59 protein-coding genes, 2 pseudogenes and 2 riboswitches (2 of these 63 running past the window's edge) are annotated in these 53,192 nt (G+C 71.0%); of the genes and pseudogenes, 22 read left to right on the top strand and 39 right to left on the bottom strand.

Annotated features, from left to right (window positions below):
- Window positions 1–277 carry the 5' portion of a helix-turn-helix transcriptional regulator gene (locus ACFFGE_RS06260; RefSeq protein ID WP_376835392.1) on the bottom strand. It extends 137 nt beyond the left edge of the window, so only the first 277 of its 414 coding nucleotides appear in the window; its start codon is at window positions 275–277; its stop codon lies beyond the left edge, outside the window.
- An 86-nt stretch (window positions 278–363) separates the two neighbouring features.
- Between ACFFGE_RS06260 and purQ the strand changes: the two genes are divergently transcribed.
- Complete coding sequence (purQ, locus tag ACFFGE_RS06255) at window positions 364–1,026, top strand: phosphoribosylformylglycinamidine synthase subunit PurQ (RefSeq protein WP_376835391.1); 663 nt, start codon at window positions 364–366, stop codon at window positions 1,024–1,026.
- A gap of 184 nt (window positions 1,027–1,210) precedes the next feature.
- Here purQ and ACFFGE_RS06250 read toward each other — a convergent pair whose 3' ends face one another.
- Complete coding sequence (locus ACFFGE_RS06250; protein WP_376835390.1) at window positions 1,211–2,248, bottom strand: aspartyl/asparaginyl beta-hydroxylase domain-containing protein; 1,038 nt, start codon at window positions 2,246–2,248, stop codon at window positions 1,211–1,213.
- A gap of 57 nt (window positions 2,249–2,305) precedes the next feature.
- Entirely contained in the window at window positions 2,306–2,557 is a 252-nt protein-coding gene (locus ACFFGE_RS06245; RefSeq protein WP_376835389.1) for a hypothetical protein, read from the bottom strand.
- A gap of 73 nt (window positions 2,558–2,630) precedes the next feature.
- Here ACFFGE_RS06245 and ACFFGE_RS06240 point away from each other — a divergent pair, with 73 nt between their 5' ends.
- Window positions 2,631–3,455: a TspO-related membrane protein gene (locus ACFFGE_RS06240; protein WP_376835388.1), complete on the top strand. Its 825-nt coding sequence runs from the start codon at window positions 2,631–2,633 to the stop codon at window positions 3,453–3,455.
- Here ACFFGE_RS06240 and ACFFGE_RS06235 read toward each other — a convergent pair.
- Together ACFFGE_RS06235 and ACFFGE_RS06230 are read right to left on the bottom strand one after the other, a co-directional pair.
- Window positions 3,452–3,877: a hypothetical protein gene (locus tag ACFFGE_RS06235; RefSeq protein ID WP_376835387.1), complete on the bottom strand. Its 426-nt coding sequence runs from the start codon at window positions 3,875–3,877 to the stop codon at window positions 3,452–3,454. The genes ACFFGE_RS06240 and ACFFGE_RS06235 overlap by 4 nt on opposite strands.
- The gene (locus tag ACFFGE_RS06230) at window positions 3,877–4,080 is read right to left on the bottom strand and encodes a hypothetical protein (protein ID WP_376835386.1); all 204 of its coding nucleotides are present in this window, start codon (window positions 4,078–4,080) and stop codon (window positions 3,877–3,879) included. The genes ACFFGE_RS06235 and ACFFGE_RS06230 overlap by 1 nt, the downstream gene beginning before the upstream one ends.
- A 94-nt stretch (window positions 4,081–4,174) precedes the next feature.
- On the opposite strand from ACFFGE_RS06230, the gene purL reads away from it, so the two are divergent.
- A complete protein-coding gene (gene purL / locus ACFFGE_RS06225; RefSeq protein WP_376835385.1) occupies window positions 4,175–6,385 on the top strand; it encodes a phosphoribosylformylglycinamidine synthase subunit PurL in 2,211 nt (736 codons plus the stop codon).
- Between the two features lie 123 nt (window positions 6,386–6,508).
- Here purL and ACFFGE_RS06220 read toward each other — a convergent pair whose 3' ends face one another.
- The 6 genes from ACFFGE_RS06220 to ACFFGE_RS06195 form a co-directional block, all read right to left on the bottom strand.
- Window positions 6,509–7,348, bottom strand: a complete 840-nt coding sequence (locus tag ACFFGE_RS06220; RefSeq protein WP_376835580.1) for a TIGR00282 family metallophosphoesterase — start codon at window positions 7,346–7,348, stop codon at window positions 6,509–6,511.
- Window positions 7,327–7,725, bottom strand: a complete 399-nt coding sequence (locus ACFFGE_RS06215; protein ID WP_376835384.1) for a type II toxin-antitoxin system VapC family toxin — start codon at window positions 7,723–7,725, stop codon at window positions 7,327–7,329. Before ACFFGE_RS06215 ends, ACFFGE_RS06220 begins: the two co-directional genes overlap by 22 nt.
- Window positions 7,726–7,736: 11 nt before the next feature.
- The gene (vapB, locus tag ACFFGE_RS06210; RefSeq protein WP_376835383.1) at window positions 7,737–7,970 is read right to left on the bottom strand and encodes a type II toxin-antitoxin system VapB family antitoxin; all 234 of its coding nucleotides are present in this window, start codon (window positions 7,968–7,970) and stop codon (window positions 7,737–7,739) included.
- 31 nt (window positions 7,971–8,001) lie between these two features.
- On the bottom strand, window positions 8,002–8,574 hold the full coding sequence (locus tag ACFFGE_RS06205; protein ID WP_376835382.1) for a 5-formyltetrahydrofolate cyclo-ligase: 573 nt from the start codon (window positions 8,572–8,574) through the stop codon (window positions 8,002–8,004).
- Window positions 8,575–8,982: 408 nt separating this feature from the next.
- A complete protein-coding gene (gene zapA, locus ACFFGE_RS06200; protein ID WP_376835381.1) occupies window positions 8,983–9,300 on the bottom strand; it encodes a cell division protein ZapA in 318 nt (105 codons plus the stop codon).
- Complete coding sequence (locus ACFFGE_RS06195; RefSeq protein WP_376835380.1) at window positions 9,300–9,530, bottom strand: hypothetical protein; 231 nt, start codon at window positions 9,528–9,530, stop codon at window positions 9,300–9,302. Before ACFFGE_RS06195 ends, zapA begins: the two co-directional genes overlap by 1 nt.
- Window positions 9,531–9,667: 137 nt before the next feature.
- On the opposite strand from ACFFGE_RS06195, the gene tkt reads away from it, so the two are divergent.
- The gene (gene tkt, locus ACFFGE_RS06190; RefSeq protein ID WP_376835579.1) at window positions 9,668–11,617 is read left to right on the top strand and encodes a transketolase; all 1,950 of its coding nucleotides are present in this window, start codon (window positions 9,668–9,670) and stop codon (window positions 11,615–11,617) included.
- Here the strand turns inward: tkt and ACFFGE_RS06185 are convergent.
- The 7 genes and pseudogenes from ACFFGE_RS06185 to ACFFGE_RS06155 all read right to left on the bottom strand — a co-directional run.
- Complete coding sequence (locus ACFFGE_RS06185; RefSeq protein ID WP_376835379.1) at window positions 11,614–12,705, bottom strand: DUF2336 domain-containing protein; 1,092 nt, start codon at window positions 12,703–12,705, stop codon at window positions 11,614–11,616. The genes tkt and ACFFGE_RS06185 overlap by 4 nt on opposite strands.
- A complete protein-coding gene (locus ACFFGE_RS06180) occupies window positions 12,702–13,382 on the bottom strand; it encodes a hypothetical protein (RefSeq protein ID WP_376835378.1) in 681 nt (226 codons plus the stop codon). Before ACFFGE_RS06180 ends, ACFFGE_RS06185 begins: the two co-directional genes overlap by 4 nt.
- 60 nt (window positions 13,383–13,442) lie before the next feature.
- Window positions 13,443–14,210 (bottom strand): ABC transporter permease, encoded by a 768-nt coding sequence (locus ACFFGE_RS06175; protein WP_376835377.1) that lies wholly within the window; start codon window positions 14,208–14,210, stop codon window positions 13,443–13,445.
- The gene (locus tag ACFFGE_RS06170) at window positions 14,207–14,962 is read right to left on the bottom strand and encodes an ABC transporter ATP-binding protein (RefSeq protein ID WP_376835376.1); all 756 of its coding nucleotides are present in this window, start codon (window positions 14,960–14,962) and stop codon (window positions 14,207–14,209) included. The genes ACFFGE_RS06175 and ACFFGE_RS06170 overlap by 4 nt, the downstream gene beginning before the upstream one ends.
- The gene (locus ACFFGE_RS06165; RefSeq protein WP_376835375.1) at window positions 14,955–15,980 is read right to left on the bottom strand and encodes an ABC transporter substrate-binding protein; all 1,026 of its coding nucleotides are present in this window, start codon (window positions 15,978–15,980) and stop codon (window positions 14,955–14,957) included. The genes ACFFGE_RS06170 and ACFFGE_RS06165 overlap by 8 nt, the downstream gene beginning before the upstream one ends.
- A 755-nt stretch (window positions 15,981–16,735) precedes the next feature.
- A pseudogene (locus ACFFGE_RS06160) lies at window positions 16,736–16,987 on the bottom strand (ABC transporter ATP-binding protein); the annotation flags it as partial.
- Window positions 16,988–17,079: 92 nt separating this feature from the next.
- Window positions 17,080–18,736: pseudogene (locus ACFFGE_RS06155) on the bottom strand (ABC-F family ATP-binding cassette domain-containing protein); the annotation flags it as partial.
- A gap of 215 nt (window positions 18,737–18,951) precedes the next feature.
- Here ACFFGE_RS06155 and ACFFGE_RS06150 point away from each other — a divergent pair.
- The 5 genes from ACFFGE_RS06150 to ACFFGE_RS06130 all read left to right on the top strand — a co-directional run bounded on the left by ACFFGE_RS06150 (window position 18,952) and on the right by ACFFGE_RS06130 (window position 23,470).
- Window positions 18,952–19,407 (top strand): YcgN family cysteine cluster protein, encoded by a 456-nt coding sequence (locus ACFFGE_RS06150; protein ID WP_376835374.1) that lies wholly within the window; start codon window positions 18,952–18,954, stop codon window positions 19,405–19,407.
- A gap of 49 nt (window positions 19,408–19,456) precedes the next feature.
- Window positions 19,457–20,470 (top strand): adenosine deaminase, encoded by a 1,014-nt coding sequence (locus ACFFGE_RS06145; protein ID WP_376835373.1) that lies wholly within the window; start codon window positions 19,457–19,459, stop codon window positions 20,468–20,470.
- A gap of 12 nt (window positions 20,471–20,482) precedes the next feature.
- Entirely contained in the window at window positions 20,483–20,914 is a 432-nt protein-coding gene (locus ACFFGE_RS06140) for a lysozyme inhibitor LprI family protein (RefSeq protein WP_376835372.1), read from the top strand.
- 72 nt (window positions 20,915–20,986) lie between these two features.
- Entirely contained in the window at window positions 20,987–22,171 is a 1,185-nt protein-coding gene (locus ACFFGE_RS06135; protein WP_376835371.1) for an acyl-CoA dehydrogenase family protein, read from the top strand.
- A gap of 177 nt (window positions 22,172–22,348) precedes the next feature.
- Entirely contained in the window at window positions 22,349–23,470 is a 1,122-nt protein-coding gene (locus tag ACFFGE_RS06130) for an acyl-CoA dehydrogenase family protein (protein WP_376835370.1), read from the top strand.
- Between the two features lie 15 nt (window positions 23,471–23,485).
- On the opposite strand, the gene folP is transcribed toward ACFFGE_RS06130, so the two are convergent.
- The 21 genes from folP to gcvT all read right to left on the bottom strand — a co-directional run bounded on the left by folP (window position 23,486) and on the right by gcvT (window position 42,745).
- Window positions 23,486–24,298: a dihydropteroate synthase gene (gene folP, locus ACFFGE_RS06125; RefSeq protein ID WP_376835369.1), complete on the bottom strand. Its 813-nt coding sequence runs from the start codon at window positions 24,296–24,298 to the stop codon at window positions 23,486–23,488.
- 108 nt (window positions 24,299–24,406) lie between these two features.
- Window positions 24,407–26,341, bottom strand: coding sequence for an ATP-dependent zinc metalloprotease FtsH (gene ftsH, locus ACFFGE_RS06120; protein ID WP_376835367.1), 1,935 nt, complete (start codon window positions 26,339–26,341; stop codon window positions 24,407–24,409).
- The gene (gene tilS, locus ACFFGE_RS06115; RefSeq protein WP_376835366.1) at window positions 26,338–27,669 is read right to left on the bottom strand and encodes a tRNA lysidine(34) synthetase TilS; all 1,332 of its coding nucleotides are present in this window, start codon (window positions 27,667–27,669) and stop codon (window positions 26,338–26,340) included. Before tilS ends, ftsH begins: the two co-directional genes overlap by 4 nt.
- Entirely contained in the window at window positions 27,662–28,522 is an 861-nt protein-coding gene (locus ACFFGE_RS06110; RefSeq protein ID WP_376835365.1) for a tetratricopeptide repeat protein, read from the bottom strand. The genes tilS and ACFFGE_RS06110 overlap by 8 nt, the downstream gene beginning before the upstream one ends.
- Window positions 28,523–28,562: 40 nt before the next feature.
- Window positions 28,563–29,723 carry a DUF3667 domain-containing protein gene (locus tag ACFFGE_RS06105; RefSeq protein WP_376835364.1) on the bottom strand — a complete coding sequence of 387 codons (1,161 nt, stop codon included), beginning with the start codon at window positions 29,721–29,723 and terminating at the stop codon, window positions 28,563–28,565.
- 64 nt (window positions 29,724–29,787) lie between these two features.
- Window positions 29,788–30,336: a peptidoglycan-associated lipoprotein Pal gene (gene pal / locus ACFFGE_RS06100; RefSeq protein ID WP_376835363.1), complete on the bottom strand. Its 549-nt coding sequence runs from the start codon at window positions 30,334–30,336 to the stop codon at window positions 29,788–29,790.
- Between the two features lie 118 nt (window positions 30,337–30,454).
- A complete protein-coding gene (tolB, locus tag ACFFGE_RS06095; RefSeq protein WP_376835362.1) occupies window positions 30,455–31,816 on the bottom strand; it encodes a Tol-Pal system beta propeller repeat protein TolB in 1,362 nt (453 codons plus the stop codon).
- A gap of 97 nt (window positions 31,817–31,913) precedes the next feature.
- Window positions 31,914–32,690, bottom strand: coding sequence for a cell envelope integrity protein TolA (tolA, locus tag ACFFGE_RS06090; RefSeq protein WP_376835361.1), 777 nt, complete (start codon window positions 32,688–32,690; stop codon window positions 31,914–31,916).
- A gap of 7 nt (window positions 32,691–32,697) precedes the next feature.
- Window positions 32,698–33,189: an ExbD/TolR family protein gene (locus ACFFGE_RS06085; RefSeq protein ID WP_376835360.1), complete on the bottom strand. Its 492-nt coding sequence runs from the start codon at window positions 33,187–33,189 to the stop codon at window positions 32,698–32,700.
- A 3-nt stretch (window positions 33,190–33,192) separates the two neighbouring features.
- Window positions 33,193–33,936 carry a protein TolQ gene (gene tolQ / locus ACFFGE_RS06080; protein WP_376835358.1) on the bottom strand — a complete coding sequence of 248 codons (744 nt, stop codon included), beginning with the start codon at window positions 33,934–33,936 and terminating at the stop codon, window positions 33,193–33,195.
- Between the two features lie 100 nt (window positions 33,937–34,036).
- Window positions 34,037–34,489 carry a tol-pal system-associated acyl-CoA thioesterase gene (gene ybgC / locus ACFFGE_RS06075; RefSeq protein WP_376835357.1) on the bottom strand — a complete coding sequence of 151 codons (453 nt, stop codon included), beginning with the start codon at window positions 34,487–34,489 and terminating at the stop codon, window positions 34,037–34,039.
- Window positions 34,486–34,740, bottom strand: coding sequence for a BrnA antitoxin family protein (locus tag ACFFGE_RS06070; protein WP_376835355.1), 255 nt, complete (start codon window positions 34,738–34,740; stop codon window positions 34,486–34,488). The genes ybgC and ACFFGE_RS06070 overlap by 4 nt, the downstream gene beginning before the upstream one ends.
- Window positions 34,718–34,993, bottom strand: coding sequence for a BrnT family toxin (locus tag ACFFGE_RS06065; protein WP_376835354.1), 276 nt, complete (start codon window positions 34,991–34,993; stop codon window positions 34,718–34,720). The genes ACFFGE_RS06070 and ACFFGE_RS06065 overlap by 23 nt, the downstream gene beginning before the upstream one ends.
- Complete coding sequence (ruvB, locus tag ACFFGE_RS06060; RefSeq protein WP_376835353.1) at window positions 34,990–36,012, bottom strand: Holliday junction branch migration DNA helicase RuvB; 1,023 nt, start codon at window positions 36,010–36,012, stop codon at window positions 34,990–34,992. The genes ACFFGE_RS06065 and ruvB overlap by 4 nt, the downstream gene beginning before the upstream one ends.
- A 169-nt stretch (window positions 36,013–36,181) precedes the next feature.
- On the bottom strand, window positions 36,182–36,799 hold the full coding sequence (gene ruvA, locus ACFFGE_RS06055) for a Holliday junction branch migration protein RuvA (protein ID WP_376835352.1): 618 nt from the start codon (window positions 36,797–36,799) through the stop codon (window positions 36,182–36,184).
- 154 nt (window positions 36,800–36,953) lie between these two features.
- Window positions 36,954–37,451 carry a crossover junction endodeoxyribonuclease RuvC gene (gene ruvC, locus ACFFGE_RS06050; protein ID WP_376835351.1) on the bottom strand — a complete coding sequence of 166 codons (498 nt, stop codon included), beginning with the start codon at window positions 37,449–37,451 and terminating at the stop codon, window positions 36,954–36,956.
- Between the two features lie 45 nt (window positions 37,452–37,496).
- Window positions 37,497–38,144, bottom strand: a complete 648-nt coding sequence (locus ACFFGE_RS06045) for an MgtC/SapB family protein (protein WP_376835578.1) — start codon at window positions 38,142–38,144, stop codon at window positions 37,497–37,499.
- A 116-nt stretch (window positions 38,145–38,260) separates the two neighbouring features.
- The gene (gene gcvPB / locus ACFFGE_RS06040; RefSeq protein ID WP_376835350.1) at window positions 38,261–39,832 is read right to left on the bottom strand and encodes an aminomethyl-transferring glycine dehydrogenase subunit GcvPB; all 1,572 of its coding nucleotides are present in this window, start codon (window positions 39,830–39,832) and stop codon (window positions 38,261–38,263) included.
- An 11-nt stretch (window positions 39,833–39,843) separates the two neighbouring features.
- A complete protein-coding gene (gcvPA, locus tag ACFFGE_RS06035) occupies window positions 39,844–41,190 on the bottom strand; it encodes an aminomethyl-transferring glycine dehydrogenase subunit GcvPA (RefSeq protein ID WP_376835349.1) in 1,347 nt (448 codons plus the stop codon).
- Between the two features lie 61 nt (window positions 41,191–41,251).
- Entirely contained in the window at window positions 41,252–41,617 is a 366-nt protein-coding gene (gene gcvH / locus ACFFGE_RS06030) for a glycine cleavage system protein GcvH (protein WP_376835348.1), read from the bottom strand.
- A 12-nt stretch (window positions 41,618–41,629) separates the two neighbouring features.
- On the bottom strand, window positions 41,630–42,745 hold the full coding sequence (gene gcvT, locus ACFFGE_RS06025; RefSeq protein WP_376835347.1) for a glycine cleavage system aminomethyltransferase GcvT: 1,116 nt from the start codon (window positions 42,743–42,745) through the stop codon (window positions 41,630–41,632).
- 48 nt (window positions 42,746–42,793) lie between these two features.
- Window positions 42,794–42,877: riboswitch (glycine riboswitch) on the bottom strand.
- Between the two features lie 3 nt (window positions 42,878–42,880).
- Window positions 42,881–42,978, bottom strand: a riboswitch (glycine riboswitch).
- Window positions 42,979–43,068: 90 nt separating this feature from the next.
- On the opposite strand from gcvT, the gene ACFFGE_RS06020 reads away from it, so the two are divergent.
- The 13 genes from ACFFGE_RS06020 to ACFFGE_RS05960 form a co-directional block, all read left to right on the top strand.
- A complete protein-coding gene (locus ACFFGE_RS06020) occupies window positions 43,069–43,644 on the top strand; it encodes a hypothetical protein (RefSeq protein ID WP_376835346.1) in 576 nt (191 codons plus the stop codon).
- A gap of 87 nt (window positions 43,645–43,731) precedes the next feature.
- Window positions 43,732–44,088 carry a DMT family protein gene (locus ACFFGE_RS06015; protein WP_376835345.1) on the top strand — a complete coding sequence of 119 codons (357 nt, stop codon included), beginning with the start codon at window positions 43,732–43,734 and terminating at the stop codon, window positions 44,086–44,088.
- Between the two features lie 39 nt (window positions 44,089–44,127).
- Window positions 44,128–44,469 (top strand): DMT family transporter, encoded by a 342-nt coding sequence (locus tag ACFFGE_RS06010; protein ID WP_376835344.1) that lies wholly within the window; start codon window positions 44,128–44,130, stop codon window positions 44,467–44,469.
- Window positions 44,470–44,510: 41 nt separating this feature from the next.
- On the top strand, window positions 44,511–45,308 hold the full coding sequence (gene thiD / locus ACFFGE_RS06005; protein ID WP_376835577.1) for a bifunctional hydroxymethylpyrimidine kinase/phosphomethylpyrimidine kinase: 798 nt from the start codon (window positions 44,511–44,513) through the stop codon (window positions 45,306–45,308).
- Window positions 45,305–45,886 carry a nucleotidyltransferase family protein gene (locus ACFFGE_RS06000; protein WP_376835343.1) on the top strand — a complete coding sequence of 194 codons (582 nt, stop codon included), beginning with the start codon at window positions 45,305–45,307 and terminating at the stop codon, window positions 45,884–45,886. The genes thiD and ACFFGE_RS06000 overlap by 4 nt, the downstream gene beginning before the upstream one ends.
- Before the next feature lie 2 nt (window positions 45,887–45,888).
- Window positions 45,889–46,698, top strand: coding sequence for a PhzF family protein (locus ACFFGE_RS05995; protein ID WP_376835576.1), 810 nt, complete (start codon window positions 45,889–45,891; stop codon window positions 46,696–46,698).
- A gap of 80 nt (window positions 46,699–46,778) precedes the next feature.
- Window positions 46,779–47,102, top strand: coding sequence for a hypothetical protein (locus ACFFGE_RS05990; protein WP_376835341.1), 324 nt, complete (start codon window positions 46,779–46,781; stop codon window positions 47,100–47,102).
- Window positions 47,103–47,783 carry a response regulator transcription factor gene (locus ACFFGE_RS05985; RefSeq protein WP_376835340.1) on the top strand — a complete coding sequence of 227 codons (681 nt, stop codon included), beginning with the start codon at window positions 47,103–47,105 and terminating at the stop codon, window positions 47,781–47,783.
- Complete coding sequence (locus tag ACFFGE_RS05980) at window positions 47,780–49,195, top strand: sensor histidine kinase (RefSeq protein ID WP_376835339.1); 1,416 nt, start codon at window positions 47,780–47,782, stop codon at window positions 49,193–49,195. Before ACFFGE_RS05985 ends, ACFFGE_RS05980 begins: the two co-directional genes overlap by 4 nt.
- Window positions 49,196–49,265: 70 nt before the next feature.
- Window positions 49,266–50,606, top strand: a complete 1,341-nt coding sequence (locus tag ACFFGE_RS05975; protein ID WP_376835338.1) for a hypothetical protein — start codon at window positions 49,266–49,268, stop codon at window positions 50,604–50,606.
- A gap of 10 nt (window positions 50,607–50,616) precedes the next feature.
- Window positions 50,617–51,426, top strand: a complete 810-nt coding sequence (gene ccmI / locus ACFFGE_RS05970) for a c-type cytochrome biogenesis protein CcmI (protein ID WP_376835336.1) — start codon at window positions 50,617–50,619, stop codon at window positions 51,424–51,426.
- Window positions 51,427–51,469: 43 nt separating this feature from the next.
- Entirely contained in the window at window positions 51,470–51,934 is a 465-nt protein-coding gene (ccmE, locus tag ACFFGE_RS05965; RefSeq protein ID WP_376835334.1) for a cytochrome c maturation protein CcmE, read from the top strand.
- Window positions 51,931–53,192, top strand: the 5' portion of a protein-coding gene (locus tag ACFFGE_RS05960) for a heme lyase CcmF/NrfE family subunit (protein WP_376835332.1). It continues 715 nt past the right edge of the window; 1,262 of the gene's 1,977 nt are visible here — the first part of the coding sequence; it begins with the start codon at window positions 51,931–51,933; its stop codon lies off the right edge, out of view. Before ccmE ends, ACFFGE_RS05960 begins: the two co-directional genes overlap by 4 nt.

The raw sequence follows: 53,192 nt of genomic DNA, 5'->3' as shown, positions 1-53,192 counted from the left end.
TGGCGCGGCCGGTGGCCAGGGCGTCCAGCACGCGCATCTCCTGGCCGGTCAGGCCCAGGGCCTGACGCGCGGCCGTGTTCGGCTCGAAATGCGGGCCGTGGCGCCGCGCCGCCATCCGCCAGCCCAGCCAGAGGCCACCCAGAGCGAAGGCCAGGGCGACCAGCGCGACATAGAGTTGCGGTTCGATAGCGCGCGTCGCCTGCTGCACCTCCAGCCACGCCAGGCCGAAGGCCCCCAGCGCCAGGACCAGTCCTGCGGTGATGACGGTGCGGATCATGCCGGGATGATGCGCGGCGGCGGCTCGGGGTCAATGGGTCCGGGACCACCCTGACTTCGCCGCCGAACCCTGCTAGAGGCCCGCGCATGAGCGCCGCCGTCATCGTCTTCCCCGGGTCCAACTGCGATCGCGACTGCAAGGTCGCGGTGGAGCGATCGACCGGCGAGCAGGTGCAGATGGTGTGGCACCAGGAGACGGAGCTGCCCAAGGGGTTGGACTTGATCGTCCTGCCGGGCGGCTTCTCCTACGGCGACTATCTGCGTTGCGGCGCCATGGCGGCCCAGTCGCCGGTCATGCAGGCGGTGAAGAAGGCCGCCGACGACGGCGTCGCGGTGGTCGGCATATGCAACGGCTTCCAGATCCTGTGCGAGGCCGGGATGCTGCCGGGCGCCCTGCTCCGGAACGCGGGCCTGAAGTACGTGTGCAAGCCCATCACGCTTCAGGTCGCCAACGGCCAGACGCGCTTCACCGCCGGCTATCAAGGCCAGCGCGAGGTCGTCATGACCCAGGGCAACGGCGACGGAAACTACTTCGCCGACGCTGAGACCCTGGCCCGCATCGAGGGCGAGGGCCAGGTCGTGTTCCGCTACGTCGACAACCCCAACGGCTCGGTCAACGACATCGCGGGCCTCCAGAACGCGCGGGGCAATGTGCTCGGCATGATGCCCCACCCGGACCGCGCCTTCGAGGCCGAGCTGGGCTCGGCGGACGGGGCGACGCTGTTCCAGAGCGTCTTCGCGGCGGCGTGATGTCGCGCTCCGAGCGCGACAAGATGATCGCCGGCGAGGTCAGGCTCAAGCGGTCGTCGGTTCCTTCCGTTGCGGATGGCTCGGCGGAATGCAGGCCCTTCCGTCCGATCCTCCCGAGACCGGCCCGGCGGCTTACCCTGGCCGGCATGCGGTCGTCCGGACGCGAGAATATGATCGTCGCGCCTCAGACGCCCCAGGCTGGAGACGCGCTTTCGCCGTCGATGACCTGGAACATGGCCGAGACCAGTGATCGTTCCTCATCCGTCAGCTCCGGCTTCCAGACGTCGAAGATCAGAATGATCCGGTCGCGGTCTGAACCGTTGACCGCCTCGTGCTCGACGGTGTCGTCGAAGGCCCAGGCCTCTCCCCGCTCCCACTCTCGCTCGTCAGACCCGACGCGGAAGCGACAGCCCCGCGGGACGATCAGCGGCAGGTGGCAGATCAGACGCGTGTTGATCAGGCCGTGGTGCGGCGGGATGCGCGCGCCCGGCGTAAGGCGCGAGAACAGGATCGACGGCGTCCGCCCGGGCACGCGGCACAGGGGGACGTCCCGCAGCGCCTCCAGCGTGCGGGGGCAGCGCGAGGCGGCCTCGCGCTGCTCGACGCCGTCCTTCCACAGGAAGACCGCGCTCCAGTCGGCGTTCGCCACCATACCTTGGGCGTCCCGCGCCGGACGGTCGCCCCTCGGCTCCACATAGGGTTTGAACAGATCCGGGTCGGCCAGGAGACCCTCCAGTTCCGAAGCGATCTCGTCCGTGGCCGCCTCGATCCGATCGATCCAGGGAAGGCTCTCGCGCGGCTGGAATTGGACCTGCGGCAGGCCGGGAAAGAAGTAGAACCGCGGGGCGGAAAGATGCAGCTGCTTGCGGCCGGTGAGCAGATCGAGCGACAGGGTGAAACGCTCGCTTGAGCGGGCCGGGTCATGGCCGGCCCGCGCCACGCCCTCGCGCAGGGCGGCTTCGAAACGCGCGGCGCGCGCGCTCGTCTCCGCTTCGATCCTTCGCACCTCGCTCGCCAGCGCCGGCGACGCCCCGCGCGTCCGCGCCACGCGCAACGCCGCCGCGTGAAAGGCGCCCGCGCCGCGCTCGTCGCCCAGACGGGCCAGCGCGTCCCCCTTCGCGATCAGGGCTTCCAGGTCGGCGGGGTCGGCCCTTAACCGCGCCTCCGCCGCCTTGAGGCGGGCTTGGAACTCAGCGGCTGAGGGCTCCGGGATCGCGGACATGCGGCATGCCAACCCCGCCGGGCGCGGCTGTCAACCGCCGACCTCGGCCCAGCCCGCTCATCGATGGCGCTTGACGTCGTCCTGATCCAGGCCGCCCTGCACCCCGAGGCTCTCGTCCAGGCGCTCGTCGGGTCCGGCGGGCTCGCCGTCGACGCGCTCGACGTCCTCGTCGGCCGTGTTCACGCCGCCCGGGTCACGCTGGGCCTGAAGCTCGCGGGCGCCGACGCCCAGCCCCTGCTCGATGGCGCGGTTGGCGGCGACGTCGTCGGTCTGGAAGCCGTCGTGCGTCTCACCCTGGGTGTCCGTCATGTCGCATCTCCTGTGGCTTGACTGAACCCGCGCCCGCCTCGCGAGTTCCAGCTTGGCGATTGCGAGGACCACGATGACCGAAGCCGCTCTTGAAGCCCCTGATGCCCCCGAGTCGGCGCCGCCCCCCCGCACCGGGCTGCGCCGCCTGATCGTCCTGGCCGCTGCGGTCTTCGCCGTGGCGATCAGCTACGGCCAGATCGCGACGGGCTGGGGCCAGTCGGCCGCCGAATTCGCCGCCGACAGCGACGCGACCTTGCGGGTCGCCGGCTACGCCTTCGCCATCTGGGGCCTGATCTATCTGGGCCTCATGATCTACGCGGTGCGGCAGGTGCTGCCGAACACCCGGGAGAGCCCGATGATCCGCGCGTTCGGCTGGCCGTCCGCCCTCGCCCTGCTCGGCATCGGCTGGTGGATCGTCGCCGCCGCCTTCGACGCGGAGGTCATGACCATCGTCCTGATCGTGGGGTCGGCCACCGTCCTGCTCATCCCCTTGCTGCGTCACGCCGGGGCTATCCGGAACCTGCCGGTCGGCGACCGGGACCGCTGGCTCACGGTCACGCCGCTGGCGCTTCTGGCGGGCTGGCTGACCATCGCCTCGCCGGTCAATCTGATCACTGTGGCGACCGGGAACGGCGACCTGCCGCAAGCGGCCTCGCCGACCGTCTGGGCGGTGCTCGCGATCGTCGCCGTGACGGCGTTCGTGCTGTTCGTGACGGCGCGGACCCGGCTGCTGGCCTATGCGGCCCCCGTGGCCTGGGGGCTTCTGGGGGCGTTCGTCGCGGAGCAGACCCGCAATCCCGTGGTCGGCTTCAGCGCGCTCGCCGCCGCGCTGGTCGTGGTGGTCGGCGGCGTGATCCTGGCGTTCGGCCTGAGGCGGTCGAGGCCGGCGACGGCTTAGTCGCCCTCGCCGTCGCTCGGCGCCCGCTCGTCTGCGTCGTGGCGATCGCGACGCAAGCTGGCGGCCCCGAGCCCCGGCCCCACGGCCGGGTCGGGTCCGGGCGTTCCGTCCGGGCCGATCCCGCCGGCGCGCAGCTGGTCGTCGGCGGGCGTGTCGCCGGCGGTGTGTCCGAGATCCGGCTGGGGGGTGGGTAGCGGCGTCGGCTCCACCGCCTCGCCGCCGGCGCCGACGTCATAGGCGCCCGTCTCCTCGATGCCGACGCTCCCGACCCCGGCGGCGGAGCCGGCGTAGCGCTGCCGCCGGCTGGACATCGCCGCCTCGGGGGCGGCGATGTCCATGGCCCGGGTGACGTCCGGATCGTTGGAGCGATCCATCTGCTGCCGGGCCGGCGCGGCCTGGCTCGGTGTGGAGGTCCGGGCCATCAGGCGTCCTCTTCGTCGCCCTCTTCGTCGTCGAGGTCGGCTTGCGGCTCTTCGGTCAGGGCCGAGGCGCCCGCGTCGTCGGCGGCGATCTGAGCGTCGTCGCCGCCGTCCTCGTCGCCTATGGGCAGGTCCTCGTCGTCGCCCGGTTCCTCGGCGGGCAGGTCTTCGAACGCGTCGGGGGTGTCGATCGGCTGGTCGGTCATGGGGGAGGTGCTCCTTGCGCCGGGACAACCTCGGGCGGCCCTCGCGGTTCCTGGCGGCTGACAGCGGGCCCGTTCGCCGCTAGAAGCGCCGCCCATGAGCGCGCCCCAAAAGACCATGGCCGAACTGGCCGCTGAATACGGCCTGGCCCCGAACGAATATCAGGTCGTCCTGGACCGGCTGGGCCGAGAGCCCAACCAGGTCGAGCTGGGCGTGTTCTCGGTGATGTGGTCCGAGCACTGCTCGTACAAGTCCTCGAAGATCCACCTCGGCAAGTTCCCCACGACCGGCGATCGCGTGATCTGCGGGCCGGGCGAGAACGCCGGCGTGATCGACATCGACGACGGCGACGCCTGCATCTTCAAGATGGAGAGCCACAACCACCCCAGCTTCATCGAGCCCTACCAGGGCGCGGCGACGGGCGTGGGCGGCATCATGCGCGACGTCTTCACCATGGGCGCGCGCCCGGTGGCGCTGCTCAACGCCCTTCGGTTCGGCGACCCGTCGCATGAGAAGACCAGGCGCCTGGTGACGGGCGTCGTCTCCGGCATCGGCGGCTACGGCAACTGCGTGGGCGTGCCGACGGTGGCGGGCGAAACCAACTTCCACCCCGGCTACAACGGCAACATCCTGGTCAACGCCATGTGCGTCGGCCTGGCCAGGTCGGACGCCATCTTCTATTCGGCCGCGCCGGCGCCGGGCCTCAGCGTGGTCTATTTCGGCTCCAAGACCGGGCGGGACGGCATCCACGGCGCCACCATGTCGTCGGCCGAGTTCGACGACGAATCCGACTCCAAGCGCCCGACGGTCCAGGTCGGCGACCCCTTCGCCGAGAAGCTGCTGATCGAGGCGACGCTGGAGTTGATGGCGTCCGGCGCCGTCGCGGCGATCCAGGACATGGGCGCGGCCGGCCTGACCTCCTCGTCCGTGGAGATGGCGGGCAAGGGCGGGGTCGGCATCGAGCTCGACATGGACGCGGTGCCCCAGCGCGAGGAGGGCATGACCGCCTATGAGATGATGCTGTCGGAAAGCCAGGAGCGCATGCTGGCGATCCTCAAGCCCGGCCGCGAGGACGACGGGCGGCGCATCTTCGAGAAGTGGGGCCTGGACGCCGCGGTGATCGGCAAGACGACCGACACCGGCCGGCTGGTGCTGCGTCATCACGGAGAGGTGGTCTGCGACGTGCCGCTCGCGCCCCTGTTCGACGACGCGCCGCTGTACGACCGGCCGTGGATCCAGCCGACGCTCCAGCCGCGCCTCGACCCCAAGGAAGTGCCTCCGCCCGAGAGCTGGCGCGACGCGGTGCTGAAGGTCGTGGCCTGTCCCGACATGGCCTCCAAGCGCTGGATCTGGGAGCAGTACGACCGCCACGTCATGGCCGACACCCTTCACGACTCCGCGACCGGCGCGGACGCGGGCGTGGTGCGGGTGCATGGCACGGACAAGGGCCTGGCGGTCACCTCGGACTGCACGCCCCGCTATGTCCAGGCCGACCCCTATGAAGGCGGCAAGCAGGCGGTGGCCGAGGCCTGGCGCAACCTGACGGCCGTCGGCGCGCGGCCCATCGCCATCACCGACAACCTGAACTTCGGCAATCCCCAGCGGCCCGAGATCATGGGCCAGATCGTGCGCGCCATCGACGGCATGGCCGAGGCCTGCCGCGCGCTCGACTTCCCGGTCGTGAGCGGGAACGTGTCGCTCTACAACGAGACCAACGGCGTCGCGATTCCGCCGACGCCCACCGTCGGCGCGGTGGGCCTGCTGAAGAACTACGACATCGTCACCGGCTTCGGCGGCATGGCCGAGGGCGACACCCTGGTGCTGATCGGCCAGACCGTCGGCGAACTGGGCTCCAGCCTCTACCTGCGCGAGGTGCTGGGCCGGGAGGAGGGCGCGCCGCCGCCCGTGGACCTGGCGCTGGAGAAGAAGACCGGCGACTTCGTGCGCGGCCTGATCGAGGCGGGCGAACTGACGGTGGTGCACGACCTTTCGGACGGCGGCCTGATCGGCGCCGCGGCCGACCTGGCGCTGGCGTCGGACTGCGGCGTGGTGCTGGATGCGACCAGCGAGACCCACGCCCACGTGCTGCTGTTCGGAGAGGATCAGGCCCGATATCTGGTGGCCACTTCCTCACCCCAGACGATCCTGGACGCCGCCAGGGGGGCGGGGCTGCACGCCTCGGTCGTCGGCCATGCGGTCGGGACCGATTTCGCCTCGGCGGGCCCCAAGGGGGAGCTGTTCCGCATCCCGCTCAAGGACCTGCGCGAGATTCACGAGGGCTGGCTTCCCAACTGGATCGCCGGCTAGAGCCTGATCGGCTTGAGTGGAATCGCTTCGCGATTCCACTTGAGGCGTGAATCAGGCTCTCGCTTCAAACTGGACCGAAATCCGAGTCCGGTTGGACGTGCGTCCAGATGAACCGATTTCGGTCTAGGCCGCCGGCACCGCCTGGGTCAGGCGCCCCCCCACCCGGATCGGCTCGACGCGGGTGGCCAGGCCCGTGCGGTCGTCGGTCTCCACGAACACGCCGCAGATGGTCGCGGGGCCCGAGGCGGGCTGGTAGCGGCCGCCGGAGATGCGGGTGGTGAAGCGTCGGAGCGGCTCCTCCTTGTCGTTGCCGATGACGGAGTCGTAGTCGCAGCAGCCGCCGGCGTCGGTCTGATAAGCCGTGCCGCCCGGCAGGATCTGGGCGTCGGCGGTCGGCACATGGGTGTGGGTGCCCACCACCAGCGACGCGCGGCCGTCGCAGAAGTGGCCCATGGCCATCTTCTCGCTGGTCGCCTCGCAGTGCATGTCGACGATGATGGCGTCCGCCGCCATCCCCAGCGGGCAGGCGGCGAGCTCCTTCTCGACCGCGCTGAACGGGTCGTCCATCGGGTCCATGTGCACCCGGCCCAGCACGTTCATGACCAGCACCGTTCGCCCCGACTGGGTCTCGAACAGGTTGGCCCCGGCCCCGGGCGCATCCATCAGGCGCGGATAGTTCAGCGGCCGGATCAGACGCGGCTCGCGCACGATGTAGGTCAGGGCCTCGCGCTGGTCCCAGCTGTGGTTGCCCAGAGTGAGGCAGTCGGCCCCCGCCAGGAACAGCTCGCGCGCCGTGGACTCCGTGATGCCGAACCCCCCCGCCGCGTTCTCGGCGTTGACCACCACGAAGTCGAGCTTCAGGTCGCGCTTCAGGCCCGGAAGATGGTCGCTGATTCCGTCGCGGCCGGACTTGCCGATGACGTCGCCGAAGAAGGCCAGTCTCACGGCGCGTCCTCCGGCCAGTCGATGCAGCGCAATCCGTCGACCCGTCGGAACTCCTTCAGGTTCCCGGTGACGAGAACCATGCCGCGGCTCCGCGCATGACCTGCGATCAAGGTGTCGTGAACGCCGATCGGCGTCCCCTTGAGCCGGAGGTCGGCCTTGATGTCCGCCGCGTGGTCAGCCGCCGCCTGATCCAGGTCCAAAACCCTGAGACGATCCACGAAGTCCTCCACCTCCATCCGGTGCTGTCGAGGCCGGGCCGACACCCTCGCTCCGTGGAGCAACTCCATGAACACGACGGAGGAGATGGCGATCTGATCGGCCTCCGCCTCGAACCTTTCGCGCAGGCTCGGCGAGCGGGCTCGCAGCGCCCGGATGCAGACGCTGGTGTCGATCATGATCGAGGCCATCAGTCGAAACTGACCGGCGGGCTGTCGTCGATCGGGTCTTCCGGTTCTTCAATGTCGATGCCCGGCCGATCGAAGAAGGTCGCCCAGACGTCGTCCGGAGGCACGAGCAGCAAACCGCGTCCCTCGCGGATCACCACCAGTTCCTTGACGTCGTCCGGGAAAGCGACCGCCTTGGGGATCCGGACGGCCTGCGACCGGTTGGTTTTGAACACGGTGGCGCGCGGGAGGGTCATGCTGGGAGACTACTCCGGCGTGAGGTATATATCAACGCCATATACGAAGTGCGCTCTCGGTCAGGACGCCGTCCAGCGGCTGGTCGTGCGATTCCGTGGGCAGGCGCTCCACCTGCTGGCCGGCGAAGCCCAGGCCGATGAAGCGCGGTCGCGGCGACCGCCGCCGCAGGGCCTGGAAGGTGCGGTCGTAGTGGCCGCCGCCCTGGCCCAGGCGTCCGCCGCGGCCGTCGAAGGCGATCAGCGGCGTGAGGATGATGTCAGGCGTGACGACCTCGGCGAGCTCCAGCGGCGAGGGACAACCCGCCAGATCCTCCTCCAGGGGGTCGTCCGGCGACCAGGCGCGGAAGATCAGCGGCGCCTCCCGATCGACGACCACCGGCAGAGCCAGGCGCGCGCCACGCTGGACCAGAGCGTGGGCGAGGGCCGTGGGATCGATCTCCGACCCCTGGGGGCAGTAGAGGGCGACGACTGGCGAGCCGGCGTCGTGCAGCTCGAGGATCGAGGTCGCATGCGAAGCCAGACCTTCGGCCGCCCAGGGCGTGGTGTCCGCCAGGGCCTTGCGCCGCAGCCGCATCTCCGCCCTCAGGGCCGCCTTGTCCGTCATGGGCGTCTCCGGGAGGCGAAACGGCGGCTCAGGCGCCCAACACGCCCTCAAGCAGCGAGGCGCCGCGCGCTGAGCGGTAGGGCAAACCCAACACGCCCTCAAGCAGCGAGGCGCCGCGCGCCGAGCGGTAGGGCAAACCCAACACGCCCTCAAGCAGCGAGGCGCCGCGCGCTGAGCGGTAGGGCAAACAAAAAGGTTGGCGGGCGCCGCGAGAGCCGTGAAGGTCGGTTCAATCCCCTCGACCTGGCGAACCAGGTGGGCGCCGTGGTGCCCAGGCCCTCGAGCCCAGGCAGGGACAGCTCCCTTCGAGACGATTAAGGTCGCTGGGATGTGTTGCCTTCGACGAGAGCCGCAGCCGCCCCGCCGGGTGCGAAGATAGGCGGCCTGACGGGGCGGAACAATGGCCGGTCAGAGGCCGGCGGCGATCTTTTCGATCCGCGCGGCGACGGCGTTGAGCGTTTCGGCCAGACCGGCCTCCGGATCGGCGCCCTCAGGCGGCGTCGCCCCGCCGTTGGCGAGCGCCGCCTTGGCCTCGTGCAGTTCGTCCGCCAGCAGCAGCGCCGCCATCAGGAACAGCCGCAGGTCCCCGACGTGGCCCACGTCGGCGGCGACGTCCTGCACGTGCCGGTCGAACTGTCGGGCCAGGGTCAGCACGCGCTGCTCCTGACCGTCGGCGCATCCGACGGCGTAGGGGCGTCCGTTGACCTCGACGGTGACGGTGGCCATCAGCCCTCGGCCTCCAGCACGGCGCGGATCTCGTCGGCGGCGGCGGCGAGGGCGGCGGAGGCGGCCTCGGCGGCGGCGCGCAGTTCGGGGTCCGACCCGCCCGCGGCGCGGGGCGCGAACAGGTCGTCGTCGGCGACCGAGGACCTGGCCTTCAGGTCGCGCGTCTTGCGCTCCAGCTCGGCGAGCGCGCGGTCGAGTCTCTGCTTGGCGGCGTCGGCGGCGTCGGCCATCGGATCGCTTCCTCCAGAATCCGTATAGAACCCGGCGCGCCCTCGGGGTAAAGCGCCCGCGCCCCCAAAATCCGTCCGCCGACGAAGGAACCGCCGTGTCCGACAGCTCCAAGCCCATCAAGGCCACCCCTCAGCAGATGGCGGACGCGATCCGCGTCCTGGCCATGGACGGGGTCGAAAAGGCCAAGAGCGGCCACCCCGGCATGCCCATGGGCATGGCCGACGTGGCGACGGTGCTGTTCTCGAAGTTCCTGAAGTTCGACGCCAGCCGGCCGGACTGGGCCGACCGCGATCGCTTCATCCTGTCGGCCGGGCACGGCTCGATGCTGATCTACGCCCTGCTGCACCTGACCGGCTACAAGGCGGCCACGAAGGAGGAGCTGTCGAACTTCCGCCAGTGGGGCTCGAAGACGGCCGGCCATCCCGAGTACGGCCACATGCCGGGGGTGGAGACCACCACCGGACCGCTGGGCCAGGGGCTGGCGAACGCGGTCGGCTTCGCCATGGCCGAGCGTCACCTGGCCGCGCGGTTCGGCGACGAGCTGGTGGACCATCGCACCTGGGTCGTCGCCGGCGACGGCTGTCTTATGGAGGGGATCAGCCAGGAGGCGATCACGCTCGCGGGCCGCTACCGGCTGAACAAGCTCACGGTGCTGTGGGACGACAACGAGATCACCATCGACGGCAAGGTCTCCCTGTCCGACGCCACCGACCAGAAGGGCCGCTTCAAGGCCGCCGGCTGGGCGGTCAAGGCCATCGACGGCCACGACATGGGCCAGATCAAGTCGGCCCTGAAGTGGGCCGTGAAGCAGGACAAGCCGACGCTGATCGCCTGTAGGACCAGGATCGGCAAGGGCGCCGCCACCATGGAGGGCAGCCACAAGACCCACGGCGCGGCGCTGGGCGCGGCCGAGATCGCGGCGACGCGGCTGGGTCTGAACTGGACCCACGATCCGTTCGAACTGCCGACCGAGATCGAGACCGCCTGGCGCAAGGTCGGCCGTCGCGGCGCCAAGGCCCGGAAGGCCTGGGAGGCCCGGCTGAAGGCCTCGCCGCTGGTCGCCGACTTCACCCGCGCCATGAAGGGCGAGCTGCCGTCGAACGCCTTCGAGGCGCTGGACGCCGGGATCGCCGAGCTGGTCGAGGCCAGGCCAGCCCAGGCCACGCGCGCGGCGTCGGGCGCGGCCCTGGCCAAGGTCTTCCACGCCATTCCTGAGATGGTCGGCGGCTCCGCCGACCTCACCGGTTCCAATAACACCCTGGTGCCCGACACCGTCACGCTGGACGCGCCGGACTACGCCGGGCGCTACGTCAACTGGGGCATCCGCGAGCACGGCATGGCGGCGGCCATGAACGGCATGGCGCTGCACGGAGGCGTCATTCCCTACGGCGGCACCTTCATGGTGTTCTCGGATTACAACCGGCCCTCGATCCGGCTCGCGGCCCTGATGGGCGTGCGGGTGATCCATGTGCTGACCCACGACTCCATCGGGGTTGGCGAGGACGGGCCGACCCACCAGCCGGTCGAGCATCTGGCGGCGCTCCGGGCCATTCCGAACCTGCTCGTGTTCCGCCCCGCCGACACGGTGGAGGCCTTCGAATGCTGGCGCCTGGCGCTGGAGAGCCGTGGAGCGCCGTCCGCCATGGCCCTGTCGCGCCAGAAGACCGACGCCGTGCGCGTCGAGGCGGCGAACGAGAACCTGTCGGCCAGGGGCGCCTATGTGCTGAAGGCGGCCTCCGCCCCGGCGAAGGCGACGCTGTTCGCCACCGGCACCGAAGTGCCGATCGCCCTGAAGGCCCGGGACACGCTCGAGGCCGAGGGCGTGCCGACCCGGGTCGTTTCGGTCCCGTGCTTCGCCCTGTTCGAGCGTCAGTCCGCCAAGTACCAGGCCGAGGTCATCGGCCGGGGCACGGCGCGCGTGGCGGTCGAGGCCGGCGTGCGTCAGGGCTGGGAGCGTTTCATCGGCGAGGACGGCGGCTTCGTCGGCATGACCGGCTTCGGCGCCTCGGCCCCGGCCGAGGTGCTCTACGAAAAGTTCGGCATCACCGCCGAGGCTGTGGTCGCGGCGGTCAAGGCGCGGCTCTAGGCCGCCGCCGCCTCGCGGCGCAGGCGCCAGAAACGAAGGGTGCGCTGGGCCGTGTCGCGGGTCAGGTCGTTGTACAGGGCGGCATAGGCCTTCGCCTTGCCCATGGCGTCGCCCTCGTCGTTCAGCAGGACGACGGCGTAGGTCAGGAACAGGGCGCGATCCAGGTCGGCCGCCTTGCAGACCACCGCCAGGGCGTCGAGCTCACGCCGCTCCACGATCTGGCGCGCCGTGTGGAAATCGACGTCGGACAGCTGCGACAGGGCGATCAGGAAGGCCGTGCGGCTGCCCGAGCGCAGGAACCTGGCCAGCACCACCGGCGTCAGCTGGTTGGCGGCGCGCAGCTCTTCCACATAGGCCAGCGTCTCGGCGTAGTCCTCGGGCAGCAGGCCGTCCTCGGTCGCCACCTGGGCGCGCCCGGCGGACAGGGCCGCCTCCAGCAGCGCCGGGTCCATGCGCGCGTTCTGCTCCAGGATCCGCTGCCGCAGGCGGCTCTCGACGACGAAGTACATGTCGTTCAGCAGGTCCGGCGGCAGGCTGGAGCGATTGACCGTGGCCTCGTGCAGCTCCGGATTGGCCTTGGCCCTCTCGACGGCGGTCTCGGACGCCTGGCGCGACAGCCGGGCCCCGTCGTTGCGCAGAAGCGAGCCCAGCGTCTCGTCGTCGCCGCGCTCGACGATGACGTCCGACACGGCCTCGGAGACGTTGGCCCGCTTGGACATGGCGCGCAGGTGGTCCTGCCCGTGCTTGCGCGCGACGCTGATCAGATCCTCGTCCGTCAGCAGCGGCGAGGCGCGCAGCACCGCCACCGCCACCGCCGCCTCGGGGTCGTCGGCCAGGGTGCGGATCAGGCTTCGCGGCGCGTTGGCGGCGGGGGCGAAGCGGCGCGCCAGCTGGGCCCGGACCGCGCTCTCCATGTCGCGCGAGACCTGGGCCAGGACGTCGCCATACAGCGCCGTCTCGGCCTCGGAATGGGTCGGCGCGCCGAAGAAGCTGTCGGTCAGCTCGCGCAGCAGGACGCGCCGCTTCTCGCTGGAGTCTTCCTTGGCCAGCGCGATCAGGTCGGGCAGGCGCGACAGGGTCTGGCTCATGGCAGGGTCGAGTCGTCGGCGGGTTCGGCGGGGATCAGCCGACCCTGCCCGTCGCGCATGACGACCGGCGGCCCCTCGGGCTCGGCGAGATCGATCGGCGCCTGGTCCAGATAGACCGGGTCCGGGATCGCCACCGGGTCGGGGGTCTGCCCGGCGGCGCGGTGGACCGAATAGTAGCGGGTGCTCTCGCCGCCCGCCGCCGCGACGGGTTGGGGGGCGATGCGGTGAATGGGGGCGTCGGCGCGCGGCGCCATGGGATCGGCCTCGACGACGGCGGCCAGGGCCTCGACAGGGCTGGACGAAGGTCCAGGCGCGGGCGGGGGCTCGGGCGAGGGCCGGGCCGGCTCGACCACGGGCGCCGGCGGGAGCGGCGACGGCGTCGCGGGCGCGGCAGTCGGCAGCCAGGCCGACGCCGGCGTCAGAGTGTTCGGTCGGGGCGAAGCGGGGGAGCCGTGCACGCGCGGGCGCGGGACGGGGGCCGGCTCCGCGCTCGGCGGGGCGGCCACGGCGGCGGCCGGCGGCGTCCGGGCCGGATCGGGGCGTTTGCCGGTCCACGTCAGATATCGCAGCCCGGCGGCCTGCCCGGCGTGCGGGCGCGGCGCGCTCTGGGCGAGCGCCGGCCCGGCCGCCAGACAGGCGGCGAGGCCGATCAGGAAAGGACGCACGCTCGCCGACACGGTGGTCTCCGCCAGGACGCGATCACGGCCAAGGCTAAGGCGCGCGGCCTTAATCGGCGGCTAACGTCCGACGACGCGGCGACGAACAACATCGGCCAGCAGGCCGACGGCCGCGTTGAGCGCCGCCCCCATGACCGCCAGCCACACCAGCGCCGCCATCAGCTCGGCGGTGCGGAGCCGATTGCCCGCCTCAAGAAGACGCCACGCCAACCCCTGGGCGGCGCCGGAGCCGGAGACGAACTCGGCCACCACCGCGCCGATGATCGACAGCCCCGCGGCGACGCGGAACCCCTCCAGCGCATAGGGCAGGGCGGACGGCAGGCGCAGCCGCCACAGGCGCTGGAGCCGTGTCGCGCCATAGAGGTCGAACAGCCGTTCCAGGTCCGGCTCGGCCGACTTCAGCCCGGTCAGGACGCCGGAGAACAGCGGGAAGAAGGCGACCAGCGCCGCCAGGGTCACGACCGCGCCCGAGGCGTTGTCCAGGCCGTACCAGATCAGGACCAGGGGCGCGATCGCCACCACGGGGGTGACCTGCACGGCGGTCGCCAGCGGCCGCACCGCCCGCTCCGCCGCCGGGCTGAGGGAGACGATCAGCGCCAGCCCGCCGCCGATCGCGGTCGCGGCGACCAGGGCCTGCATCGCCATCATGAAGGTGCGCCCGGCCGACGGGATCAGGCGCGGCGCGGCCTCGACCAGCGCCGTCGCTACGGCGCTGGGCGGCGGCAGGAAATAGGCGGGGACGGCCAACGCCCGGCACGCGACCTCCCAGACCGCCAGCAGGACAGCGGCCAGAAGGATCGGCGGCAGGACGCGCGCGAAGGCCCTCATCGCCCGCTCCCCATGGCCCGGCCGAGCGCGGCGGACAGCCGCTCCACGGCGGCGCGGGCCTCGTCGCCGTTCCGGAAGCCGTCGGGGCGGGGCAGGGCGGACGGCAGCTCGACGGTTTCGGCCACCGCGCCCGTCGTGGCGTCCAGCACCACGGCGCGGGTCGCCAGATGCGCCGCGTCCTCCACGTCATGGGTGACGAAGACCATCGTCGGGCGACGCTCGACCCAGATGCGGTGCAGGTCCTCAGCGAGCGCACGACGGGTGACGGTGTCCAGCGCGGCGAAGGGCTCGTCGAGCAGCAGCAGGCGCGGCTCGGCCGCGAGCGCCCGCGCCAGCGACACCCGCATGGCCATGCCGCCGGACAGCCGCGCCGGCGTCGCGTCCGCGCGGTCCTCCAGCCCGACGGAGGCCAGCGCCGCCGCCGCCCGCCGGTCGGCCTCCGCGCGCGGGACGCCCATCAGGTCCAGCGGCAGTCGCGCATTGGTCCGCGCCGAGGCCCAGGGCATCAGGGTCGGGGCCTGGAACACCAGACCGACGCGGTCGCGCGGCGCGGCGCGGGCGACCTCGCCCTCGCTGGGGGCTTCGAGACCTGCGATCAGGCGCAGCAGGGTGGACTTGCCCGATCCCGACGCCCCGACCAGGGCGACGATCTCGCCGTCTGGAATGGTCAGGTCGACCGGGCCGATCGGCGCGCGGCCCGGATAGCGGATCAGCACCCGCCGCAGCGCGACGGCGGGGGCCTCGTCAGCCACGGCCCGGCAGGAAGTCGAGCGTGAAGGCGTCGCGCCAGTTCAGATCGGCGGGATAGACGCCCGCCTGGCTGGTCACGTCGAAGAAGGCCTGCCACCGCTCCGCCGTCATGGCGCCGAGGCCATAGAGGGCTGCGTCGCCGCCCTCGACGATGGCGTAGGACTTCAGCTTGGCCCGCGCCTGGTCCAGGACGTCCTGGGTCATCTCGGGATTGTCGCGTCGGATCAGGGCGTCGGCGGCGCTCGGATCGCCGTTCAGATAGTCGCGCCAGCCCTCGATCGAGGCGGCGATGAAGTTCCTCAGCGCGTCCGCGTTGTCCCGGGCGAAGGCGTCCGGCGCCAGGACCATGGTCGCGTAGGAGGGGTAGCCCTCGTCCGCCAGCAGGAAGACCCGCGGATCGAAGCCCGCGACCTTCTGGATCGTATAGGGCTCCGACGTCAGATAGCCCTGCTGCACCGCGCGGGGGTCGGCCAGGAAGGGCGCGGGGTTGAAGGTGTACTTGCGCACCTGGTCGTCGGTGAAGCCGTAGCGCGCCTTGAGCCAGACCCAGAAGGCGGTGATCGAGGCGTCCGCTAGCAGCATCGGGCGCCCGGCCAGGTCGGCGATCGATTCCAGCTCCGGGTCCGGGTGGGCGATCAGGACCTGCGGGTCCTTCTGGAAGAAGGCGGCCACGGCCTTCACCGGCGCGCCCTCGGCGACGAGGTTCAGGGTGATGAAGCTGTTGGAGCCCATGCCCAGCTCGACCGCGCCGGAGGCCAGCAGCTGGGGCACGTTCACCGCCGGTCCGCCCTGGATGATCTGCACGTTCAGGCCGCGCCGCTCGTAGGCCCCCGACGCCCGCGCCTGATAGAAGCCGCCGTGCTCGGCCTGGGCCAGCCAGTCGGTGGCGAAGCGCAGGCGCACGCGGCCGGCCTCATCCACCTGCGCGGGCTCGCCGCGACCGCAGCCGGCCAGCGGCAGGGCGGCGGCGCCCGCGATCAGCAGGCGACGATCTATGACGAGACGATTCCGCTGGGCCATGGCTCAGGTGTAGGGCTCACGCGGCCGTGAGGGAAGGGATACGGCCGAGATCTCGCGCGCGCCGCGCGGTAGGGCGACTCAACACGCCCTCAAGCAGCGAGGCGCCGCGCGCCGAGCGGTAGGGCGACTCAACATGCCCTCAAGCAGCGAGGCGCCGCGCGCCGAGCGGTAGGGCGACTCAACATGCCCTCAAGCAGCGAGCGACCGCGTCGCGAGCGGTAGGGCGCCTCCAAAATTGAGCGAGGGGACGTTCGCCCGGTCGAACCGTTGCGCACGTCCCCTCGCCAAGTCCGGGTTGGACTTGGCCGTTGAGGGTCGGAGACCTTGGCCTGGGCATCGAGAGGGCGAACCCCCTGGACGGTCGGCTGTATCCCGTCGCCGCCTCGTCGCCGCCGGTCCGACGGCGTTGCTTCCGTCGTCGTTCAGCGATCGTGACCCGGTTCCGCGACGATCGGCCGAAGCCGGACCATCGAAGCCTGGGTCCTGCCGGTGGACGTCTCGGGCCGAAGCCGTCTTCGTCATCCGGTCAGGGCGTCGGACCGACCCGCTTGAAGCTTCCGGGTCTCCCCGGATTTCCGCGCCGCCGTGTCCCTCGGCCCGTTGACGTTCCGACGAAACCGGGTATGAGGCAAGCGCCCGAACCCGGCCCGCTGTGCGAAAGCCGCCCGCGATCGGTGCATAACCCCGTGGATATCTGTGGACGGACGAAATTCGTCGAAGCGGATCAGCGGTTTGCGTTGTCCACAGAAAGCGGATCAACCGGCCAGGGCGGCCTTCTTCTCCTCGATCTCCAGCCAGTCCGCCTCGGCGGCTTCCAGATCGGTGCGGGCTTTTTCGGCGGCCTTCATCGCCTTGTCGAACGCGGCGGGGTCGCGAGCGTAGAGGCCGGGGTCCGACAGCGTCGCCTCATGGCGCGCGATCTCGGCCGGCAGGGTCTCCATGAGGCGTTCCACCTCCTCCAGCCGCCGCTGGTCCTTGTAGGAGAGCTTCTTGGCGGATGAGCGAGGGGGGCTGGTGAGCGAGAGGTGAGCCGTGGATGTCGTCGACCGCGCCGATCCGCTCACCTCCTGCTCGCTGGCACGCCTCACCTTCTCTTCCAGAAACCCCGGGTTCTGCCGCACGAAGTCGGTCCAGCCGCCGGGCGTCTCCACGATGTCGCCCCGCCCGTTCAGGGCCAGCGTCGAGGTGGCCAGCCGGTCGATGAAATCGCGGTCGTGGCTGACCAGGATCAGGGTGCCCTCATAGCCCTCCAGCAGCTCCTCGAGCTTGTCGAGCGTGTCCATGTCCAGGTCGTTGGTGGGCTCGTCCAGCACCAGCAGGTTCGCCGGCCTGGCCAGCGCCCGAGCCAGCAGCAGGCGGTTGCGCTCACCGCCCGACAGGGTGGAGACCGGCTGCTTCAGCTGGGCCTCCTGGAACAGGAACTCCTTGGCGTAGGCCGCCACGTGCATGGGCCGGCCGCGCACCAGCACGGAGTCGCCCCCGCCGGGCGTCAGGGCGTCCCACAGGGTCATGTCCGACCGCAGCCCCTCGCGGGACTGGTCCATGTAGACGACCTCCAGATTGGCCCCCAGCCGCACCGTCCCCTCGTCGGGGGAAAGCTCGCCCAGCAGCGTCTTGACCAGCGTCGTCTTGCCCGCGCCGTTCGGGCCGACGATCCCCAGCCGATCGCCCCGGATCACGCGGGTGGTCAGGTTGCGAAAGAGCACACGACGCGCTCCTCCCCCGCTCGCGGGGGAGGGGGACCGCAAAGCGGTGGAGGGGGCGGACGCGGCGCCGATATCGGCGGTTTGGTCCGGTGCTCCTCTTCCATCGCCAGGGTTGCGGTCGCCCCCTCCTCCACGCTGCGCGTGGTCCCCCTCCCCCGCGTCGCGGGGGAGGATTGGTACGGACTTGGCCACGCCCTTCAGCTCGGCGACCAGCTTGCCGGAGGCCGCGCCTGCGTCGACGCCCAGGTTCAGCTCGCGCGGCAGGTCCCGCACCCGCTCCGCGCGCTCGATCCGCATCTGCCGCAGCCGCTCGGCCCGGCCCTCGTTGCGCGTCCGCTGGGCGGTGATGGAGCGGTAGAAGGTGTAGGTCTCCGCCTCGATGCGCTTCGTCAGGCGGCGCAGCGACTCCGCCTCTTCCTCGTAGAGCTTGGTGGACCAGGCGTCGAAGGCCTCGAACCCCTTGTCCAGGGTGCGGACCTTGCGGCTCTCCAGCCAGTGCACGGCCTGGGTCACGCGGTTCAGGAACGCGCGGTCGTGGCTGACCACCAGCACCGCCGAGCGCAGCGACAGGAGCTCCGCCTCCAGCCGCTCGATGGCCAGGATGTCGAGGTGGTTGGTCGGTTCGTCGAGCAACAGGACGTCGGGCGCCTCGGCGAAGGCCTTGGCCAGCGCCGCGCGCCGGGTCTCGCCGCCGGACAGGTTCGCCGCCGCCTTCGTCGGGTTCAGGCCGAAGGTCTCCAGCCAGGCTTCGCCGTCCCAGCGCTCGGCGCCCCCCGACGCGGCGTAGTCGGCGAGCGTCTCGCCGGTGATCAGCGGCTCCTGCGGCACATAGGCGAAGCGGGTCCCCGCCTGCACCGAGCGCTCGCCCGCGTCGGGCTCGATCAGCCCCATGACCAGTTTCATCAGGGTGGACTTGCCCGCGCCGTTGCGCCCGACCAGCGCGGCCCGCACGCGCGGCTCGATGGCCATGTCGACTCCGTCGAACAGCGGGCGTGGTCCGTCCTGCAGACGGACGTCCTTGAGGGCGACGAGGGGCGGGCGCGCGGCCATGGGGATCCTGTTACGGCGGGTCGCCTGCAATAGGTGCGGGCGCGAACTTTCGCCAGTCCGCGCAAGTCATTCCTCCCCCATCGCGATGGGGGAGGGGGACCGCCGAAGGCGGTGGAGGGGGCGACCGGGAGCGCCGGCGCTTGAACTCGCCCCCTCCACCATGCCGCGCATGGTCCCCCTCCCCCGCCGGGCGGGGGAGGAGTAAGAGGCGCGCGATGGCTTTCTGGCGCGAGAAGACCCTGGAGCAGATGACCGCCGCCGAGTGGGAATCGCTCTGCGACGGCTGCGGCCGCTGCTGCGTGGTGCGGTTCGAGGAGGAGGAGACCGGCGAGGTCATTCCGACGCGGGTCCATTGCAAGCTGTTCGACCCCGACCTGTGCCGCTGTTCGGACTATCCGAACCGGAAGCGCCATGTGCCGGACTGCATCAAGCTGACGCCGTGGAACATCGAGGCGCTGGAGTGGATGCCGAAGTCCTGCGCCTATCGCCGCCTGCATGAGGGGCGGCCGCTGGCGACCTGGCATCATCTGGTGTCGGGCGATCCCGACAGCGTGCATCGCGCCGGCGTTTCGGTGCGCGGCCAGACCGTGTCCGAGCTGAGCCTCAAGGAGCCGGAGGACGCGCTGGATTTCGAGGCGCCGGAGTGGGCCGAGGACGTCCCGGACGCCTAGACGGGGCGGGCGGCGACGGGCAGGCTGACGTCCGTCGAGGAGCCCGCCGATGACTGACCTGAACGCCTTCATCTCCGGCCTGCCCAAGGCCGAGCTGCACCTGCACATCGAGGGGTCGCTGGAGCCGGAGCAGATGTTCGCCTTCGCCAAGCGGAACGGCGTCTCCATTCCCTTCGCCAGCGTGGAGGAGGTGCGGGCCGCCTACGCCTTCTCCAACCTTCAGGACTTCCTGGACATCTACTACGCCGGGGCCGACGTGCTCAGGACCGAGGCCGACTTCCACGACCTGGCCTTCGCCTATTTCCAGCGGGCGGCGGCGGACAGCGTGCGTCACGCGGAGATCTTCTTCGACCCCCAGACCCACACCGATCGGGGCATTCCGTTCGGGGTCGTGGCGGACGGGCTGCTGGCGGGCATGGCGCGCGCCGAGGCCGAGCTGGGCGTCACGTCCAAGCTGATCCTGTGCTTCCTCAGACACCTCGACGAGGACGCCGCCTTCGACACGCTGAAGGCGGCCGAGCCCTGGCTGGACCGGATCGTCGGGGTGGGGCTCGACTCCTCCGAGGTCGGGCATCCGCCGTCGAAGTTCCAGCGGGTGTTCGCCCGCGCCCGCGACATGGGCCTGAAGCTCTGCGCCCATGCCGGCGAAGAGGGGCCGCCGGAGTATGTGCGAGAGGCGCTGGACCTGCTGCGCATCGACCGCATGGATCACGGCAACCGGTCGATGGAGGACGAGGCCCTGATCGCCCGGCTGGCGGCGGAGCGGATGACCCTGACCGTCTGTCCGCTGTCGAACCTGAAGCTCTGCGTGGTGACGGACCTGAAGGATCACCCCGTGCCGGAGATGCTGCGGCGGGGGCTGCACGTGACGCTGAATTCGGACGACCCGGCCTATTTCGGCGGCTATGTGAACGACAACTACCGGGCCCTGGCCGAGGCGGTGGGGCTGAGCCGCGAGGACGTGGTGCGCGTGGCGAGGAACAGCTTTGAGGGGGCCTTCCTGTCCGACGCCGAAAAGGCGGCCCGCCTGGCGGAGATCGACGCCTATCTGGCGCGCGTCTGAGGAGCCCGAACCATGCTGATCACCATGATGACCATGCTGGCGCTGGCCCAGGAGCCGGAGGTGACCTGCGACGATCCCGTCTCGACCGTCGAGATCGGCATCTGCATGGGTCGCGAGCTGGAGCGCGAGCAGGCCCGGCAGGCGCGCTACTTCGCCGCCGTGGTGGAGCGCGCGGAGGGCCTGGGCGACCGTATCGTGGGCGCCGACGGGCCTGAGGTGGCCGAGGCGCTGCGCGCGGGCCAGGCCGCGTGGGAGGCCTATGTCCAGGCCAGCTGCGACGCGACCTACGCCTGGTGGAGCGACGGCACCATCCGGGGCTCGAAGGCGCTGGGCTGCCGGATCGACCTGACGCGCCAGAGGACGCACGAGCTCTGGCGCGCCTATCTGACCTATCCGGACTCCACGCCGCCGATCCTGCCGGAGCCGAGCGGATCCGCGAGCTGACGTCGCGTCACGCTTCCGTCCTCAATCGATACCCTCTAGCGTGCGATCAGGGACGAACGCCGAGGCGACGAGATGAGCGACCTTGAGACCTTCCGCGCGGAGACGCGCGCCTGGCTGGAACAGAACTGCCCGCCCGAAGTGCGCGGGCCGCTGGAACGCGAATCCGATGTGATCTGGGGCGGCCGCAACGCCGTCTTCAAGACGCCGGCGCACAGGCAGTGGCTGGAGCGTATGGCGGCGCGGGGCTGGACCGCGCCGGAATGGCCCCGCGAATACGGCGGCGGCGGCCTGTCGCGCGAGGAGGCCAAGGTGCTGGCCCAGGAGCTGCGCCGCATCCAGGCCCAACCCCCGCTTCAGTCCTTCGGCGTCTGGATGCTGGGCCCGGCGCTCTTGAAGTTCGGCACGGAGGAACAGAAGAAGCGCTTCCTGCCCGAGATCGTGCGCGGCGAGATCCGCTGGTGCCAGGGCTATTCCGAACCGGGCGCGGGTTCGGACCTGGCGGGCCTCCAGACCCGGGCGGAAGACAGGGGCGACCACTGGATCGTCAACGGCCAGAAGGTCTGGACCTCCTACGCCGACAAGGCCGACTGGATCTTCTGCCTGGTCCGCACCGATCCGGACGCGCCCAAGCATCTGGGCATCTCGTTCGTCCTCTTCGACATGGCCACGCCGGGGGTGACGACCCGGCCGATCACCTTGATCAGCGGCAAGAGCCCCTTCTGCGAGACCTTCTTCGACAATGTCCGGGTCGAGAAGGCGAACCTCGTTGGCGAACTGAACCGCGGCTGGGACGTGGCCAAGTATCTGCTGGCGCACGAGCGCACCATGATCGGCGAGATGGGCGAGATCGCCGGCGGCCGACCGGTGGGTCAGGTCGCGGCGGACACCATCGGCGTCACGGACGAAGGCCGCCTGGACGAGCCCATGCTGCGCGCCCGCATCGCGGAGCTGGACGTCGACGCCGCCGCCTTCCGCCTGGCGCTGGAGCGGGTCGGCGACCAGACCAAGGCCGGACAGGCGCACCCGGCCATGGCCTCGATGCTGAAGTACTACGGCTCGGAGCTGAACAAGCGCCGCCACGAGCTGCTGATGGCGGCGGGCGGTTCGGACGCGCTGGAGTGGGAGAGCGAGCGCTCGCGCGAGGGCGCCGCCGCCCGCGACTGGCTGCGCACCAAGGCCAACTCCATCGAGGGCGGGACCAGCGAGGTCCAGCTCAACATCATCGCCAAGCACATCCTGCAGCTTCCGGGGGCGTAGCGGGACCGCTCCCTTCCCCCTCGATGGGGGAAGGGTCGGGGATGGGGGTGCTCGCAGGGTCATCCGGGTGATGATCGCGGGAGGCGCCGTCCGATCCCCGCCTGGAACCGCCATCGCCCGCACCCCCACCCCGGCCCTCCCCATCTAGCGGGAGGGTGCAGAGAGGACGATCATTCGATGCCCCTGATCCTGACCGACGAACAGACGATGCTGAAGGAAGCGGCCGACGGCTTCCTGAGTGAGAACGCGCCGATCAGGCATCTGCGCGAACTCCGGGACCGCAAGGACGCGGACGGCGTGTCGCGCGAGCTGTGGCGGGCCTTCGGGGAGATGGGCTTCGCCGGCGTGATCGTGCCCGAGGCGCTGGGCGGCTCGGGGCTCGGGGCCGTGGAGGCGGGCGTGATCGCCGAAAGCCTGGGCCGGACGCTGACGCCCTCGCCGTTCCTGGGCAGCTCCGTCCTGGCGGCCAAGGTGCTGCTCGAAGCGGGCTCGGAGAGCCAGCAGACGGCCTGGCTGCCCAAGGTCTCGGCGGGCGAGGCGATCCTGGCGCTGGCGCTGGAGGAGGGGCCCAAGCACGCGCCCGACCGGATCGATACCCGGGCCGAGCGGGCCGGCAACGGCTTTCGGCTCAACGGCCGGAAGGGCTTCGTGCTGGACGGGCACGTCGCCGACGCCCTGATCGTCGTGGCGGCCACCGACGAGGGCCCGACCCTGTTTCTGGTCGATCCCAAGACGGCCGGAGTCGAGATCGAGCGCACGGTCATGGTCGACGCCCACAACGCCGCGCGGGTGGTGCTGACGGACGTTCAGGTCGACGCCGACGCCGTGGTCGGCCAGGTCGGCGGGGCGTCCGCGCCGCTGGACGCCGCCCTGTCTCTGGGGCGCGCCTGCGCCGCCGCCATGCTGACCGGCGCGGGCGACCAGGCCTTCCAGATCACCATGGACTACATCAAGGGCAGGAAGCAGTTCGGCCGCGCCATCGGCGAGTTCCAGGCGCTGCAGCACCGCGCGGCGCAACTGTTCTCGGAGCTGGAGATCGCCAAGGCCGCCACGCTGGGCGCGCTTCAGCGGCTGGACGCAGGCGCAGAGGCCGCCGACCTCGCCGTCTCGGTCGCCAAGGCCAAGGCCGGCCGCGTGGCCGAGCTGGCGGTGCAGGAGGGCGTGCAGATGCACGGCGGCGTCGGCATGACGGACGAGTACGACATCGGCCTCTTCATGAAGCGGGTGCGGGTGCTGAACGAGCTCCTGGGCGACGCCCATTTCCACGCCGAGCGCATCGCCCGGGCGGGCGGGTACTGAGCCCGGGCCGCCGGGTCAGCGGTCCAGCCGACCGAGAACCCTGAGCGCCTGCACCGTCTCGCGGACGTCGTGGACCCGGATCACATCGGCCCCTCGGACGGCCGCCGCCAGCGCCAGGGCGATCGAGCCTCCCAGCCGATCCGTCGCCTGGACCGCCGTCGGATCGGCGGCGGCGATCAGCCGCTTGCGGCTGGCGCCGTACAGCACCGGGAACCCCAGCGCCTTCAGGCGGGGCAGCTCGGCCGTGAGTCGAAAGCCCTGTTCGGGCGTCTTGCCGAAGCCGATGCCCGGATCGAGCGTGATCCGCTCGCGCGCCACGCCGGCCGCCATCGCCCGGTCGGCGCGGGCGTGGAGGTCGTCGAGCACGACCGGCACGATGTCGAGGGTCGACACCTCGACATGCTGCGCCGATCCCGGCCTCAGCCCGTGCATGACGACCACCTCGCAGCCGAGCTCGGCGGCGACCTCGACGGCGTCGTCGGTGAAGCCCAGGCCCGACACGTCGTTCCAGATCGTCGCCCCGGCCGCGACCGCCGCCCGCGCCACCTCCGGCTTCATGGTGTCGATGCTGATCGGGCCGTCCCAGCGAGCGCGCAAGCCCGCGATGACGGGCGTGGTGCGCGCGATCTCCTCATCGACCGGAACCGGCGCCGCCCCCGGCCGGGTGCTTTCCCCGCCGATGTCCAGAATGGCGGCGCCCTCGGCGACGAGCCGCAGGCCGTGCTCCACCGCCGCCTGGACCGAGCCCAGCCGCCCGCCGTCCGAGAAGCTGTCGGGCGTGACGTTGACGATTCCCATGACGCGGGGGCTCAGGGCCTTGAGGGCCATGGAAGGTCTCCGCGCTGCGGCTGGCGTCGGGATGAACGCGCCGGACGTTGTTGGCAACCCGCCCCGCCGGCAAAAAGGCCCGTCGGCGAACCGGCGGGCCTCTTCGGTTCAGTGAACCGTGGGCGGAACGCTCGCGGCGACCGGCTGCGGCTCCATCGGCGGGGTGATCGGCACGGCGACCGACGGCCCGGCGTTCGGGAAGTTGTTCTCGTCCCGGTTCGGCTTCACGCCCTTCTCGAGCAGGTCCTTGATCTCCTCGCCAGACAGGGTCTCGTACTCGAGCAGCGCCTGGGCCAGCGCCTCCAGGTCGTCGGCCTTCTCGGTGAGGATGCGGCGGGCCTCGTCCCAGCCGGAGCTGACGATGCGCTTGACCTCCTCGTCGATGATCCGGGCGGTTTCTTCCGACACGTTCTGGCTGCGCGCCACCGAGTGGCCCAGGAACACCTCCTCCTGGTTCTCGCCATAGGCCACGGTGCCCAGCTTGTCGGAAAAGCCCCAGCGGGTGACCATCGCCCTTGCAAGCTTGGTCGCCTGCTCGATGTCGGAGCTGGCGCCCGAGGTGATGTTCTCCTTGCCGAAGATCAGCTCCTCGGCGACGCGGCCGCCGGCCATGATGGCGATCCGATCAACCATCTGCTGGTACTTCATCGAGTAGCGGTCGCCTTCCGGCAGCTGCATGACCATGCCGAGCGCCCGGCCGCGCGGGACGATCGTCGCCTTGTGCACCGGGTCGGCCATCTTCACGTTCATGGCGACGATGGCGTGGCCGCCCTCGTGATAGGCGGTCAGCCTCTTCTCCTCCTCGTTCATGGCCATGGACTTGCGCTCGGCGCCCATCATGACCTTGTCCTTGGCGTCCTCGAAGTCGCGCATGGTGACCATGCGCCGGTCGCGCCGCGCCGCCATCAGGGCCGCCTCATTGACCAGGTTGGCCAGATCCGCGCCCGAGAAACCGGGCGTGCCGCGCGCGAGCGTCTTCACATGCACGTCGGCGGCCAGGGGCACGTCCTTCATGTGCACGCGCAGGATCTTCTCGCGGCCCGAGACGTCCGGGTTCGGCACCACGACCTGACGGTCGAAGCGGCCCGGGCGGAGCAGCGCCGGGTCCAGGACGTCGGGCCGGTTGGTGGCCGCGATCAGAATGATGCCCTCGTTGGACTCGAAGCCGTCCATCTCGACCAGCAGCTGGTTCAGCGTCTGCTCGCGCTCGTCGTTGCCGCCGCCGAGGCCGGCGCCGCGGTGACGACCGACCGCGTCGATCTCGTCGATGAAGATGATGCACGGGGCGTTCTTCTTGGCCTGTTCGAACATGTCGCGCACGCGGCTGGCGCCGACGCCGACGAACATCTCGACGAAGTCCGAGCCGGAGATGGAGAAGAACGGCACGCCCGCCTCGCCGGCCACCGCGCGGGCCAGCAGCGTCTTGCCGGTGCCCGGAGGCCCGACCAGCAGGGCGCCCTTGGGGATCTTCCCGCCCAGGCGCTGGAACTTGCCCGGGTCCTTCAGGAAGTCGACGACCTCCTGCAGCTCCTCCTTGGCCTCGTCGACGCCCGCGACGTCCTCGAAGGTCTTCCTGCCCTTGTGCTCGGTCAGCAGCTTGGCCTTGGACTTGCCGAAGCCCATCGCCCCGCGCGCCCCGCCCTGCATCCGGTTCATGAAGAACAGCCACACCCCGATCAGCAGCAGGATCGGCAGCAGCCCGCCGAGCACCGTGACCACCCAGGAGGTGCGGAGCGTCTGGAATTCCACCTGGACGCCGGCCGCGTTCAGGCGCTCGGTCAGGGCCTCGGTGTTCATCGGGCCGGTGGAGGTGAAGCGCTGGCCGCCCTCCAGCTCCCCGGTGATCCGGTCGCCGTGGATCTTCACGGTCTGGATTTCGCCGGCGTCGGTGCGGCGCAGAAGGTCGGTGTAGCTGATCTCCACCGGGCGCGTCTGCGCGCCGGCGGGACCGGTCGCGACGGCTCCGTTGGATCCCATGGCGGCGTAGATGCCGAACATGGCCAGGATGATCACGGCGAAAATCGCCAGGTTGCGCAGGTTCATCGAACGCCTCGAAACGCCAAAGACGACGCGCCCGCGCCGTCACCGAACAGACATAGGTCCGTTTCCGCCCCGGCGCCATCGTCGGCCCCGACGAGGGCCCGCTCGTGCGGCGTTTCGCCCGCCGCGAGCCGATAGCGTTGCAGGACGAGGCAACGAACCGTCGCGACCCGCCCTGCAAGGCGCGGGCCGCTTCCGTCGTCGCCGACGATGACCGGCGAGATGGGCCGCAGCATGGCGGGACGGCGCATCAGCTCGGCCCGGTCCTCGGGAGGCAGCGCCGCCATCCGGCCGCGCGCGGGCGCGACGGTCCAGCCCGGCGCATCGACGGCGATCTCGAACCGCCCGTCCCAGATCGCGACATGGCCGGGACGGAGTCGAAGCGCCGGCTCGCCCCGGCGGGCCCATTCGCCCGGTTCCCGCGCCACCAGGACCGCGTCGACGCCGGCCTCGATCCTGGCGCCCGCCAGGGTGGCCCCGAACTGTTCACCGGTCGCGAGTCGGTCGGCCAGGGCCTCCAGCCGCCTCCGCCGGGGCGGCGCGCACCCGCCGCCGGCGCAGAGCACGGCCAAGCCCAAGGCGCGGGGCGAGGCGCCGCGCTCCAGACGAAGACCCCCGCCCGGCGCCGCCCGCACCGTCTCCGCGACCGCCGGCTCAGCCAGGCAGGGCGAGGCGGTCGCGCGGCCATGGAGCGCGCGGCGGGCGCGCACGCGCGGGTGTCGCGGGTCGTCGTTGGCCGGATCGTCCAGCCAGTCCGCGCCCTGCGCCCGAAGCCAGCGCCTGATGGCCGTCCGGCGCACCCCCAGCAGCGGCCGCAGCAACATCAGGCCCCGCCCCTCGGGCCAGACGGGCGAGGGCGACCACTCGACCAGCCGCCCCAGCGGCAGCCCTTCGGCCCGCATGACCTCGCCTTCAAGGACGTCGTCGAGCGTGTGGCCGGTCAAGACCACCCGAGCCCCCGCTGCGCGCGCGGACTCGGCGATCAGGGCGTGCCTGGTCTGGCGGGCGGCGGCGGCCAGGCCGGTCGACGGCTTGGCGCCCTCCCAGACCAGCGGCCGCCAGTCGAGCCCGAGTGTTCGGGCGACCTCTCCAGCGCGTCGGGTCCAGGCGCCGCTGTCCGGATGCAGACCATGATCGACGGTCAGGGCGACGATACGGCGTCCGCGCCGGCGCGCCCAGACGGTCGAGAGCCGCATGAGGGCGGTCGAGTCTCCGCCCCCTGAGAAAGCCAGGGCCACGGGCGCGACGGCTCCGCTCATCAGCCGCGCGTCGAGCCGGGCGAAGACCTCGTCTTCTTTCAGATCGTCTGCGGGGAGCGGTCCGTCAGCCACACTGGGCGCGGGTGCGCAGCTGGGTCGCGCGGGTGCGCAGGGCGGCGGCCCCCTCGCCGTAGCGGCGGGTGAACTCGCCGAGCGCGGCGCAGGCCTGGGTCCGTCGGTCGGTGACGATGAGCCCTTCCGCCAGCTTCAGCGTCGTCTCGGCGGCCCAGCCCGCGCGGGGCCAGCCCTGCAGCGCCGCCGCATAGGCCTGGACCGCGCCGGCGTCGTCGTCGGCCGCGGCGCGCAGGTCGCCCAGCCGGACGTTGGCCTCGCGGGCCTGGGGCGTGTCGGGCCAGGTGACCACGACGGTCTCGAGCGCTCTGGCGCCGCGTCGGGCGTCGGTGCGCGACAGGGTGACGGCGGCGGCGAGGTCCTGAGCGGCGTCGCCGGTCGGGGAGTTGGCCGTGATCGGGCCGTTCAGCGCGGCCTCCTCGCGCGCGGCGGCGGCGGCGCGCTCCATCTCGGCGATGCGGCGCTCCGCGTCCGACAGGCGGCGTCGCAGGGCGGCGTTGTCCTCGCGCGCCTCATCGACGGCGAAAGTCAGCCGCTCCAGATCCGCGTTCACGCGCTGGACGGTCGCCTCCATGTCGCCGAGGCGACGATCAAGAATCTGGGTCTGTCCCTGCAGGGCGATGGTCTCGGGGTCGGGCTCCAGCAGGACCGGCTGGCCGGCCGCGTTCCTCTGGGTCAGTGCGCGCTCCAGCCGGCGGACGTTGCGGTCCAGGCGGTCCAGGGCGCGGCGGTCCCACTGCACCGGCTCAAGCGGCGCGGTCTGGGCGATCACCACGGTGCCGGCGACCGCCAGGGCGGCGCTGGAGACGGCGGCGAGCGCCACGATCCGAAGGGTGTTGGGAGACAGCGTCATGAGCGAAGAGCTTTCACCGATTTGAGGCCGCCGCAAGGCCTCAGAAGCCCAGGCCGAACAGGATCACGCCTACCAGGAACAGGGTGAAGACAAATAGGCTGAACAGCATCAGAACGAAAGTTCGCCAGAGGGCCGAGAACCACCCGAGAGAGTAGGTCCCCTTCAGCTGGGCGTACATGTGAACCGGCACGCCGAGACCGAGGATGGAGCCGATCCCCGAGATCGTCGCCTGCCACCAGTTTTCTTCCGTGCCCGCGATCCGGTCGAGCAGCGACAGGCCCATGAAGAAGATCGCCATGAAGGTCAGGGAGTAGAGCACGAAGACGCCGTGGTCGTACCAGGTGAAGCCTCGCTTCCAGGCGAACATCAGCCACACGAAGGGGATCGACAGCGGCACCAGCAGGAAGGCGAACTTATAGAGGGTCTGCTGCACCTTGTAGAAGGCGAACTCAGGATTCCTCAGCTTTTCCAGAACCTTTTCCTGGAACTTCTTGTCGCCCACGCCGATGGTGACGTCGCCTTCGCTCACCGCGTCGGCCAGGCTGGCCTGCCAGCTGCCCGGCTCATATCCGTCCGCGCGCGGCCCCGCCGTGCGCGCCGCCTCCAGTCGCTCCAGCTCGCTCCGTGCGACCTCGGCGGCCGTGCGCACGCCCGCCAGCACGCTCTCGGCTCCGGGTTCGCCCGCGACCACGTCCCGCTCGGCTTCGGCGACGGCGGCCTCGGCCTCGACGACGCCCTCCCGCGCCGTGGCGATCCGCTCGTCAAGCGTGGCCACGTTAACCACTCCGCCCCCGCCGAAGCTGAGGATGAAGAACATCAGGAAGACGGTGAAAAGGAACAGCGCCAGCGGCGAGACGTAGCGGGTGCGCTTGCCCTGGATCCACTCGCGCGTCAGCCGACCCGGGTTGAAGGCCAGAAGCGGCAGCGTGCGCCAGACGCGCGTGTCGAAATGCATGACGCCATGCAGCAGCTCTTCGCCGAGATGCAGCAGCGAGCGGTGCACGTGCGTGGGCTGGCCGCAGTTGGAGCAGAACTTGCCGGAGGTCGCCGCGCCGCAGTCGGTGCAGACGCCGTGGTGCTCGCCCGCCTGACCCTCGGGGCGCTCGATCGCCCCCGCCACCAGGCCCGCCGTGGCCGCGCCGCCCGCCGCCTCGATGTCCATGCCGTTCTCCCCGATCGGGGCGAGTGTGCGACGCGGCAAGGCTTCGGTCAAAAAGAAAGGGCGGCCGAAGCCGCCCCCTCAACCGACAATGGCTGCGCGTGACTTACTGGGCGCCGGAGACGATGGCCGTGTGGGCGTTGCGGTTACGGGCCCAGGCCTCTTCGTTGGAGCCTTCCGCGATCGGACGCTCCTTACCGTAGCTGATGGTGTCGATACGGCCGGCCGCGACGCCTCGCTCGACCAGATAGGCGCGCACCGACTCGGCGCGGCGGGCGCCGAGCGCGAGGTTGTACTCGCGGGTGCCGCGCTCGTCGGCGTTGCCCTCGATGCGGACCCGCACGTTCGGATAGCGCTGCAGCCACTGGGCCTGGGCGTTCAGGCGGGCGTAGGCCTCGGGCTTCACCTGATAGCTGTCGAGATCGAAGTAGACGCGGTCGCCGACGTTGACGACGAAGTCCTGCTCGGAGCCGGGCAGCGCCGCGCCGACATTTCCGCCTTCGACGGGGCCGGTGGGAGCGGTGGGATAGGCCGGGCCCGTGGGTTGGGCCGCGCCGTTGTCCACGGCGCCCTCGGGCGTCGGACGCGGCGCGCAGGCGGCCATGGCGGCGACGGCGACGCCCGCGAGGGCGAGGCGGGCGATGGAGGTCTTCATGGGCGTCTCCCTCTGGATCCTGTCAGGCGGATGATGTTCGGCCATAAAGGCCAAGCTTTAAGCTACGCAACGGAATACGGGGCGATAACGCGATAGTTACGCCAAAGGTTCGTCCCGATCAGGCGGGACAACTGTCAGGCGACTGGTTGAATCCGAGATCGGTCGGCGGCGCGTCCAGGAGCGGCGACCAGGCCGGGTCCTCGCCGCGCCCCTCGTAGCCGGCCTGACCGACCACGCGCCCTGTGACGTCGACCATCCACAGCCGGGTCGCGCCGTTGCGACCCTTCCTCGCGTACATGATGTAGCGGCCGTTCGGCGCCCACGACGGACCTTCCTCGAAGTAGCTGGAGGACAAAAGCCGCTCGCCGCCGCCGTCAGGGCTCATCACCCCGATGTGGAACTGGCCGCCCTGCTGCTTGACGAAGGCGATCAGATCGCCGCGCGGGCTCCAGACCGGAGAGGTGTAGACGCCGCCGCCCCGGCTGATCGGCCGCTGGCCCGAGCCGTCGACGTTCATGACATAGAGCCGCGCGCTGCCGCCCCGATCGGAGTTGAACACCAGCCGCCGCCCGTCCGGCGAGAAGGACGGCGAGGTGTCGATGCCGGGATCGGACGTCAGACGCGACACCTGGCGGCTTCTCAGGTCCATCACATAGACGTCAGTGTTCCCGCCCCGGATGATCGAGAAGGCGACCTTCGTGCCGTCCGGCGCGAAGCGCGGCGCCAGCACCTGACCGTCGAACTCGCCCAGCGTCTCCGTCCGTCCGGTGGATAGGTCGCGGATGTAGATGCGGCTGTAGTCCCGACCGAGCGCCACATAGATGATCTCGTTGGAGTCCGACGAGAACCGCGGCGACATGATGATCTCGGTCCCGTCTGTCAGATAGGTGGGGTTGAACCCGTCCTGGTCCGAGATGGCCAGCCGGCTGCGGCGGTTCAGCTCGGTCCCGCTTTCCGAGACGAAGAGCACCCTTGAATCGAAGAAGCCGGGCTCGCCCGTCATCCGCTGGTAGATGACGTCGGAAATCTTGTGGGCGATCCGCCGCCACTGCTCGGGCGTCGCCGTGAACTGGTAGCTGACCAGCTGGCAGCGGCGGTAGGGGTCGTAAAGGCGGAAGCCGACGTCGTTTCGGCCGTCCGCGCGGGGCGTGACGGAGCCGTAGAGCACCGCCTGGGCTCCGATCTGGGTCCACAGCGGGAAATCCGGCGCGTTGCCCAGGGTCAGGTCGCGCTGGAGGAACGTCGCGGGATTCATCGGCTCGAAGAAACCGGAGCGGCGCAGGTTGGCGCCGACCACGTCGCTGATCTGGTCGCCGTACTGGCCGCTGAAGGGGGCGATGGCGATCTGAAGCGGGCGCAGCACCCCCTCGTCGACGATCACCTCCTGCGGCGTCTGGGCCGGCGCGGGCTGGGCCGCCACGCCGAGCGGCGTCAGCAGCGCGAGGACGGCGCCGGCGGCGAGCAGGGTCTTCAGGGCCATTCTTTTCCTCCGTCCGGCGGCCAGCCTATCCGCCGATCAAGACATTCCATCGTAAGACCGCAGCATTGTGTCCAATGCGGCGACTTTCGGGCGCGGCTCAGCGGCCGGCGCACTGGTTCGCCGTCCGGAACACGAACGGGATGTCCTGGGGTTCGTATCCGTCGGGCATGTCGAAGGGAGCGGCGGCCTGGATCGCCCGCAGCATCCCGTCCGCCGCCGCGCGCCAGGTGCTGTCGCTGCGCGGGCTTTGCAGGCGCGGCGCGCCGACCACCCGCCCCTGTTCGGACAGGCGGACGACCACGCGGATCTCCAGGTCGTCCGCGCCCGGCAGGTCGCAGTTCAGGATCCAGTGCGGCGTGATCTGACGCGCCAGCGCCTGCAGGTCGCTGCGTCCGATCGCCTGGCTGGCCTGGCCCGCGCCCTGCTGACCGGTCGGCGCGCGCAGGCCGGTGTTGGGGCTGGGACGGCGGGGCCCGGCCAGGGCGTCGAGGTCGAGCGACGGCTCCTCCCGTCGCGGCTGCGGCTGGGGCCGGGGCGGGGCGGGCCGGGGGGGCGTCGGCTGTGTCTTCTTGGGCGGCGGAGCCGGCGTCGGCGAGGGGCGCGGCTGGGGCCGGGGCGGCGGCGGGACCGGCTCAGGCTCCGGCGGCGGCGTCTCGGCGGCCTCGGGCGGGGGCGCGGTGGCGGCGTCTTCCAGCACCGGCTCGGGCTGGGGGTTGTCCGGAGCGGCTGCGAGCACCGTCATGTCGGACACGATGCTGACCGGCACCGAGGTGGTCACGGGCTCCCGCGCCTTCTGCGGCCAGGACACGAACGCCAGCCCGACCAGGAGGCCGTGCAGGACGATCGATCCGACGATGGGGCCCGGACGGGTCACGGGGGGATCAGCCCTCCGCGCCCGCGTCGACCGGGGCCGCCGCCGGCGTGGCGTTGGGGGCCGTGTCGGTGATCAGGTTGATGCGCCTGAACCCCACCGCCGACAATCGCGCCATGACCCGGGCGACCGCCTCGTAGGGCGCCTGGCCGTCGGCCCGGACGAAGATCGGGCGCTCCTCGATCTCGCGCCCGGCCATGGCGGTGGTCACCCGCGCCAGGTCGTCGAACGGCACGGCGTCCTCGCCCACGAAGGTCGCGCCGGCGCGGTCCACCGAGACGGTGATCGGCTCGTCGTCGGCCTCCACCGCGCTGGCGTCCGTCCTGGGCAGCTCCAGCGGCACGCCGACGGTCAGGAGCGGCGCCGAGATCATGAAGATGATCAGCAGCACCAGCATCACATCCACCAGCGGCGTGACGTTGATCTCCGTCAGCGGGGCCCGGCGTGCACGCCGGCGTCCCCGCACATGTCCGCCGCCGCCGGCGCCCGCGCCCAGAGCCATGGCTCAGATCTCCCGGCCGAAGTCGGCGCGCGCGGGCGAGGCGGCCGGGGACGAGGCGCCCAGCCGGCGCGCCACCGCCGCCTGCAGGTCGTCGGCGAAGCTCTCCAGCCGGCCGGTGAACTTGCCCGCGTCGATGGAGAACTTGTTGTAGGCGATGTAGGCGGGGATGGCTGCGGCCAGGCCGATGGCGGTGGCGAACAGGGCCTCCGCGATGGCCGGCGCCACGGTCGTCAGGTTGGTGTTGCCCGCCGACGCGATGGCCGAGAAGGCGTTCATGATGCCCCACACCGTGCCGAACAGGCCGATGAAGGGCGAGGCGGTGGCGACCACCGACAGCACGCCCAGACCCTCTTCGATCCGGCGGCCCTCGCGGGCGATCATGGAGTCCAGCGTGCGGTCGATGCGGGCGATCAGGAGGTTCGCCTGGGTGTCCGACAGGGTTCCCCTGGCCCGCGCCTCGCGCCAGTCGGACAGGGCGGCGGTCAGCATGCGGGGCAGGGGATGCGCCGGGTTCGGGCCGGCCTGAGCCGCCACGTCCTCGAGCGACCGACCCGATTCCACCGCTTTCTCGAACTCGTCGGCGCGACGGTTCAGGCCGGAGAAACGGACGGCCTTGTCCAGGATCACCGCCCAGGACCACAGGGACATGACGGCCAGCCCCACCATCACGCTCTTCACCACCCAATCGGCGGTCATGAACAGCTCGACGGGGTTGAGCAGGGAATGGGCTTCGGCGGCGACGGTCATGGCGGACTCGCGTTCGGTCGAGGGACGTGCAGCCTATGCAGCGGGGCTGTAAGGCGTTTCTGAGGCCGCTGTAGCGGGCGGGGCCTGATCCGTCGACGCCTTACGCCTGCGACGGGTCCAGCCAGGGCTTCACTTTCTCGACAAGGTCGCGGGTGGGCCGGCGGGGCCGTCCGTCCATGTGGATGCAGACGACCTCGACCTCGGCGCGGGTCAGGACGTCGTCGTCCCGCTCGATCTGCTGACGGATGATCAGGCGGGGCCCCTTCACGGCGTCATAGTGCGTCCGCACCACCAGCGCGTCATCGATCCGGGCGGGCTTGAGGAAGCTCAGCTCCATCTTGGAGACGACGAACGCCATCGGGGGATGGACCTCCAGCAACTGCGCGTGCCCCATGCCGATGGCGCGCAGGAAGTCCGACCGCCCCCGCTCGAAATAGCGGACGTAGTTGGCGTGATAGACCAGGCCCGTGAAATCGGTGTCCTCGTAATAGACCCGCACCGGCAGCAGGTGCGCGCGGCCGTCGAACCGGCCGTGGGTGGGCGGATCGGTCACGCGGCGCGCTTGTCCCGCGCGATCTTCTCCAGCGCCTCGGCCATCCGCTCGCGCCAGTCGTCGCCCTCGACCGCGAAGGCGGCGATGGTTTCCGGCTTGAGCTTCAGAAAGACCTCGCGTTCCTCGACCAACGCCTTCAGTCGCTCCGGCGACATCACCTCACGCGCCGGACGCATACGTGCAACGTCAGCGTCGGTCAGCTCCGGGTTGTCCGGGTCATCGATATGCTCAACGGGCTCGTACCTGCTCATACTTCCTGACCTCGCGGGGATTGGCCCGCCGAAGGCTGATGATCCGCGTGGCGGCCCCTCGCTCCGTGTAGACCGCGACGAAGACGCGTCCGCCAATCGGGAGACAAGCATACCATCTCGGCTCTCCGTAGTCGCGCCGCTCGTCACGAGCGATGTGGGCGCTCGACCAGTCGCCGATCGCGGCCAGGCTGAGTGAAACCTCATGCTTTTCGCGATTGATCGCGTCCTTGGCCGGATCGAAGTCGATGCTCACTCGAACAGGCCGCCCTGCGGCGCCCTCGGCGCCTCCAGACCCAGATGCGCATAGGCCTTGGCGCAGGCCATGCGGCCGCGCGGGGTGCGCTGGATGAAGCCCTGTTGCAGCAGATAGGGCTCGATCACGTCCTCGACCGCGTCGCGCGCCTCGGCGATCGCCGCCGCCAAGGTGTCCATGCCGACGGGGCCGCCGCCGTAGTTCTCGATCAGGGCCTTCAGGAAACGGCGGTCCAGGCTGTCCAGCCCCGCCTCGTCGACCTCCAGCCGCGCCAGGGCGCGGGCGGCCGCCAGCCGGTCGATGGTCGCCGCGCCCTCGGCGGTGGCGAAGTCCCGCACCCGGCGCAGCAGCCGGCCGGCCACGCGCGGCGTACCCCGCGCCCGCCGGGCGATCTCCAGGGCTCCGTCCCCGCTGATCGGGGCGCCCATCTTCCGCGCCGCGCCGGAGATGACCCTGACCAGCTCGTCCGGCGTATAGAACTCAAGCCGCAGCGGAATGCCGAACCGGTCGCGCAACGGCGTGGCCAGCAGCCCCGCCCGCGTCGTCGCCCCGACCAGGGTGAAGGGCGCCAGGTCGATCCGCACCGACCGCGCCGAGGGCCCTTCGCCGATGATCAGGTCCAGCACATGGTCCTCCATGGCCGGATAGAGAATCTCCTCCACCTGCGGGTTCAGGCGGTGGATTTCGTCGATGAACAGGACGTCGCGCGGCTCCAGGTTCGTCAGGATCGCCGCCAGGTCCCCGGCCTTGGCCAGGATCGGGCCGGAGGTGGCGCGAAAGCCGACGCCGAGCTCGCGCGCCACGATCTGGGCCAGGGTCGTCTTGCCCAGGCCCGGCGGCCCGAACAGCAGGACGTGATCCAGCGCCTCGGCCCGCGACCGCGCCGCATCGATGAAGACCTTCAGATTGCCCTTAGCCTGCTCCTGTCCGACGAACTCGGACAGGGTCTGCGGGCGCAGGGCCTTGTCATGGATCTCGCCGGGCGCCGGAGCGGCGGAGATGATGCGGTCGTCGGTCATGACGTCGAGTGGCGAGCGGAGAGTGGCGAGTGGCGAGTGAAATGTGAGCGCAGAGGTGAAGGAAGGGGTGAGCGGGCGGGGGCGCGCGCCGTCTTGAAGCTCACCCCTTGCTCACTAGCACTCTTCACATCTCGCCACTCACCGCTCGCCACGCGCCACTCCCTTCCCCTCACCGCCCCAGCTCCTGCAAGGCGGCGCGGATGACGGCCGAGAGTTCGGCCTCGTCGCCCAGCCGGATCAGCGCCTGATCCACGGCGCGACGTGCGTTGACCTCGGCCACGCCCAGACCCAGCAGGGCGGCGACCGCCTCGCCGGCGACGCTGGGCGTGGCGGGCGCGACCTCGGCGTGAACTCCGGCCGCGCTCGGGGTGAAGCCGGCGTCGGCGAGCGACTTGCCCTTCAGCTCGGTGACGATCCGCAGGGCCAGTTTGGGACCGACGCCGTTGGCGCGCGCGACGGCCGCCTTGTCCTCGCGCGCGACGGCCGAGGCCAGCTCGCCGGGCGGCAGAACGTCCAGCACCGACAGGGCCGCCTTCGGGCCGACGCCCTGGATCGCCGTCAGGGTCGTGAAGGCCCGGCGCTCGTCGCGCGAGGGAAAGCCGTAGAGGCGCGGGCCCTGCTCCGCCGACCAGGTGTGCTCGATGTAGAGGGTGGTCTCCTCCCCCGGCGCCGGCAGGCGTTGCAGCGTCCGCGCGCCGCAGACGGCGACATACCCCACGCCGGAACAGTCGATCAGGCAGTCCGCCTCGCCGACCTCGACCAACACGCCGCGCAGCCGCCCGATCATCGTTTCCTCCCCCGCGCAGCGGAGGAGGGGGACCGCGAAGCGGTGGAGGGGGCGACCCCAAACGCCGGGGCCTGAACTCGCCCCCTCCACCATGCTGCGCATGGTCCCCCTCCCCCGTTCGCTTCGCTCCTGGGGAGGAATGTAATGAGCCCGATCACGCGGCTCTCCGCGCGGTGCGATAGTGCGCATGGGCGATGGCGACGGCGAGCGCGTCGGCGGCGTCGGCCGAGACGTCTCCGGCCCCGGGCAGCAGACGGCGCACCATGAAGGCGACCTGGGCCTTGTCCGCCTGTCCGGCGCCGACCACGGCCTTCTTGATCATCGTCGGAGCGTATTCGGCGACCGTCAGCCCGGCCCGCGCGGGCGCCAGGATCACGGCGCCGCGGGCCTGTCCGAGCTTCAGCGTCGAGGCCGGGTTCATGTTGACGAACACCTCCTCGACCGCGGCCTCGTCACAATAATGCGCGGCGCAGACGCCGGCCACGCCCTCCAGCAGTGCCAACAGGCGCTCGGCGAAGGGCGCGGCTTCGGGGGGCGCGATCACGCCGTGACCGATCCAGCGCAGGCGCGCGCCCTCGACCGCGATCACGCCCCAGCCGGTGCGCCGAAGGCCGGGGTCCAGCCCCACGATCCGAGTCGCTGCGTTCGCCATCCGTTCCAGTCATGCCGGAAAGAGGGTTTATGGACAATGACCAACTCAGCCCTCGCGCGGGTCCAGGGTGAAGCCGACCACCTCGGGGACGGCGGCCAGCTCGTCGGCGAGGCGGTCGAGGTCGGCGTCAGAGATGCTCAGTCGCCAGCTCTGTCGTCGCTGGTCGCTGGTCGCGCAAAGGTCGCGCTTGCCGGGGCTCAGGCTGCTGTCGCGACTGCGCAGCAGCGCCTCGACGGCCTGCCTGGGGCCGGGCCCGTTACGCCGCCATGAGACGGTGACATAAACCACCGTCCGAGCCGTCGCCGCCCGCGACACCAGCCGCAGCACCGCCAGGACGATCAGGGTGGTGATCGTCGCCAGCCCAGCCAGCGCCACCATCCCCGCGCCGGCCAGCGTCCCGATCGCCGAACTCATCCACAGCGATGCGGCCGTGGTCAGGCCGTGTACGGAGAAGCCGGTGCGGAAGATCACGCCGGCGCACAGGAAGCCGATGCCGGTCAGGATGCCGTGAGCCATGCGGACCGGGTCGGTCCGCACCCAGTCCTCCAGCAGGCCCGGCATGAACCATTCGGTCTGCCTCAGCGACGCCTGCATCAGCAGGCAGGCCGCCAGAGACACCAGGATATGGGTGCGGAAGCCGGCGGATCGTCCGCGCCACTCCCGCTCGAACCCGATCAGGCCGCCGGCGATTATGGCCGTCAGGATGAAGCCCAGCGGCTGGAGGATGTCCTGGCTCAGATCGAAGGCGATGACGGGGCCCCTCCCTGCGGCGGGTCCCCGTCTGAACCGTCAGGCCTCGGGTTTTGTTCTCACTCCGCCGCGAGGTTAGAGCCTTCCGGCGCGGTCCAGCGCAGGACCGGCTGGCGGGCGGCGCGGGTCTCGTCCAGGCGCTTCATCGGCGCGTGGAACGGGGCGCCCTTGAAGCGATCGACGTCGCCGGCCTTCGCTGCGGTGGCCAGCGCACGCATGGCCTCGATAAAGCGGTCCAGCTCTGCCTTGGATTCCGTTTCGGTCGGCTCGATCAGCATGGCCCCGTGCACGACCAGCGGGAAGTACATGGTCATGGGGTGAAAGCCCTCGTCGATCATCGCCTTGGCGAAGTCGAGCGTGGTGATCTCCGTGCCCTTCAGCCATTCGTCGTCGAACAGCGCCTCGTGCATGCACGGACCGTCCGGGAAGGCGGGGCTCATCAGGTCCTGCAGGCGCGCCTTGATGTAGTTGGCGTTCAGGACGGCGTCCTCGGCCACTTGGCGAAGCCCATCAGCGCCGTGGCTCATCATGTAGCTGAGCGCGCGGACGTACATGCCCATCTGGCCCTGGAAGGCGCACAGGCGGCCGAAGGCCTGTTCCGCGTCCTCTTCCGCACGCTCCAGCAGCTTGAAGTCGTCCCCGTCCGAGACCACCCAGGGCGCCGGGGCGAAGGGGGCCAGCGCCTCGGACAGCACCACCGGACCCGCGCCCGGACCGCCCCCGCCGTGCGGGGTCGAGAAGGTCTTGTGCAGATTGATGTGCATGGCGTCGACGCCCAGGTCGCCCGGACGCACCCGACCGACGATGGCGTTGAAGTTGGCTCCGTCGCAATAGAAATAGGCGCCCGCCTCGTGAGTCAGGCGGCTGATCTCGAGAATGTCGCGCTCGAACAGGCCGCAGGTGTTGGGGTTCGTCACCATGATGGCGGCGACATCATCGCCCAGCTTGGACGCCAGATCGGCGACATCGACGCGGCCGTCGTCGGTCTGGGCCACCTCGACCACCGAATAGCCGACGAAGGCGGCGGTGGCGGGATTGGTGCCGTGGGCCGAGGTCGGCACCAGCACCTTGCGGCGCGTCTCATGCTGGCCGCTGGCCTCGTGCGCCGCGCGGATGGCCATCAGGCCGCACAGCTCGCCATGCGCGCCCGCCTTGGGCGACAGGGCGACGGCGGGCATGCCGGTCAGGGTCTTCAGCCAGTGGGCCAGCCGGTCCATCAGCTCCAGCGCCCCCTGCACCGTCGATACGGGTTGCAGCGGGTGGATGTCGGAGAAGCCGGGGATGCGCGCCATCTTCTCGTTCAGGCGCGGGTTGTGCTTCATCGTGCACGAGCCCAGCGGATAGATGGCCAGGTCGATGGCGTGGTTCTTCTGGCTCAGCCGCACATAGTGGCGCATGGCCTCGGGCTCAGACAGGCCCGGCAGGCCGATCGGATCGCGCCGCACGAGGTCGCCCAGGTCGCCGCCATCGGTCTTGGGCTCGGGCAGGTCGACTCCCGTCTTGCCCCAGCCGTCGCCCTCAAAGATCAGGGCTTCGTCCTGCAGCAGGCCGCGGCCGCCGGTCAGGGTGGCGGGCTTGGTTTCAACCGTGTTGGGCGTGGTCGGGCGGCCGACGGTGTTCATGGTGCTCATCGTTCGGCTCCTCAGTTCGCCAGGACCTTGGCGAGCGCGCTCGCCAGGATCTGGATGTCGGCATCCAGCGTCGTCTCGGTGGCGGCGACCAGCAGCACGTCGTTCATGCCGGCCTCCGGCGCCAGCCGGCTATAGGGCACGCCGGCCAGCACGCGGTGCTCGGCGAGGCGATCGACCACCTCGGCCGCCGGTCTCGGCAGCCGCACCGCGAACTCGTTGAAGAAGCGCGGGGTCAGGACCTCGACGCCCGGAATGGCGGCCAGGGCATCGCGCGTTGTCAGCGCCTTCTCGTGGTTCAGCAGGGCGAGCTTCCTCAAGCCCGTCTCGCCCAGGAGGCTCATGTGGATCGTGAAGGCCAGGGTGCACAGGCCGGAGTTGGTGCAGATGTTGGAGGTCGCCTTGTCGCGACGGATATGCTGTTCGCGCGTCGACAGGGTCAGGACGAAACCGCGGCGGCCGTCGGCGTCCGCCGTCTCGCCGGTCAGGCGGCCGGGCATCTGGCGGACCAGCTTCTCGCGCGTGGCGAACAGGCCGACGTAGGGGCCGCCGAAGTTCAGCGCATTGCCGATCGATTGGCCCTCGGCCGCGACGATGTCGGCGCCCATCTCGCCCGGCGACTTCAGCAGGCCCATCGACACGGCCTCGGTCACCACCACGATCAGCAGGGCGCCGGCGGCGTGCGCCGCCTCGGCGATCTTCGTCACGTCGGTGGCCGTGCCGAAGACGTTGGGCGTCTGCACCACCACGCAGGCGGTGTCCGGCCCGATCTTTCCGATCACATCGGCCTCGGCGTCGATGGCGGCGGGCAACACCTCGGTCTCGACGCCCACGGCGTGCACCACCGTCTCGGTCGCCGCGACATAGTGCGGATGCACCCCGCCCGAGATCACCGCCTTGTTTCGGCGGGTCACGCGGGTCGCCATCAGCACGCCCTCGGCCATGGCGGTCGAGCCGTCATAGAGCGAGGCGTTGGCCACCGGCATGCCGGTCAGGTTCGCGACCTGGGTCTGGAACTCGTACAGGTACTGCAGCGTGCCCTGGGCGATCTCGGGCTGATAGGGCGTGTAGCTGGTCAGGAACTCCGAGCGCTGGATGATGTGGTCCACCGTCGCCGGCACGTGGTGACGGTAGGCGCCCGCCCCACAGAAGAAGGGCGCGTCGCCCGCGACGGTGTTCTTCGCGGCCATCGCCTTCAGCGCCCGCTCGACCTCCAGCTCGCCCGCCACGCGCGGCAGGTCCACCGGCCCGTCCAGCCGCGCCGACTGCGGCACGTCCACGAACAGGTCGTCGATCGACTCGGCGCCGATCGCCGCCAGCATGGCGGACCGGTCGTCGGGGGTCAGGGGCAGGTAGCGCATGGATGCCTCCGGGCCGGGGGAGCGGCCGATAGAGCAGCTGACTCTTAATCAGCGGGTCGAGTTAGAGCGTCGTCAGGTACTGGTCGTAGGCGGCGCGATCCATCAGCCCGTCCAGCTGGGACGCGTCGGCGACCTTGATCTTGGCGAACCAGCCGGCGCCTTCCGGATCGGCGTTCACCGTCTCCGGCGCGGTGGACAGGGCGTCGTTGGCCTCGACCACCTCGCCCGACACTGGGGCGTAGACGTCGGACGCCGCCTTGACGCTCTCGACCACGGCGAAGCCGTCCTTCTGGGCGACCGTCTTGCCGACCTCGGGCGTCTCGACGAACACCACGTCGCCGAGCTGCTCGGCCGCGTGCTTGGTGATGCCCACGACGGCGACGTCGCCCTCGAGGCGGACCCATTCGTGATCCTTGGTGAAATGCATGGCGAGCCCCTCTCAGGCCTTGGGTTTGCGGTGATAGCGCTGGGCGACGAACGGCATGGCGACGACCTCGGCGGCCGCGGCCTTGCCGCGCACGATGACCTTCAGCTCGGTCCCGAGCGCGGCGTGCGACGGCGGCACGTAGCCCATGGCGATATTCTTCCCCAGGGTCGGGGACGGGCCGCCGGAGGTGACCTTGCCGATCACCTGACCGTCCGCGTCGGCGATCTCGGCGCCTTCCCGGGCCGGGGCGCCTTCCTTGACGATCAGGCCGACGCGGACCCGCGACGGGCCGTCGGCCAGTTCCTTCAGCACCCGCTGAGCCCCCGCGAAGTCCGCGCGCTCCTTGCGAGACTTGGAAAGGGCGAAGGTCAGCGCGCCCTCGACCGGGCTGGTGGTCGGGTCGATGTCATGGCCGTGCAGCGGCAGGCCCGCCTCAAGGCGCAATGAATCCCGCGCGCCCAGGCCGATCGGCTTGACGCGGGCGTCCTCCAGCAGGGTGTTCCAGATGCGCTCGGCCTGATCGGCCGGGACCGATATCTCGTAGCCGTCCTCGCCGGTGTAGCCCGAGCGCGAGACGTAGCAGTCGCAGCCGAACAGCATCAGCCGCGCGCACTCCATGAAGCCCATGTCGGCCAGGATCGGCTCGTACGCCGCCATGACCTCGGCCGCTTCGGGCCCCTGGATGGCCAGGAGCGCCCGGTCGTCCAGCACCTTCAGCGTCGCATCGCCGGTCAGGCGGGCGCGCCAGAAGGCGAAGTCCTGGTCCTTGTTGCCGGCGTTGACGACGATGAACAGGCCGTCGTGATCCGGCCGGCCGGCCATCAGGTCGTCGATGATGCCGCCGTCGTCGTTGAGCAGCAGGGAGTACTTCTGCTTGCCGGCCTTCAGCGCGGCGTAATCCCCGGGCGTGAAGCGTTCGAATTGGGCGACGGCGTCCGCGCCGGTGATCTTGCACTGGCCCATGTGCGAGACGTCGAATAGGCCGGCGTGCTCGCGGGTCCAGCGGTGTTCGGCCAGGACCCCCTCATACTGCACCGGCATGTCGTAGCCGCCGAACCCGACCATCCGGGCGCCCAGGGCGCGGTGCGCGGCGTTCAGCGGGGTGGTCTTGAGCGTCTGATCGGACATCCAGGTCTCCGGGTCTGAGGCGAGCGGAGGCGACGCGCGCCTCGCCCCCGCTGTCCGTGAGCCTGAGAGATTCCGGCGCCAGAGGTATAGCGCCTTGCTCCGTCGGCGAGCCCGGCCGGGCTCTTTCCAGCGTCCGTGCGCTCCGCGGTCCTTTTGCCTGAGCGTTTCCGGGGCGGTTGCGCCTTCGGCTCCGGGCCGGCCGAAGCCGCCCGATCTCTCCCGCGAGAGCGCCTCCGCTGTCGTCCGACTCACCGGCGGAGTCAAGCGCGGCGGCGAGCCTGCGCGGTCTTGGCGCTGTCGGAGACCGACGTTAGGGTGAGGCCATGCGCATTCTGATCCTGACCGCCTCCGTCCTGGCCCTCGCCGCCTGTTCGCAACCCGCCGAAGCGCCTGCGCCGGCGGATGCGCCCGCCGCGACCGACGCCGCCCAGCCGGCGAGCTTCGACGCCTCCGCGGGCGGCCTTCTCGAGGCCGACGGCCTGACCCCGGCCCAGCCCGGCGGCGGCACGGCGCTGAAGATTCCGTTCGGCTGGACCGAGGCCCAGGTGACGGAGTTTCTGAATGGTTTCTGGGGTCGCGAGCCCGAGCGTGGCGAATGCGCCGATCTGGGCCTCACGACGTTGACCTACGGGGCCGATCTTGACCTGCTGTTCGAGGGCGGCCGCTTCGCCGGCTATTTCGCGGGCGAGGACGCGCCGGAGACCTTCTCCACGATCGGCGAAATCCATGTCGGCTCGACGCTGGCCGAGATCCGGGCGGCCAGCCCCGAGGTACAGGTGACCGAGGGCTCCGTCGGGCCCGAGTTCGGCGTCGGCGAGGTGTTCGGCTTCCTGAGCGGAACCGGCGACGACGCCCGCGTCACCGGCCTCTACGCCGGTCGGGCCTGCATCTTCAGATAGGGCCGGCGGGCGAGGCCCGGCGGATGGCCCTGTCTTGCGGCGAGGTCCGTCCCGTCGGATGACGAGGCGCGCCCTCGCGAGGTCCTCATGTCCCTGTCGCCCTATGTCACGCCCGTGCTGCTGCTGGTGCTGTCGAATGTCTTCATGACGTTCGCCTGGTACGGTCACCTGAAGTTCGAGGGACGGCCGCTCTGGGTCCTGGTGCTGGCCAGCTGGGGCATCGCCTTCTTTGAGTACTGGCTCGCGGTGCCCGCCAATCGCATCGGCCATCAGGTCTATTCGGCCGCCGAGCTGAAGACGATGCAGGAGGTGATCACGCTTCTGGTCTTCGCCGTCTTCTCGGTGGCCTATCTGGGCGAACGGCTGACGCTGAACCACCTGATCGGTTTCGCCCTGATCGCCGGCGGGGCCTGGTTCATCTTCAGGGGGCCGCTCGGCGCCTGAAGGCTTGCCCCGCGCGCCTGGGCCCGCCATGTGGCGGCCATGGGATTCGCCGCAATCAATCCGTGGTTCGCGCTGGCGCTGGCCGGGGTGCTGGAGATCATCTGGGCGTCGGGCTTCAAATATGTGGGACCGCAGCGTCCCTGGATCTCGCTGGGCGTCGGCCTGGCCATGCTGGCGAGTTTCGCCTTCCTGTGGGTGGCGACCCAGAGGCTGCCCATCGGAACCGCCTACGCCATCTGGACCGGCATCGGCGCGGTCGGGGCGGCGACGGTCGGCATCATCGCCTACGGCGAGCCGGCGACGGCGGTGCGGCTCGTCTGCATCGTCCTGATCGTGGCGGGCATCGTGGGGCTGAAGCTGTTCTCGGGCGCGCCCGCGTGACCCGCGCCGCAGCCGCAGGCGACCGCGTCGCGAGCGATGGCGTGCGAGGCGTCGGAAGGGTGCTGATCATCGCCGGTTCGGACTCCGGCGGCGGGGCCGGGCTGCAGGCCGACGTCAAGGCCGTCACAATGCTCGGAGCCTTCGCCGCGACGGCGGTGACCGCGATCACGGTGCAGAACACCCTGGGGGTGCACGGCGTCCACCCGCTGCCGCTCGATCTGATCGAGGCCCAGGCGCGCGCCGTTCTGGACGATATCGGCGCCGACGCGATCAAGACAGGCATGCTGGGCTCGACCGCAGTGGTGGAGCGGGTCGCGGCGATCCTCGACACAACCGACGCGCCCGCCGTGGTCGATCCGGTGATGGTGGCCAAGGGAGGGCAGGCCCTGCTGGCGGAGGACGCCGTGGAGGCGGTGCGCCGGCTCATGGTTCCGCGCGCCGCGCTGCTCACGCCCAACGCCCCGGAGGCCGAGGCGCTGACGGGGGTCGAGGTGCGTGATCTCGATGGGCAGCGCCGCGCGGGCGAGGCCCTGCTGGCGCTGGGCGCCGGGGCTGTGCTGATGAAGGGCGGGCATGTGCCGGGCGAAACCGTCGTCGATCTGCTGATCACGCCGACCGGCGAGACCGTCCTGGAGGGCGATCGCGTCGCGACCCGGCACACACACGGCACGGGCTGCACCCTCGCCAGCGCCTGCGCGGCCGGGCTGGCCAAGGGACTCGCGCTCGAGCCCGCGGTCGCCGAGGCCTGGGCCTACGTCGCCGAAGCGATCCGGCGCGCGCCGGGGCTGGGCGGCGGGCATGGACCGCTTGACCACGGCTGGCCGGTCCGGGCGCGATGAGCCGGGCTCCGGAGCTGGACGCGATCCTGCGCGGCAGCCCGTCGCTGATGCGGGTTCTGACGACGGTGAGGGCGCTCGACCTGCCGGACTGGCGGGTCTTCTCCGGCGCCGTCTATCAGACGGTCTGGAACGCGAGGACGGGCCGCGCGCCGGACTATGGGCTGAAGGATTTCGACATCGGCTACTTCGATCCGAACACCTCGTGGGACGCCGAGGACGTGGTCATTCGCCGCGTGGCGGACGCCTTCGAGCCGCCGCTGAAGGACATGGTCGAGGTGCGAAACCAGGCGCGGGTGCACCTGTGGTTCGAAGGCCGGTTCGGCGAGCCCTATGCGCCGCTCGGCGGCACGGATGAAGCGCTTGAGCGGTTCGTCTGCCCGGCCTTCGCGATCGGCGTGCGGCTTGGGCCGGACGACACGATCAGCGTCGCCGCGCCCTTCGGGTTGGACGACGTTTTCGACATGGTGCTGCGTCCCAATCCCCTGCGCGGCGTGGCCAGGGGCTGGGCGCGAACGACCGCGTCGGCCCGGGCGCGCTGGCCCGAAGCGACCATTCTGGAGCCGGAGACGACGAGATGAGCCTGAGGCAGTGGACGGTGGACGCCTTCGCCGGCGCGGCGTTCCGGGGCAACCCCGCCTGCGTGGTCGAGCCCCTCGGCGACTGGCGCGAGGAGGTCTGGATGCAGGCGCTGGCCATGGAGAACAACCAGGCCGAGACCGCCTTCCTGCGACCCACCGCCGATCCGGCACGCTTCGACCTGCGCTGGTTCACCCCGACGATGGAGGTGGATCTGTGCGGTCACGCCACGCTGGCCTCGGCGCATGTCCTGTTCTCGGAGCTGGGCGCGACGGCGGAGCGCCTGACCTTCGACACCCGCTCCGGCCCCCTGATCGTGGAGCGGTCGGGGAACGCCTACGCCATGGACTTTCCGGCCGATCCGCCCCGGCGGACCGACGTCCCGGAGGGGCTGGCGGAGGCTCTGGGCGCGAAGCCGGACGAGGTCTGGGCCGGGCGCTATCTCGTGGCTGTGTTGCGGGACGCGGCCGCCGTCCGGGGCCTGACCCCCAATATCGCCGCGCTCCACCGGATCGCCGGCGAAGCCACCGGGGGCCGGGGCAACATCGTGGTGGCCGCGCTGTCGGACGACCCGGCCTACGACGTGGTGGACCGCTTCTTCGCGCCCGGATCAGGCGTGGCCGAGGACCCGGCGACGGGTTCGGCCCACTGCATCCTGGCCCCGCTCTACGCCGACAAGCTGGGGCGCCCCGAGGTGCGGTTCCTGCAGGCCTATCCCGGTCGCGGCGGAGACATCGTGACGGAACTCCGGGGAGACCGCGTGATCCTGACCGGTCGGGCGGTGACGACCGTCGAAAGCCGGCTGCGGGTCTGAGGCGGTTCGTCTTTCGCCTTAAGCCCGTCTACACTGGCCATTCAGCCGGCGTTCAGCGCCGCGCCACTACACACGACGACATGTTCGACGCTCGCGCCCTTTCCCTCGCCGCCGCCGTGGCGGCCCTGGCTTCGACGGTTCCGACCGTCGCGGATGCGCAGGTGCGCAGCCCCTACGCCACCCAGCTGCGACAGGACGAGGCCCGGGAGGAGGCGCGCGAAGGCCGCCGCCTGGAGCTGGTCGAGGTCTTGCGCCGCGTCGAGGCGGGCCGGCCTGGGCGCATGCTGCCCGGCGGTGTTCAGGCGCGACCGGAAGTCTATATCATCCAGTGGGAGTATCCGGGCGGACGTGTGGTCAGCATCACCGTCGACGCCCGGACGGGTCGGATCATTTCGGAGCGCTGAATGCGGGTTCTTCTGGTCGAGGATGACGCCGACCTGTCGCGGCAGTTGAAGGCCGCGCTCGGCGACGCCGGCTATGCGGTGGACCACGCCCCGGACGGCGAGGAGGCCTGGTTCCTGGGCGACACGGAGCCCTATGACGTCGTCGTGCTCGACCTGGGCCTGCCGAAGATCGACGGCGTCTCTGTCCTGGAACGCTGGCGGCGCGAGGGCAAGACCACGCCGGTGCTGATCCTGACCGCGCGCGGCGCCTGGTCCGACAAGGTGTCGGGCTTCGACGCCGGGGCGGACGACTATCTGACGAAGCCCTTCCATACTGAGGAGCTGCTGGCGCGCCTGCGGGCGCTGCTCAGACGTTCGGCGGGTCACGCCCAGGCGACCCTGACCTGCGGCGGCCTGAGGCTGGATCCGCGTGCGGCGCGGGCCAGCGTCAACGGCGAGCCCCTGCGCCTGACCAGCCTGGAATACCGGCTGCTGCACTACCTCATGATGCACCAGGGCCGGGTGATCAGCCGTACCGAGCTGGTCGAGCATCTGTATGATCAGGACTTCGATCGGGACTCGAACACCATCGAGGTGTTCGTCGGCCGCCTGCGCAAGAAGATCGGGCCGGACCGTATCGAGACCGTGCGCGGCCTCGGCTACCGACTCACGCCGCTGGCCGGCGAGTCCGAGGCGGCGTGAACCCGTTCCGGCGCTGGTCCCAATGGCCCGCCGAGGTCGGCCGCGCCGGCCGGTCGCTGACCGTCCGGCTGATCTGGCTGGCCACGCTCTGGATCGCCGCCGCGCTGATCGTCACCGGCTATGTGCTCACCTCGCAGTTCCAGGAGTCCGGCCTCAGGCGCCTGGGCGGTGTCCTCAACACCACGCTGGACGCCCTGATCGTGGCCTCGGCGCGCGTCCCGGACGTCGCCGAGACGCCGCAGATCATGGACCAGCGGACGCTGGACATCTTCTCCGGCAAGTACTGGAGCATCGCCGTGCCGGACGGGGAGGGCGGGCTCAGACCCGTGGCCCGCTCCCGATCGCTGTGGGACTCGGACCTCAACATCCCCGGGGGCCTCTTCGAGCGGCTCGAGGCCTCGCCCGGCGCGGTGATCACCTACAACGACGTGGGCCCCAACAGCGAGCCGCTCCGGGTCGCAGCCACCCTGAAGGAGATCGCCAGCCGTCAGGATCGGGTGGTCTATCTGGCGGCGATCGACCGCTCCAACATCGACATCGACACGGCCCAGTTCGCGCGCCTGACCTGGACGGCCCTGGCGCTGCTGGGGTTCGGGCTCATCGCGGCGGTGCTGATCCAGGTGCGGATCGGCCTGCAGCCGCTCTATGACCTGAGGAACGAGATCGTGGACGTGCGCAAGGGCAAGGCCCAGCGGATCATGCGCGGCTATCCGAGGGAGATTCAGCCGCTCGCCGAGCAGGTCAACCGGCTTCTGGAGCACAATCATGAAGTCGTCGAGCGCCAGCGCACCCACGTGGGCAACCTGGCCCATGCGCTGAAGACGCCGCTGTCGGTGATGCTGGCGGAGGTGAACGGCAAATCCGGCGCCCTGCCGGACCTCGTCCGCCGCCAGACCGAGGTGATGAAGGGACAGGTCGATCATCACCTGCGACGCGCCCGCGCCGCCGCTCGGGCCCAGGCCGGGGGGGAACGCACCTTGGTGCCGGAGGTGCTGGACGAGCTGGCGGTGATGATGGAACGGGTTTTCCAGGAGAAGGACGTGGTCATCGACTGGCGCGCGCCGGACGATCTGTGCTTCCGCGGCGAGCGGCAGGACTTGCAGGAGATTCTGGGCAATCTGATCGAGAACGCCTGCAAGTGGACCGAACGCAAGGTCAGGGTCGTCGCCGGGCCGGCCGGCGTCGGGCGGCTGATCGTCGTCGTCGAGGACGATGGACCGGGCGTCGCCGAGGACCAGCGCGAGACGATCCTGAGGCGCGGCGCGCGGGCTGACGAGGCGACGCCGGGCACCGGGCTGGGTCTCTCCATCGTCGACGAGCTGACCCGCGCCTACGAGGGACGGCTGACCCTGGCCGCCAGCGACCTGGGCGGCCTGAAGGCGATCCTGGAGTTGCCGGCCGCCGAGTCCTGATCCGGGTGCGCCGGCGCCTGAGGCTTTCTTAACCTTGATCGGCGCAGCATGCGGGAGACCGGAGGCGCCCATGTCAGCCCTGCCGGCTGCGAAGGCCGCAGCCGTCGTCCAGCTCGTCGAGTCCGTCCCCGACGCCGCGCTGACGCGTCTGGCGGCGGCCGTCTCGTTGATGCCCGGCGAACAGGCCGTCGAGCTCGGCCGGATGATCGCGCGAGAAAGCCGGGACCGCGAACTCCGCGCCATCGCCTTCTCGCCGGTCGCCGCCCTGTTCACGCCTCGCACGGACGGCTTTCCCGCCACGGCCTACCCCCGCCCCGTGATGGCGCGTCTGTGGAAGCTGGCCAGCGTGCCGGAGCCGGGGCTGGCCCAGAAGCTGGACGCCATCGGGGTCGAGGACGCGGTGGTGGACCGCATCGGCGACCAATTCCTGCGCGCCGCGGCCCGGGCGCTGCGCGAAACGCCGGACAAGGCCTGGCCCGCCGCGGACCCGACACAGCGGGATCGCCTCGCCCTGCTGTTCGAACTGGGTCAGCTGATGCGCAAGGCCGCGCCGCGTCTACGGGCCTGGACCGCGCGGCCGGACGAGGACCAGGTGGCGGAGCTGCGCGTGCTGTTCCGCGAGGCCGCGGCCATGGCCCCGGACGGCGCCGAGCGCTTCGTCGAGCTGATCTTCGCCCATGTCGCCGACGCGCCGTTGATCCTCAGGATCGTGACGCTGAGCGCCGAGGCGGCGTCGAACAGCGACGTGCTGTCCAACTCCGAACTGGCGCCCTTCGTCGACGGTCTGCTGGAGGCGACGGAGCAGCGCGTCGCCCGCATCGAGGCCTTCGTGACGAATCCGACGCGGGATCGGGTGCTCGAGGTCGCCGCCGCCGTGGACTGGTGCGGCGACGTCCTGCGTGAGATGGGGCTGACCGTGAAGCCGCAGCCGGACAGCCGCTGGGGCAAGGCGGTCCAGGCGATGAGGGCGCGGGTGGAGCGTCAGGCGCTCGCCGCCCTCAAGGCCGGCGGCAGGGCGGTCGAGGCCGGCTTTCCCCTCGCCCGTGCGCGCGGGGCCCACAAGTCGGCTCCGCTGGAGCCCGACCTGGGCGCGCCGCCCGACGCGCCCGCCATCGAGCAGGCGCTCTCCCTGCTCGGCATGATCGAGCGGGCGCGGATGACCCTGGCGGAGTTCGGTTGCGAATCGCCGCGTCAGGCCACCATGAAGGACGCGACCAAGCACCTCGCCGACTTCGCCGAGAAGGCGCTGACGCAGGTGCGCGGCGCCGGAACCGACGGCGAGCGGCTGATCCGCAGGGCGGCGGAGGTCCTGTCCGGCGTGGGCGAGAAGGAGCTGGCCAAGGCCATCGTCCGCCGCCTGGACGCACGTGTCGCGGACGACGGGATGGCGGCGGTGAGGGCCATCGCCTAAAGAACCGGCCATGACGGCTTTCTGGTTGCTATCCGGGCTCGCCGCCGCCCTGGCGGGGTGGATGCTCCTGACCTTCGCGCGTCGCGGCGAGCGCGAGGCCCCCGCCGACGCCCCCGCCACCCTCGAGCTCGACGAGCTGGAGCGGCTGCGCGCGCGAGGTCTGATGACCGACGACGCCTTCGCCGTCGCGCGAGCCGAGGCGGCGCGGCGCCTGATCCGCGAGCGGGACGAACAGGCCCCCCCGGTCGCGCGGCCGGAAGATCGGCGCTGGGTCCTGGTGGCCGCGGTCGTCTCAGCCGCTGTGGCGCTTGGGCTCTATTTGGCGTTGGCCGCGCCCGGGTTCGGTGATCAGCCATACGAGCGGCGCGTAGATCAGTGGGCCGAGACGCCCGAGATGCTGGACGCGCCTCAACTGGCGGCCGTCATGGCGCGTGCGGCGGCTGAACGGCCCGAGGACGCGCAGGCGCAGGCCATGCTGGGCGCGGCCCGCTTCGCAGCTGGCGATCCTCTGGGCTCCGCCTCGGCGTTTCGTCGGGTCGTCGCGCTGGAGCCGGCGAACGCCCAGGCCTGGGCGCGGTTGGGCGAGTCGTTGGTCCGCGCCTCCCAGGGGACGATCGGTGCTGACGCCGAAGCCGCCTTCCGCGAGGCGCTGCGTCTGGATGCGAACCAAGGCGGCGCCCGTTACTTCCTCGGCGAATTGGCGCTGCAACGTGGCCAGCCCGAAGAGGCCCGGGTGATGTGGGCGCCCCTGATCGAAACTCTCGGGCCGGCCGATCCTCGACGCGCCGACCTGATCGGGCGGCTGGAGGCGGCGTCGTGACGCCTTTTCTCCGCCGCGTCCTGACCTTATCAGCCGCGCCGAGATGAGCTGGCTTCCGAAATCCCCTAAGGCCCGGCGCCGACTGTGGATCACCGCGGCGATCGCGCCTGTTCTAGCGTTGGCCGTCGGGCTGTCGCTGTGGGCCATGAGCGATCGCGTGACCTATTTCGTCACGCCTGCGGAGGCGACGCCCGAGGCCGCGCCAGAGGGGCGGCTGATGCGGCTGGGCGGCCTGGTCGAGACGGGCAGCGTCAGCCATGGCGCGGACGGGCGGGTGCGCTTCATGGTCGGAGACGGCGGCGCGACCACCCTGGTGACCTATCGCGGCGACCTGCCGGACCTGTTCCGCGAAGGCCAGGGGATCGTGGCCGAGGGCGTGTTCCTGGCCGATCGCAGCTTCGAGGCGCGGCAGGTGCTGGCCAAGCACGACGAGACCTACATGCCCCGCGAGGTCGCCGAGAAGCTGAAGGCGCGGGGCGAATGGCGTCCTGAGAGCCCGACCACGTGATCGTCGAGTTCGGCGCCTTCGCGCTCATCCTGTCGTTCGTGCTGGCGCTCGCGTCGGGCGGCCTGGCGGCGGCGGGGCGGGCGCGGCTGAGCCTTGGCCTGTCCGGCGCGGCGTCCGGGGCGTTAGTCGGATCGGCCGTCATGGCGGGCCTGGCGTTCCTGGCGCTGATCCAGGCGTTCGTGACCTCGGATTTCTCGGTCGTCAACGTGGCCGCCAACTCCCACACCGACAAGCCGATGCTCTACAAGGTCGCCGGCGCCTGGGGCAGCCACGAGGGCTCCCTGCTGCTCTGGTGTCTGGTGATGAGCGGGTTCGGCGCGGTGCTGGCGCTGGGGCGCGGCCTGCCGTTCCGCCTGAGGACCAGCGCGGTGGCGGTCCAGGCCCTTCTGACCAGCCTGTTCCTGGCCTTCACGGTCTTCACCTCCAATCCCTTCGCACGGATCGACCCGGCGCCGGTTCAGGGCCAGTCCCTGAACCCGCTGCTGCAGGATCCGGCGCTCGCGATCCACCCGCCGATGCTCTACCTCGGCTACGTCGGCCTGTCGGTGCCGTTCGCCCTGGCGGTCGCCGCCCTGATCGAGGGGCGCGTCGACGCCGCCTGGGGCCGGTGGGTCCGGCCTTGGGCGCTGGCCAGCTGGGCCTTCCTGACCGCCGGCATCGCGCTGGGCAGCTTCTGGGCCTACTACGAGCTGGGCTGGGGCGGATGGTGGTTCTGGGACCCGGTCGAGAACGCGTCCTTCATGCCCTGGCTGGCGGGCGCGGCGCTGCTGCACTCCGCCGTCGTCACCGAGCGACGGGGCGCGCTCAAGGGCTGGACCGTGTTCCTGGCGCTCGCCGCTTTCAGCCTGTCGATGCTGGGGGCTTTCCTGGTGCGGTCGGGCGTGCTGACGAGCGTGCACGCCTTCGCCGTCGACCCCGAGCGGGGCCTGGTGCTGCTGGGCATCCTGGGTCTGGCGGCGGGGGCGGCCTTCGCCCTGTTCGCCTGGCGCGTTCCGACCCTGACCGGCGGCGGCGTCTTCGCGCCGGTGAGCCGCGAGGCGACGCTGGTGCTCAACAACATCTTCCTGGCCGCGGCGACCGCGACGGTGCTGCTCGGCACCCTCTATCCGCTGATCCTGGAGGCGGCGACGGGACAGACGATCTCGGTCGGCCCCCCCTATTTCGACCTGACCTTCTCGCCCTTGATGGCGGCGGCGATGATCCTCTTGCCTGCGGGACCGCTGCTGGCGTGGAAGCGCGGCGACCTCAGGGGCGTCGG

It is taken from the genome of Brevundimonas balnearis, assembly GCF_042434805.1.
GTDB classification, from domain to species: Bacteria; Pseudomonadota; Alphaproteobacteria; order Caulobacterales; family Caulobacteraceae; genus Brevundimonas; species Brevundimonas balnearis.
Note: the sequence above shows the minus strand (reverse complement) of the source record. Positions and strands in the feature narration are given on the sequence as shown.

Excerpts from the sequence above, each read along its gene's own strand:
- purQ (WP_376835391.1), top strand. The coding sequence starts at position 364 with ATGAGCGCCGCCGTCATCGTCTTCCCCGGGTCCAACTGCGATCGCGAC.
- ACFFGE_RS06250 (WP_376835390.1), bottom strand. The coding sequence starts at position 2,248 with ATGTCCGCGATCCCGGAGCCCTCAGCCGCTGAGTTCCAAGCCCGCCTC.
- ACFFGE_RS06245 (WP_376835389.1), bottom strand. The coding sequence starts at position 2,557 with ATGACGGACACCCAGGGTGAGACGCACGACGGCTTCCAGACCGACGAC.
- ACFFGE_RS06240 (WP_376835388.1), top strand. The coding sequence starts at position 2,631 with ATGACCGAAGCCGCTCTTGAAGCCCCTGATGCCCCCGAGTCGGCGCCG.
- ACFFGE_RS06235 (WP_376835387.1), bottom strand. The coding sequence starts at position 3,877 with ATGGCCCGGACCTCCACACCGAGCCAGGCCGCGCCGGCCCGGCAGCAG.
- ACFFGE_RS06230 (WP_376835386.1), bottom strand. The coding sequence starts at position 4,080 with ATGACCGACCAGCCGATCGACACCCCCGACGCGTTCGAAGACCTGCCC.
- purL (WP_376835385.1), top strand. The coding sequence starts at position 4,175 with ATGAGCGCGCCCCAAAAGACCATGGCCGAACTGGCCGCTGAATACGGC.
- ACFFGE_RS06215 (WP_376835384.1), bottom strand. The coding sequence starts at position 7,725 with ATGATCGACACCAGCGTCTGCATCCGGGCGCTGCGAGCCCGCTCGCCG.
- vapB (WP_376835383.1), bottom strand. The coding sequence starts at position 7,970 with ATGACCCTCCCGCGCGCCACCGTGTTCAAAACCAACCGGTCGCAGGCC.
- ACFFGE_RS06205 (WP_376835382.1), bottom strand. The coding sequence starts at position 8,574 with ATGACGGACAAGGCGGCCCTGAGGGCGGAGATGCGGCTGCGGCGCAAG.
- zapA (WP_376835381.1), bottom strand. The coding sequence starts at position 9,300 with ATGGCCACCGTCACCGTCGAGGTCAACGGACGCCCCTACGCCGTCGGA.
- ACFFGE_RS06195 (WP_376835380.1), bottom strand. The coding sequence starts at position 9,530 with ATGGCCGACGCCGCCGACGCCGCCAAGCAGAGACTCGACCGCGCGCTC.
- tkt (WP_376835579.1), top strand. The coding sequence starts at position 9,668 with ATGGCGGACGCGATCCGCGTCCTGGCCATGGACGGGGTCGAAAAGGCC.
- ACFFGE_RS06185 (WP_376835379.1), bottom strand. The coding sequence starts at position 12,705 with ATGAGCCAGACCCTGTCGCGCCTGCCCGACCTGATCGCGCTGGCCAAG.
- ACFFGE_RS06175 (WP_376835377.1), bottom strand. The coding sequence starts at position 14,210 with ATGAGGGCCTTCGCGCGCGTCCTGCCGCCGATCCTTCTGGCCGCTGTC.
- ACFFGE_RS06165 (WP_376835375.1), bottom strand. The coding sequence starts at position 15,980 with ATGGCCCAGCGGAATCGTCTCGTCATAGATCGTCGCCTGCTGATCGCG.
- ACFFGE_RS06150 (WP_376835374.1), top strand. The coding sequence starts at position 18,952 with ATGGCTTTCTGGCGCGAGAAGACCCTGGAGCAGATGACCGCCGCCGAG.
- ACFFGE_RS06145 (WP_376835373.1), top strand. The coding sequence starts at position 19,457 with ATGACTGACCTGAACGCCTTCATCTCCGGCCTGCCCAAGGCCGAGCTG.
- ACFFGE_RS06140 (WP_376835372.1), top strand. The coding sequence starts at position 20,483 with ATGCTGATCACCATGATGACCATGCTGGCGCTGGCCCAGGAGCCGGAG.
- ACFFGE_RS06135 (WP_376835371.1), top strand. The coding sequence starts at position 20,987 with ATGAGCGACCTTGAGACCTTCCGCGCGGAGACGCGCGCCTGGCTGGAA.
- ACFFGE_RS06130 (WP_376835370.1), top strand. The coding sequence starts at position 22,349 with ATGCCCCTGATCCTGACCGACGAACAGACGATGCTGAAGGAAGCGGCC.
- folP (WP_376835369.1), bottom strand. The coding sequence starts at position 24,298 with ATGGCCCTCAAGGCCCTGAGCCCCCGCGTCATGGGAATCGTCAACGTC.
- ftsH (WP_376835367.1), bottom strand. The coding sequence starts at position 26,341 with ATGAACCTGCGCAACCTGGCGATTTTCGCCGTGATCATCCTGGCCATG.
- ACFFGE_RS06110 (WP_376835365.1), bottom strand. The coding sequence starts at position 28,522 with ATGACGCTGTCTCCCAACACCCTTCGGATCGTGGCGCTCGCCGCCGTC.
- pal (WP_376835363.1), bottom strand. The coding sequence starts at position 30,336 with ATGAAGACCTCCATCGCCCGCCTCGCCCTCGCGGGCGTCGCCGTCGCC.
- tolB (WP_376835362.1), bottom strand. The coding sequence starts at position 31,816 with ATGGCCCTGAAGACCCTGCTCGCCGCCGGCGCCGTCCTCGCGCTGCTG.
- ACFFGE_RS06085 (WP_376835360.1), bottom strand. The coding sequence starts at position 33,189 with ATGGCTCTGGGCGCGGGCGCCGGCGGCGGCGGACATGTGCGGGGACGC.
- tolQ (WP_376835358.1), bottom strand. The coding sequence starts at position 33,936 with ATGACCGTCGCCGCCGAAGCCCATTCCCTGCTCAACCCCGTCGAGCTG.
- ACFFGE_RS06070 (WP_376835355.1), bottom strand. The coding sequence starts at position 34,740 with ATGAGCAGGTACGAGCCCGTTGAGCATATCGATGACCCGGACAACCCG.
- ruvB (WP_376835353.1), bottom strand. The coding sequence starts at position 36,012 with ATGACCGACGACCGCATCATCTCCGCCGCTCCGGCGCCCGGCGAGATC.
- ruvA (WP_376835352.1), bottom strand. The coding sequence starts at position 36,799 with ATGATCGGGCGGCTGCGCGGCGTGTTGGTCGAGGTCGGCGAGGCGGAC.
- ruvC (WP_376835351.1), bottom strand. The coding sequence starts at position 37,451 with ATGGCGAACGCAGCGACTCGGATCGTGGGGCTGGACCCCGGCCTTCGG.
- gcvPB (WP_376835350.1), bottom strand. The coding sequence starts at position 39,832 with ATGAGCACCATGAACACCGTCGGCCGCCCGACCACGCCCAACACGGTT.
- gcvPA (WP_376835349.1), bottom strand. The coding sequence starts at position 41,190 with ATGCGCTACCTGCCCCTGACCCCCGACGACCGGTCCGCCATGCTGGCG.
- gcvH (WP_376835348.1), bottom strand. The coding sequence starts at position 41,617 with ATGCATTTCACCAAGGATCACGAATGGGTCCGCCTCGAGGGCGACGTC.
- gcvT (WP_376835347.1), bottom strand. The coding sequence starts at position 42,745 with ATGTCCGATCAGACGCTCAAGACCACCCCGCTGAACGCCGCGCACCGC.
- ACFFGE_RS06020 (WP_376835346.1), top strand. The coding sequence starts at position 43,069 with ATGCGCATTCTGATCCTGACCGCCTCCGTCCTGGCCCTCGCCGCCTGT.
- ACFFGE_RS06015 (WP_376835345.1), top strand. The coding sequence starts at position 43,732 with ATGTCCCTGTCGCCCTATGTCACGCCCGTGCTGCTGCTGGTGCTGTCG.
- ACFFGE_RS06010 (WP_376835344.1), top strand. The coding sequence starts at position 44,128 with ATGGGATTCGCCGCAATCAATCCGTGGTTCGCGCTGGCGCTGGCCGGG.
- ACFFGE_RS06000 (WP_376835343.1), top strand. The coding sequence starts at position 45,305 with ATGAGCCGGGCTCCGGAGCTGGACGCGATCCTGCGCGGCAGCCCGTCG.
- ACFFGE_RS05990 (WP_376835341.1), top strand. The coding sequence starts at position 46,779 with ATGTTCGACGCTCGCGCCCTTTCCCTCGCCGCCGCCGTGGCGGCCCTG.
- ACFFGE_RS05985 (WP_376835340.1), top strand. The coding sequence starts at position 47,103 with ATGCGGGTTCTTCTGGTCGAGGATGACGCCGACCTGTCGCGGCAGTTG.
- ACFFGE_RS05975 (WP_376835338.1), top strand. The coding sequence starts at position 49,266 with ATGTCAGCCCTGCCGGCTGCGAAGGCCGCAGCCGTCGTCCAGCTCGTC.
- ccmI (WP_376835336.1), top strand. The coding sequence starts at position 50,617 with ATGACGGCTTTCTGGTTGCTATCCGGGCTCGCCGCCGCCCTGGCGGGG.
- ccmE (WP_376835334.1), top strand. The coding sequence starts at position 51,470 with ATGAGCTGGCTTCCGAAATCCCCTAAGGCCCGGCGCCGACTGTGGATC.